The organism is Neorhizobium sp. 05N33 (genome assembly GCF_056397445.1).
The window spans coordinates 1-57274 of record NZ_JBFTNK010000021.1; the positions used below are offsets into that span (position 1 = coordinate 1).

Consider the following 57274-nt stretch of genomic DNA (forward strand, 5'->3'; position numbering starts at 1 on the left):
GGTCCCAACCAGCATGCGCCAATCAATCAGTGATTTCTGTAGAACGAAAGTCGTCGTCGCCAGCAGCGCCGCCGCCCTCGTTCAGTGAGCGGGTTATAGTGCCGACCCCAGTTTGAAGTCAACAGCCTTGATTCAGAAATCTTGAGAAATCGTACAACTAGTTGTTTTTACAGGATAATCGTGGATTTCTGGGAATCCCGGGGCGTTAATAATCGTTAACCACTCTCTATAAGGAGCTCTTCATCGACCGTGGAACCGAGATACTCGTGAAAACCGCCATTCCTTCCATTCTTGTGCCGCTGCGGCAAAACATGCGATAGCAGAATGCCCCCGAAACTCTCTGGAAAGTGGTCCCCGTGCGCGTTCTCTCCGATGCCTTCATTCCCGAATTGCCGAACCCCTATCGCGGCAAGGTACGCGAGAACTACGATCTGCCGGACGGCAGCCGCATCATCATCGCAACCGATCGCCTCAGCGCATTCGACCGCATCCTGACCGCCATCCCCGACAAGGGGCATGTCCTGACCCAGACCGCGCGATACTGGTTCGAGGCGACAAAGGACATCTGCCCCAACCATGTGATCGCCTATCCGGATCCGAATGTGGTAGTCGGCAAGCGGCTCGACATCCTGCCCGTCGAGATCGTCGTGCGCGGTTATCTCGCCGGCACCACCGGCACGTCGCTGCTCACCCTCTATAAGAAGGGAGAGCGGACCATGTACGGGCTGGATCTTCCGGACGGCCTCAAGGACAATCAAATCCTGCCCGCCCCGGTCATCACGCCGACCAGCAAGGCCTTCGATGGCGGCCACGACGAACCCCTGACGCCCAGCGAGATCGTCGAGCAGGGACTTCTGACCGCCGAACAATGGGCGACCCTCTCCCGTTATGCGCTGGCGCTTTTTGCGCGCGGGCAGCAACTGGCGGCGGAACGCGGCTTGATCCTCGTCGATACCAAATACGAGTTCGGCACGGATGCCGAGGGCACCATCATCCTTGCCGACGAGATCCATACGCCGGACAGCAGCCGCTACTGGATCGCCGACAGTTATGGTGAGGCCTTCCGCAACGGCACGCGGCCGAAGAGTTTCGACAAGGATTTCATCCGCGCCTGGGTGGTCGAACGTTGCGACCCTTATAAGGATGAGATCCCCGCGATCCCGGCCGAGCTCGTCGAGGAGACCGCCAAGGTCTACCGCACGGCTTACGAGACGATCACCGGCGAGACTTTCGTGCCCGATACGAGCGGCGCCACCGTGCTCGACCGTATCCGCCAAAACCTGGCGCCCTATTTTTCCGCGCGGTGAACGGCTGGGCCGAAATTCCATGCGGCGTTTTGAAGAAGCCGGCGTTTAGAAGAGGCCGGCATTTAGAAGAGGACAAAGTGCGCAGACCGAGACGCAAGGCGGAAGAAACCCGGGGCGATATCCTCAACACGGCAGAGACGCTTTTCCGTGAACGGGGGATTGCCAAGTGTTCGATCGCCGACGTCGCCCATGCGCTGCATATGTCGCCCGCCAATATCTTCAAGCATTTCCATTCCAAGGCATCCCTGGCGGACGCTATCTGCGACCGGCATATCAGCCGCATGATCGGCCGGTTCGAGACGCTCGACGAGCCGGCCCCGGCGCCCGAGCGGCTGGCAATCGTCGTGCGCAAATTGATGGAGGCGCATCTCCAGGACCTCCGCGACAATCCCTTTCTGTTCGAGATGATCTTCCTGATGTCGGAAGCCGATCTTCCGAGCGGTCAGCATTACCGGCGGCTGATCGAGAACCTGTTTGCCGATCTGATCCGGCAGGGTGTCGAAAGCGGCGCCTACAAATGTACCGACCCGGAAGCGATCAGCCAGCATGTGGCGGCGGCCTTTGCGAGCGTGCTGCATCCCGTCCTTTTGGCCAAGGCCGGCGAGGCGGAATTGCATGACCGCTGCGACGGGCTTGCCAGACTTGTGAATGCTGCGCTGCAAAATCCACTTGCAAAGTGACGGTTTTATATTTACGTCACTTTCCCGAAGGTAGAACACCGGTCGAAATCCCCTTCTCGACCAACCTTGTTCCGACCGCTTAGGACGGGTTAATCTCCCCCCGACTTCCGCCCCGGCATATTCCGTCTGCCGTGGCGATTGCCAGCCGCTTTGCCTTGGATGACACCATGACCGGACGCAAACTGATACTTTCCCTGCTTCTTTCCGCGGCGCTTGCAGCCTGCAGCGACTCGGGCCAAAAGCCGGCCGGCAGCGGCGCGGCAGGCGGTGCCCCGCAGCGTCCGCCGCAGCCGGTCAGTGTCGTGACCATGAAGAAGTCCGAGCAGCCGATCACGGCCATCCTGCCGGGTCGGGCGGCACCGTTCCAGATCGCCGATATCCGCCCGCGCGTCACCGGAGAGATCAAGCAGATCGCTTTCAAGCAGGGCAACGAGGTCAAGGCCGGCGATCTTCTTTATAAGATCGAGGACAGCACCTACGCGGCAGAGGTCGCCCAGGCGAAGGCGACCGTCTCGAAGGCGGAAGCCAGCATCCCGAGTGCCCAGGCGAACCTCTCCCGCTACGAGCGGCTGGTCAACAGCGGTGCGACGCAGATCGAATATGAGAGCGCGCGAGTGACGCTTCTCCAGGCGCAGGCGGATGTGGCGCAGGCCAATGCCGCGCTCAATGCCGCCCAGATCAATCTCGACCTGACCGAGATCCGCGCGCCCTTCGACGGCGTCACGTCGATCTCCAATGTCAGCATCGGCAATATCGTCACCGCCAACCAGACGACGGCGCTGACGACGCTCCGCCGCCTCGATCCGATCTATATCGATCTCATCGATTCCAGCACCAATCTTCTCGAACTGCGCTCGGCCATGGCTTCCGGCCGCTTGAGCGGCGATCCGCGCAAGGCCGATATCCGCCTGAGCCTGGAAGATGGAACGGACTATCCCCTGACCGGCAAGCTCGACATGGCCGACATGGCGGTCAGCGAAACGACCGGCACCTATCAGATCCGCGCGCTCTTCGAGAACCCGAGGGACATGATCCTGCCGGGCACCTATGTGCGCGCCACCGTCACCCTCGGCAACGAGACCGGCTACCTGATCCCGCAGCGCGCAGCGACGCGCAATGCCCGCGGAGAACTTTCCGCCAAGTTCGTCACGGCGGACGGCAAGGTCGAGACCCGCATCTTCCCGACCAGCGGCGTCTCCGGCAACAATTGGCTGGTTACGCAGGGCGTAACCGACGGCGATCGCCTGGTCGTCGACGGCTTCCAGTGGATCGCCGATGGCGCGACGGTCCAGCCGGTCGAGGCGACGGTCGACGACAAGGGCTTTGTCGTCGAGGCGCCGAAGCCGACCGCTGCAAAGCCGTGAAGGCCTCAAGCGGAAACGATCATGACGAAACGCGGCAAGGAATAATCTGAATGGCCAAGTTCTTCATCCGGCGACCGGTCTTCGCCTGGGTCATCGCGATCGTCATCATGCTCGGCGGCGCGCTCGCCATCGCGACGCTCTCGATTTCGCAATATCCCGACATCGCGCCGACCACGGTCAGGATTACGGCAAGCTACAATGGCGCAAGCGCCGAGACCGTCGAGAAATCGGTGACGACGATCATCGAGGACGGCATGACCGGCCTCGACGACCTCACCTATATGACGTCGTCCTCCTCGACCGGCCGCGCCACCGTCACACTCACCTTCGGCAGCAGCGTCCTTCCGGACATTGCCCAGGTTCAGGTGCAGAACAAGCTGCAGCTGGTGCAGTCGCAACTGCCCGACGTCGTGCAGCAGGCGGGCATCGAAGTCGCCCGTTCGACATCGAGCATCCTGATGGTCGGTGCGCTGGTATCGACCGACAAGAAGCGGAGCTCCGTCGATCTCGGCGACCTGTTTTCCACGCAGATCGAGGACCAGGTCAAGCGCCTGGAAGGCGTCGGCAGCATCGACATCTTCGGGTCCGGTTACGCAATGCGCGTCTGGCTCGATCCCTATAAGCTGCAGAAATACCAGCTGACGCCGGCCGATGTGACGTCAGCGATCCAGTCTCAGAACACGCAGGTTTCCGTCGGCGCCCTTGGCGGTCTTCCGGCCAAGGCGGAACAGCAGCTGACGGTCACCATGACCGCGCAAAGCCAGCTGACGACGGTCGACGATTTCGAGCGGATCATCCTCAAGGTCGAACAGGACGGCGCAACGGTGCGCCTCAGCGATGTCGCCCGCGTCGAGATCGGCGAAGAGAGTTATGGCGGCGGTTCTCGCCAGAACGGCCTGCCATCCACGGGTTTTGCCGTGAACCTCGCGACCGGCGCCAACGCTCTCGATACCGCCGCACGCGTCAGGGAGGCGCTGACCGCCGTCGGACCCCATCTTCCAGACGGCGTGGAGATCACCTACCCCTATGATACGACGCCCTTCGTGCAGCTTTCGATCGAAAAGGTCGTCCACACGCTCATCGAAGCAATCATCCTGGTTTTCGTCGTCCTGCTCATCTTCCTACAAAATCTGCGTGCAACGCTGATTCCGATGATTGCCGTGCCCGTCGTCCTGCTTGGCACGTTCGGGGTGCTGGCGTTGACCGGATATTCCATCAACACGCTGACGATGTTCGCCATGGTTCTGGCCATCGGCCTTCTCGTCGACGATGCCATCGTCGTCGTCGAAAACGTCGAGCGTATCATGGACGAAGAGGGCTTGAGCCCGCTTGAAGCGACCGAAAAGTCGATGGGCGAGATCACCGGCGCCATCATCGGTATCGCGCTCGTCCTGACGGCCGTGTTCATTCCGATGGCCTTCTTCGGTGGCTCGACCGGCATCATCTACCGCCAGTTTTCGATCACCATCGTATCGGCCATGCTGCTTTCGGCGCTGGTCGCCATCGTGCTGACGCCGGCGCTTTGCGCCACCATGCTGAAGCCGATCGATCACCACAAGAAACGTCGCGGCATCGGCGCCTTGTTCAACCGCGGTTTCGATCGGTCCACCCGCGGATATGTCAGCACCATCGGTTATCTCCTGAAGCGTCCGTTCCGCGTGATGCTGCTGTTCCTGCTGGTGATCGGCGGCTGCGCCTGGCTTTTCACCAAGCTGCCGAATTCCTTCCTTCCGCAGGAAGACCAGGGCGTTCTGCTGACCATTATCCAGACGCCCGTCGGCGCCACCACGCCGCGCACCGACGAGGCGGTCAAGAAGGTGGAGGCCTATTTCCTCGAAAAGGAAAAGGGCAATGTCGACGCGGTGTTCGGCGTCCTCGGCTTCAGCTTCAGCGGAAGCGGCCAGAACAATGCCATCGTCTTCACCAAGCTCAAGGATTTCGCCGAGCGCGCCAGGCCGGAGCAATCCGCCGCGGCTATCGTCCAGCGGGCAAGCCGGTATTTCTTCACCATCCGCGATGCGCAGGTCTTTGCCCTTCTGCCGCCGGCCATCCAGGGGCTCGGCACGTCGAGCGGCTTCTCCATGTATCTGGTCGACAGCGGCAACAACGGCAATGCGGCGCTGACCACGGCATCGCAGCAGCTCATTCAGGCCGGCACGGGCAACCCCAACATCAGTTCACTGCGCAGCAGCAGCCAGAGGTCAGAAACCCAGCTCAAGATCCTGCTTGACCAGGAAAAGCTCGGCGCGATGGGCGTTGACCTCGCTTCGGTCAACTCCATGCTGGCAACCATTTTTGCCGGACGCGACGTCAACGACTTCACCCTCAACAACGAGCTGAAGCCGGTCTATGTACAAGGCGACGCGCCCTATCGGATGCAGCCGGACGACCTGAAACACTGGTTCGCCCGCAACAACAAGGGCGAGATGGTTCCTTTCTCCTCCTTCAGCACCGTCCAATGGATCAGCGGTACGCCGCAGCTCGCACGCTTCAACGGCACCAGCGCCATTCCGCTCGACGGCGCGGCCGGCCCGGGCGTCAGCACCGGCCAGGCGATGGACGAGATGCAGAGGCTGACGGCTGCACTGCCGGGCGGCTATTCGGTGGCCTGGCAGGGCATTTCCTACCAGGAGCGGCTGTCCGGCTCGCAGGCGCCGATGCTCTACGCGCTATCGGTTCTGATCGTCTTCCTGTGCCTTGCGGCGCTCTATGAAAGCTGGTCGATCCCGTTCTCAGTCATATTGGCTGTCCCGATCGGCGTGCTCGGCGCACTTACCGCAGCGCATTTCTTCGGCCAGGCGAACGACGTCTACTTCAAGGTCGGGCTTCTGACGACGATCGGCTTGGCAGCCAAAAACGCCATCCTGATCGTCGAATTCGCCAAGGATCGGCAGGCAGGCGGCATGAGCATGATCGAAGCCACCCTCGAGGCCGCACGCCTGCGACTGAGGCCGATCGTCATGACGTCGCTCGCTTTTATCCTCGGCGTCGTACCTCTGGCAATCGCGACCGGCGCCGGATCCGCGGCCCAGAATGCCATCGGTATCGGCGTGCTGGGTGGTATGCTTTCTGCAACACTTCTCGGAATTTTCTTCGTTCCGTCCTTCTTTGTTGTCGTTAGACGGTTATCAAAGCGTGAAAAAGAGTAGGATGACGATTACGTTCGTTAACGTATTCGACTTTTAATGCCGTCAGAGATTATGCGAATCGCTGCTGACGGGACAATCGGAAGAGGCATGAGTGCTGACCTTCCATGCGTTGTAGGGCACTGGGACAGAAAAATGATATCCATTCGTGTTATTGCTCCTCTCACTATGCTGCTGCTTTCGGGCTGCGTTGTCGGTCCAGATCATAAGGCGCCGGAAATTGCTCTTCCGGGCAAATTTGCCGAAGCCGGCAAGACCAGTAATGGCGATGTCTCCCAGGTTACCTGGTGGACCGCATTCAATGACAGCCGTCTGAACGGCTACGTCAATCAGGGAATCAGTCAGAACCTCGATATTCTCCAGGCCATGGAGCGGATCAATTCTGCGCAGGCCAGCGTGACCGTCGCCGGCGCGGGCGCCCTCCCTTCGCTGGATGTCTCGGCAGCCAATACGACCACCGGCACTCGTACCGACCCGGGTTCGTTCTCGCGGTCGACCGTGACGGCAGGTACTGCGGACGCATCTTGGTTCCTTGATCTTTTCGGCCTCTACAGGCGCTCGAAAGAAAGTGCGCTCGCAAGCCTCGATGCCGCCTATGCCAGCGAAGATGTTGCACGTCTCACGTTCCTGTCTCAGGTCGTGGCGGCCTATATCGACGTACGCTACTATCAGGAGCGTATCGCGATCGCTCGCCGGAACCTCGATTCGCGGCGCGAAACGCTGAACCTCACCAAGCTCCAGCTGGATGCCGGTGCGGCTTCGCGTCTGGATGTCGTCCAGTCGGAAGGCTTGGTGAATTCGACCATCGCAGAAATTCCAGGCCTGGAGACGAGCTTCCGGGGCGCGGCGCACCGTGTCGCCACGCTTCTGGCCATGCCTGCATCGTCGCTTGTCCCCGAATTGCAGAAGGGCACACGCCAGCCGGTCGCACGCTTCAATACCAAGGCCGGTATTCCGGCGGACCTGATCCGCAATCGTCCGGACATCCGTGCCGCGGAACGCCAGCTCGCATCGGCAGTCGCCGAAATCGGTGTCGCCGAGGCCCAGCTCTACCCGGCCATTACGCTCGGCGGCTCCATTTCCCCGAGATACAACGTTCTTTCCGGCGGCCTCGATACCCGGGCCTTGACCTGGTCCTTCGGGCCGCAGCTGAGCCTGCCGATCTTCGACGGCGGCCGCCTGCGCGGCAACGTCAAGATCGCCGAATCCAGCGCCCGCGGGCGGTATCTCGCCTGGAAGCAGACGGTTCTGAACGCAGTCGAGGAAGTGGAAAATGCGCTGGCCGCAGTTTCCCGCGACAGCCGCACGGTCTCCTCTCTTCAGGCAACCGTGAAGTCCTACGAAGAAGCCCTGCAGCTCGGCACCGCAAGCTATCGGGACGGCGCATCTTCGCTGCTCGACGTTCTCGACGCCCAGCGTCAGGTCTCGACCGCTCAGTCGAACCTCGCCGCTGCCGTGCGTCAGATGGCTCAGGATTACGTCTCGCTCAACGTGGCGGTCGGTGGCGGTTACGCCTTCGGCAAGACCGATACCAAGGTCGCTTCGGTGGTCATCAAGAAGTAGGCTCCACCCCAACATTACCGACAACAAAAAACCTCCGGAGCCAACGCTTCGGAGGTTTTTTTATCACGCCCGGAAAGGCCGGGGACGATCAATTCGACAATCAGTTCTTGGCGCGCTCGACGTAGGAATTGTCTTCCGTCGCGATCACGACGCGGGTGCCGGCATCGACATGCGGCGGAACCGCGGTGCGGATGCCGTTCGACAGCATGGCCGGCTTGTAGGACGAGGAAGCCGTCTGGCCCTTGACGACCGGTTCGGTCTCGACGATCTCCAGCGTCACGTGGCGCGGCAGCTGAAGAGCCAGCGCAATGCCTTCATGCATGGAGAGAACGCAGGTCATGCCTTCCTGGAGATAGGCCTTCTGGTCGCCCATCGTATCCACGTCCACCACGACCTGGTCGTAGTTTTCCGGGTTCATGAAGTGGAAGCCTTCGCCGTCTTCATAGAGGAACTGGTGGTTGACGTCCTCGACGAAGGCGCGCTCGACCTGCTCGGTCGTCCGCCAGCGTTCGGACACCTTCACGCCGTCGACGATGCGGCGCATATTGACCTGCGTGACAGGCGTGCCCTTGCCGGGGTGGAAGTTCTCGGCGGTGAGAACGACATAAAGCTTGCCGTCCACATCGATGACGTTGCCCTTGCGGACTGAAGAGGCGATGACCTTGACCATAGGATTCCTTGTGGTGCGAACCGGCTTGTAACTGCCGAAAATGCGTCGTAGAGGACCGGGCGATAACCGGCCCGAAGGACGGATCGTCTGTTTTCCGGCCGGAACTACTCCAAAACCGCGCAAAGTGGAAGCCTTGCCGGGAAGAACCGGCGAAGAAAGCCGCAAATGAGCTCGTCGCAGTCCGCCATATCCCGCCCGCCCTGGTGGAGACCGGCAAACCACGCCGACCGCCGGCCCTTCCTGAAAGGCCGCAATGCGGTCCAGACGGCGTTGCGCGACTTCTTCTCCGAGCGCGATTTCATCGAGGTCGATACGGCGACGCTCCAGGTTTCCCCGGGCAACGAGACGCATCTGCATGCCTTCGCAACCGAGGCGGTCGCGACCGACGGCGGCAGAGCGCCGCTCTACCTGCACACGTCGCCGGAATTCGCCGCCAAGAAGCTGCTGGCTGCCGGCGAGAAGCGTATCTTCACCTTTGCGCATGTCTACCGCAACCGGGAACGCGGGCCGCTGCACCATCCGGAATTTACCATGCTGGAATGGTACCGCGTCGGCGAAAGTTATGAACAGCTGATGGCCGATTGCGCCGAGATGCTGGCTCTGGCTGCGGATACCGCCAAGACGGGACGCTTTGTCTTCCGGCATATGGAAATCGATCCTTTCGCCGAGCCGGAACGCCTGACGCTCACTGACGCCTTCGACCGGTTCGCCGGCATCGACCTGCTGGCCTCCGTGGCGACGAACGGCGAAACCGACCGCGATCTCCTGGCGGCCGGCCTGAAAAAGGCCGATATCCGCTTTGCCGAAGACGACACCTGGGCCGATCTCTTCAGCAAGGTTCTGGTCGAGAAGGTCGAGCCGCATCTCGGCCAGGACCGCGCGACGATCCTCTACGAATACCCTGTTTCCGAGGCGGCGCTCGCCCGGCCCTCCACCCGTGATCCGCGCGTCGCCGAACGTTTCGAGCTTTACGCCTGCGGCGTCGAGCTTGCCAACGCCTTCGGGGAACTGACCGACGCCGGCGAACAACGCCGCCGTTTCGAGCACGAAATGGCCGAGAAATCCCGCATCTACGGCGAACGTTATCCGATCGACGAAGACTTTCTCGATGCGCTTTCGATCATGCCCGATGCGAGCGGCGCGGCGCTCGGCTTCGACCGGCTCGCCATGCTGGCAACCGGCGCGACCCGCATCGAACAGGTCATGTGGGCGCCGGTCGCGGAGGTGTTCAGATGACCGCAACGCGTTCACTGAAGGCCGCCGACGAGCTGGTAGCTGCCGGGCTGATCGAACCGGAAAAACTTGCCTCCATTCGCGCGGTGGCGGATCGTTACGCCATCGGCCTGACGCCGGCTGTGGTTTCGCTCATCGATCGCGCAGACCGGGCGGATCCGATCGCCCGGCAATTCGTCCCCGATCCGGCCGAGCTGCTGACGACGCCGCAAGAGCGTGCCGACCCGATCGGCGATCAGGCGCACAGCCCGGTCAAGGGCATCGTCCACCGCTATCCAGACCGGGTGCTGCTGAAGGCCGTGCATATCTGCCCAGTCTATTGCCGCTTCTGCTTCCGCCGCGAGATGGTCGGGCCACAAGGCGACGGCACGCTTTCGCCTGAGGAACTGACGGCGGCGCTCGGCTATATTCGCGAGCGTCCGGAGATCTGGGAAGTGATCCTCACCGGCGGCGACCCGCTGGTCCTCTCGCCGAGGCGGCTTGCTGCCATGATGCGCGGCCTTGCCGAGATACCCCATGTAAAGATCGTCCGCTTCCATACGCGGGTGCCCGTCGTCGAACCGGACCGTATCGACGCGGCAATGATTGCGGCACTGAAGGAAAGCGGCAAGGTGGTTTATATCGCGCTGCACGCCAACCATCCGCGCGAGATGACCGGCACTGCCCGCACCGCCTGCGCCCGGCTGGTCGACGCCGGCTTCCCGATGCTGAGCCAGACCGTGCTCTTGCGTGGCGTCAACGACGATCCGGCGGTACTCGGCGACCTTATGAGAGCTTTCGTCGAGACGCGGATCAAGCCCTATTACCTTCATCATCCGGATCTCGCGCCCGGCACTGGCCATTTCCGGCTGGATATCGCCGAGGGCCAGAAGATCGTCTCGGCGCTCCGGGGCACCATCTCCGGCCTCTGCCAGCCGACCTATGTCCTGGATATCCCCGGCGGCCACGGCAAGGCGGTGATCGGCGAAAGCGCCGTGCGCGGCGAAGGCGGCTGTTATTCCGTCAGCGATTTCCGCGGCGGAGAGCATGCATATCCTCCGAAATGACACGGGTTCTTGTTCACGCGGCGGAGTGCGCCCGTGGCTTGGCCTGGAATTTGGAGAGCCCACACGAATGCGGAACCTCATAGTAAAATAATAGTATGGCTCCGCATTCGCGTGGCCTTCGGCGTCTTTTCGAGGCTTCCGGCCTCTACAGGTGATTATCTCGCCTCGCTGCGTGGCTGTGTTCACGGCTTCCTTTCGGGAAACCTTGCCACTTGCACGGCTCAACCGAACCGGACATGGCTGTCCGGGGGAGGCTTGATAGGAATGTTCGTCTTTCGACGCGCACTCCATGGCTTTCACCTCTTCCACCATCCCCGCACGTTACGGTTTTGATGAAAGCGCCGGCCTCCGCCTGCCCGCGAACGTCTCGCGAAACACTCCGGCGACGGAAGCGGGAGGATTGTAGGCATGGGTTGGAGGGGTGGGGACGAGGCGAGGCACGCCCGCTACCTCTCCTCTTTCGGAATATATATAAAAATCAGCATTTTAGCTGATAACTTAAGCGTGAAATTTTTCAGGTGAGGAACAAACTCGTCCCCGCATGAATTCCTCGCCGACAAAATCTGCAGCTTAGCTTTGCGAAAGATCGTGATTTTGTCATCGTACGGAAGAAAGCAATCTCACCTTCTAAGCCGCCAGCTCCCTCAGTGCCGTGACATCGCGGCGCGGAGGCGTGCCGAACATGCGGGCATATTCCCGGCTGAACTGCGAAGGGCTCTCATAGCCGACCAGAAACGCCGCGGTTTCAACATTCGCCGCTTCCGCCACCATCAGCCGCCTGGCCTCCAGAAGGCGAAGCTGCTTCTGATATTGCAGCGGCGTCATCGAGGTGATCGTCTTGAACTTGCGGTGGAAGGCGGAAGGGCTCATCCCGGCCCTCTCCGCCAGATCCTCGATCCGCATCGGCTCGGCGAAATGGCCGCGCAGGCCGTGGATGACGCTGACGATCCGATGCGTATGGTCGTTGCCGAGCGCCATGCGGACCACATCGCCGCCATGCGGACCGGTGAGCAGCCAGTAGGAAATTTCGCGCATGATCGCTGTATGGAGGACCGGGATGGCACCCGGCGTATCGAGGAGCCGCACCATCCGCAGCGCGCAATCGGCAAGCGGGCCGTCGAAATCCGTTACGAACACGCCGGACGTTATGTCGCCGCCCGGGCGCGGCGGGTTGGGCATCGCCTCTAGGACCTCGCGCATGATGGCAAGATCGAATTCGATGATGAGGCCGAGATAGGGCTCGGTCGGGCTCGCCTCCGCCACGCGGCCGAAGGCGGGCATCTCGACGCTGACAACGAGCGCCTGGCCCGCCCGGTAATCCACATGGCGGTCGCCGAAAACAGCCCATTTCGCGCCCTGGAGGACGATGCAGAGCGCCGGCTTGAAAATCAGGTGGTCTGGCCGTTTCTCGTGATCCGAGCGAAGGATGGTCAGGCCTTCGATCGCCGTCGCGAAAGGGCTGGTTCCCGCCTGTCCATCCGTGAACCGCTTTACCGCATCGAGCAGGGCTGCCGGCATGCCACACCTCCGAGGTTTCAAGGCCAAACATAGGCCTGCGAGCAGGATCAGGCAAGAAGTGGGAAAGTTCCGGCATTCAGGCGTGTGGCCGAGGGGAGTAGTTTCCGGTCATCCAATCCAGACAAGGAACCTCCATCATGACGCATCAAACATCTCAGAAATCGGCAGCCAAGCTCGCCATCGTGACCGGCGGCAGCCGCGGTCTCGGCCGCAACACTGTGCTCAGCCTTGCAAAGCGCGGTATCGACGTGATCTTCACCTACAACTCCAATCAGGCAGAAGCAGCAGCCACGACCGCAGCAGCGGGCGAACTGGGACGCAGGGCGATCGCCCTGCAGCTCGATGTCGGCGATGTCGCGTCGTTCGATGCGTTCGTCGGCCGGGTGCAGGAAGCCCTGGCCGAGATCGGCGCTGAAAAATTCGATTTCCTCGTCAACAATGCCGGCACGTCGCATCATGGCGATTTCGAAAAGACCACCGAAGCGGAGCTGGACGAGCTCTTCAATGTTCACTTCAAGGGCGTCTTCTTTCTAACCCAGAAGCTATTGCCGCTGATCCGCGACGGCGGCCGGATCGTCAACTTCTCCACCGGGCTTACCCGCATCACCGTTCCGGGCAGCGGCGCCTATGCGGCGATGAAGGGAGCAGTCGAAGTGCTGACCCGTTATCTGGCCAAGGAGCTCGGCGCCCGCGGCATCGCCGTCAATACGGTGGCGCCCGGCGCGATCATGACCGATTTCAGCGGCGGCATGGTGCGCGACAACCCGGAGATCAACAGGCGCGTCGCCGAGATGACCGCACTTGGCCGTGCCGGCGAGCCGGATGATATTGGCCCGATGGTCGCCTCGCTGCTGTCCGAGGACAACCGCTGGGTCAATGCCCAGCGCATCGAGGTGTCGGGGGGCATGGCGCTCTGACGTTCGAGCGACCCCTGCCGGTTGCGACCGGCAGGGGTCGTGAAGTTGATCATCCCTTCTCGACCGGCATATAAAGATCGCCGCCGTCACGATATTTCGCAGCCATGGCTTCCAGGCCCTCCTTCTGCGCCTCGGCGCGGATATCGTGGGAAATCCGCATCGAACAGAATTTCGGACCGCACATGGAGCAGAAATGCGCCACCTTGTGCGCCTCCTTCGGCAGCGTCTCGTCATGCATCGAACGGGCCGTTTCCGGATCGAGCGAGAGGTTGAACTGGTCCTCCCAGCGGAACTCGAAGCGGGCGCGCGACAGCGCGTCGTCACGCACCTGCGCCGCCGGATGGCCTTTGGCGAGATCGGCCGCATGCGCCGCGATCTTGTAGGTGATGACGCCCACCTTGACGTCGTTGCGGTCGGGCAGGCCGAGATGTTCCTTGGGCGTCACGTAGCAGAGCATGGCGGTGCCGAACCAGCCGATCATCGCAGCCCCGATCCCCGATGTGATGTGGTCGTAGCCCGGCGCAATATCGGTGGTCAGCGGTCCAAGCGTATAGAATGGCGCCTCGCCGCAGACCGCGAGCTGCTTGTCCATGTTCGCCTTGATCTTGTGCATCGGCACATGGCCGGGGCCTTCGATCATCACCTGGCAATCCTTCGCCCAGGCGATCTTCGTCAGCTCGCCAAGCGTTTCCAGTTCCGCAAACTGCGCCGCGTCGTTGGCATCGGCGATCGAACCCGGGCGAAGACCGTCGCCGAGCGAGAACGAGACGTCGTAGGCTTGGGCAATGTCGCAGATTTCCTCAAAATGCTCGTAGAGAAAACTCTCCTTGTGGTGATGCAGGCACCATTTGGCCATGATCGAGCCGCCACGGGAAACGATGCCGGTGACGCGATTGACGGTGAGCGGGATATAGGCGAGCCGCACGCCCGCATGGATGGTGAAATAGTCGACGCCCTGTTCCGCCTGTTCGATCAGCGTGTCGCGATACACCTCCCAGGTCAGGTCCTCGGCAATGCCGTTCACCTTTTCGAGCGCCTGGTAGAGCGGCACCGTGCCGATTGGAACAGGTGAATTGCGGATGATCCAGTCGCGGATATTGTGGATGTTGCGGCCGGTCGACAGATCCATGACCGTATCGGCGCCCCAGCGGATCGCCCAGACCATCTTCTCGACCTCCTCCGCCATCGACGAGGTGACAGCCGAATTGCCGATATTGGCATTGATCTTCACCAGGAAATTCCGGCCGATGATCATCGGTTCGGATTCGGGATGGTTGATGTTGGCGGGAATGATCGCCCGGCCTTCCGCGACTTCGCGGCGAACGAATTCCGGCGTCACGAAATCCGGCACATCGGCGCCGAAACTTTCGCCGTCGCGGACGAGCGGTTCCCGAACCGCCTGCCGACCGAGGTTTTCGCGGATGGCGACGAATTCCATCTCCGGCGTGATGATGCCGGCCCGCGCATAGGCGAGCTGGGTGACGGCCCTGCCAGCCTTGGCCTTGAAAGGCTGGTTGCGGATCGGGAATTCCGGCGTCAGGTGGCTCGCGGAGACGAAGCCGTTGTCCTCCGGCCTGACGATGCGGCCCTCATAGACTTCGACATCGCCGCGGGCCGAAATCCAGTTTTCGCGCAGGCGCAGCAGGCCGGCATCGATGCTGATCGCGGCACCTTCGACGGTATAGGGGCCAGAGGAATCGTAGACGGTCACCGGAGGTTCGCCGGAGGTCGGATGCAATGCGATCTGCCGCATCGGCACACGGATATCCGGATGGATCGTTCCCGCTTTCAGGACTTTCGTGGAGGCGGGAAGCGGGCCGGTGGTGACAACCGGGGTGAGCTTGGTGGTTGCAATATTCATGGTTCAAGGCTCCAAGGTTTGACGTTTGGAGACCCAGTTCCAGAGTTGGAATGATGGAAGAACACGTTGGAATCCGAAGGACGGTTTCCCGCCCTCGCTGCCGCAGCGCCCGCACCGTCCCTACGCCAGTATGAACTGGATCAGGTTCAACGGGTCACTGCGCCTCGGGCGGCCAAACCGGCCCGACCAGCAGTATCTCAGCCCCTTGGCGGGACCCCCCTGGTGAATGCGGCCATCAGAAACCTGCCGGTCGCGCATGTCAAGCCGGTCCCTGCCTGCGTCGATAGGTCGAGTTTTAGCGAATCCCGCAGCTCCAAATTGATGACGTTTATTACCGGAATCTTATGCTATCTTGCGCGATAACGTCCCTAGCGATGAGCGCAGAATTCGAACGATCGGGAGATGTCGAGATGAACGAGACCATTCGCGGATTGCTGACACGGGTGGGCGGCCTTCCGGTCGCCGTGACGGAGCTGGAAGACGCTGCCGATCTTTATGCAGCCGGGCTTTCCTCCTTCGCATCGGTGCAGCTGATGTTGGGCCTGGAAGAGGCCTTCGACATCGAATTCCCGGATAGCCTTTTGAACCGCAAGTCCTTCGCCAGCATCGCGGCGATCGAGCAGACGGTTTCCCACATCTTGAAAGCCTCCGAGGCCGCCTGAGATGAACCTTCCCGTCTTTGCCGCCGACATGAGCCTCAGCGCCCGCGCTCACCGCGTGGCGGCCGTGGCGGCTGAATTCGCCGAACGCGTCGACCATGACGGCCGCTTCCCCCGCGAGGCGGTCGATGCAATGAAGGCCGAACGCCTGATCGGCATCCAGATCCCGGTCGCGTTCGGCGGCGAGGGTGCTTCCATCACCGAGATTGCCGAGGTCTGCGCCATCCTGGGACAGTCCTGCGCCTCGAGCGCCATGGTTTTCGCCATGCACCAGATCAAGGTTTCGAGCCTCGTGGTGCACGGGGCCGACAGCGCCTGGCACATGGATTTCATGCGCGAGCTCGCCGACCGCCAGCTTCTCGTCGCCTCCGCGACGACCGAGGCCGGCATCGGCGGCAATATGCGCAACTCGATCTGCGCCATCGAGGTCGACGGCGACACCTGCCGGCTGACCAAGGACGCGACGGTGATTTCCTATGGCGCCCACGCCGATGTCATCATGATCACCTCGCGCTCGAACGAGAAGGCCGCCCCGACCGACCAGGTCATGACCGTCTTCAAACAGGGCCAATATACCCTGCAGAAGACCGTCGACTGGGATACGCTCGGCATGCGCGGCACCTGCTCCGACGGCTTCCTCTTCAATGGCGAAGCGCCTTCGGTCCAGATTTTCTCGAAACCGTTCGCCGAAATCGCGGCACAGTCGATGCTCGCCACCTCGCATCTCCTCTGGAGTGCTGTCTGGTACGGCATTGCCGCCGACGCGGTCCTGCGCGCCCAGGCTTTCGTGCGCGCCGCGGCCCGCAAGGCGGGCGGCACCCAGCCGCCCGGCGCGCTGAGGCTCGCCGAAGCGTCGAACCTGCTGCAGCTCCTCAAGGGCAATATCCTGTCGGGCCTCAAGACCTACGCGGATGCGAAACACGATCCCGACAAACTGTCGTCCATGGCCTTTTCGATCGCCATGAACAATATCAAGCTCGCCTCTTCCGAGACGATCCTGACCATCATCAACCAGGCGATGATCATCTGCGGCATCATGGGCTACAAGAACGGTACGCCCTATAGTCTCGGACGGCATCTTCGCGACGCGCATTCCGCCCAGCTGATGATTTCCAACGACCGCATTCTCGGCAATACGTCAACCATGCTGCTCGTTCAAAAACCGGACACCAGCCTGCTCGGCTGACGCCCCATCACTTCAGATGTAATCGTTTAAAGAATGAGGTGAATCCATGGATCTGCAAGTTTCCTTTCTCGACCGCCTGTTCGACGCTGGCCTGCTGATCGAGACCGGCGTCGACGGACTGTATGGCCGCAGCGGCCAGTTCGAAGACGTCATTGCCGCCTTCGAGCGGCTGATCGACAAGGTCGGCGGTGCCGACGGCGCGGAGGCGATGCGCTTCCCGCCGGGCATGAACCGCGCCTTCTTCGAGACCAGCGGCTATATGAAGAGCTTTCCGCAGCTCGCCGGCACGGTTCACTCGTTCTGCGGCAACGAACTCGACCACATGAGCCTGCTGAAATGCATGGAAGTCGGCGAGGAGGACTGGACCAAAGGCCAGGAAGCGACCGACATCGTGCTGACGCCGGCGGCCTGCTATCCGCTCTACCCAACCGTCGCGCGCCGCGGCAACCTGCCCGCCGGCGGCGGTCTTTTCGACCTGCAGAGCTACTGCTTCCGCCACGAGCCCTCCAAGGATCCGGCCCGCCAGCAGCTTTTCCGCATGCGCGAATATGTCTGCATGGGGACCGAACAACACGTGACTGATTTCCGCCAGCTGTGGATGGACCGGGGCGTCGAGATGATGAAGTCCGTCGGCCTCGACGTCACCATCGACATCGCCAACGATCCTTTCTTCGGCCGCGCCGGGAAGATGCTGGTCAACAACCAGCGCGACCAGAACCTGAAGTTCGAACTGCTGATCCCGATCGCCTCCGTTGCCCAGCCGACCGCCTGCATGAGCTTCAACTATCACCAGGACAGTTTCGGCCTGAAATGGGGCCTCAACCTGGAAGACGGCAGCGTCGCGCATACGGCCTGCGTCGGTTTCGGCCTGGAACGAATTGCGCTTGCGCTTTTCCACACCCACGGTCTGGACGTGAAGGAGTGGCCGGAACACGTCCGTGCCACGCTCTGGGGCTGATCCCATGACGGCGGTGTTTCCCGCGCTCGATCCGGGCAACTACACGACGCATGCGCTGCATTCAGCCGAGCGTATGTGGCCGGAGACGAACTGTTACGTCGATCTGTGGATCGAAGTGCTTTCGGCGCAGGGCCTGCCGCCGGAAGCGATGCTTGGTTTCACCCTGACCCAGGATTTCGAAGGCGACCAGTTCACCTTCTTCAAGGTGCCGCTGGAGGATCTCGAAACCCTGTTCGGCATTCGCGTGACCGAACTGGCGATCTTCGACCGGCCGGAACGGCATGTCGCGGAGCAGATCCGCCGCGGCCGGCTGACGCTGGTCGAACTCGACAGCTTTTATCTGCCCGATACGCGCGGCGTCGCCTATCGCCAGGAGCACGGCAAGACGACTGTGGCCATCAACCGGCTCGACCTCGAAAGCCGCGGGCTCGACTATTTCCACAATGGCGGCTTCTTCACCCTTTCCGGCGAAGATTTCGATGGCCTGTTCCAGTTGAACGCGGCCCCGGACGCGCTGCCCTTCCTGCCTTATACGGAATTCGCCAAGTTTCCGGCGGCCTATCCGGAAGCGAGGGAAATTCGCGAGACCGCATGGAAACTGCTCAGGCATCATTTTGCCCGGCGGCCGGAGGACAATCCGATCCGGGCCTTTGCGAGGGTTTTTCCAGAGCAGGTCGAGCGGATTGCCGACAGGGATTTTGGCTTCTTCCACAAATATGCGTTCAACACGCTCCGCCAGCTCGGCGCCAATTTCGAGCTGCTGGCGAGCCATCTCGCATGGCTGAACCCCAACGCGTTCGCTCAGTCGGAACAGCAGGCGCTGAAGATTTCGGAAGTGGCAAAATCCACCCAGTTCCAGCTTGCCCGCGCCCTCACCCGCAAGAAGTTCGAGCCGCTCGCAACGGCGCTCGATCCGGCCGCTGATGCCTGGGACCTGCTGATGCGCGACCTGGCCTCGACACTGACCCAGACCCGCGAGGCCGCGTGAGCCTTCCTATCGCGATCGGGTCAAAGACCAGCCTTCTTGCCGAAGGCTGGTCTTTGACGTTGACGGAGCCAGGCGCCTACACCCTGCCGGCCGACCTTCCTTCGGATCTGGAATACCTGCCGGCCATGGTGCCGGGCACGGTCGCCGCCGCCCTGGAAGCCGCAGGCCGCTTCGACCGCAACAATCCCGAGCCGCTGATCGACAGGGATGCCTGGTATCGCCGCTCGCTTGCCGGCGAAACGCCGGGACCGGCAATCCTGCGGTTTGCGGGGCTCGCGACGGTGGCCGAGGTGTTTCTCGACGAGACGCTGATCCTGTCCTCGGCCAGCATGTTCGAAAGCCACGACGTTGCGGTCGAGTTGACCGGCACGGAAACACTGACGATCTGCTTTCGGGCCTTGAGACCGCATCTGGGCAGGACCGGGCCTCGCGCCCGCTGGCGACCGCGGCTGATGAACCAGCAGGGGCTTCGGCTGATCCGCACCACCGCGCTGGGCTTCATGCCCGGTTGGAGCCCCGAAATTCATGCGGTGGGACCCTGGCGGCCGGTTTCGGTGATGCGTGTCGACGACAATCGCTTCGCTTCGCCCCCCTCATCCGGTCCCACAGGCCACCTTCTCCCCGCGGGAGAGAAGAGGGAGTTTGCGGTTTCGGCGACGCTCGATGGAAGCGGAACAGGCATTCTGAATGTCGGCTTTGCTTTCGACGGACCGCCCCGGGATTTCCGGCTTGTCTGCAACGGCACCGAGGCGCGCTTCGCGAACGACGGCAGACGATATTCAGCCGAGCTTTGTCTGCCGGAGATAAAACCCTGGTGGCCGCATACCCATGGCGAGCCGGCACTGCATGACGTGACACTCAAGATCGAGGACAAGGAGTTCCCGATCGTCCGCACCGGCTTTCGGAGCCTGACGGTCGATCGCGGCACCGATGGCAATGACTTCGCCGTTGTCGTCAACGGTCGGAAAATGTTCTGCCGCGGTGCCGTCTGGACTTCCGCCGACATCGCAAAGCTACCCGGCGACCGCGCGAGCTACGAACCCTGGCTGAGGCTCGCCAAAGAAGCGGGCATGAACATGATCCGCATTCCGGGCATCGCGACCTATGAAAGCCCGGAATTCTTCGCGCTGTGCGACGAACTCGGCCTGCTGGTCTGGCAGGACCTGATGTTCGCCAATTTCGACTATCCCGCCGGCGATCCGGACTTCATGATTCACGTGAAAACCGAGGTCGAGCAGTTCCTGACAGCGACACAAGCCTCGCCGTCGCTTGCGGTCCTTTGCGGCGGCAGCGAGGTCTATCAGCAGGGCGCGATGCTCGGCCTGCCGGAACGCATCTGGAAAGGTCCACTCTGCGAAGAGATCCTTGGCACTTTCGCCAGCGAGTGCCGGCCGGATCTCCCCTATGTGGCCAATTCCCCTTCAGGCGGCGCATTGCCTTTTTATCCGAATGCGGGTGTCGCCCATTATTACGGTGTCGGGGCCTACAAACGGCCGCTCGAAGATGCACGACGGGCAAACGTCCGTTTCGCAGCCGAGTGCCTGGCTTTCTCCAACCTCTCCGCGTCGGAAACCCTCGCCGGCGGCAAGGCCGGCATCCCGCGCGACACCGGAGCTGACTGGGATTTCGAAGACGTGCGCGACCATTATCTGGGCACGCTCTACGGTGTCGATCCCGTGGCACTGAGAGCGCAGCAGCCCGAACGGTACCTCGCTCTTTCCCGTGCCGTGACCGGCGAAGTGATGGAGGCGGCTTTCGCCGAATGGCGGCGGCCGGGCTCGACCTGCAACGGTGCGCTCGCCTTCACCTTCCAGGATGTCATGAGCGGCCCAGGTTGGGGCGTCGTTGACGTCCACGGCAGGCCGAAACCGGCCTGGTTTGCGCTGAAGCGCGCCTTCCAGCCGATCCAGGTCGTGTTTGCCGACGAAGGCACCAATGGGCTGGATGTTCATCTTATCAACGAAACGCCGAACGATCTGCCGACGGTTCTGGAGATCGCTTGCCTGCGGGAGGGCAGGATGCCGGTCGTATCGGGCCGCCGAGATCTGACGCTTAAAGCCGGAAGCAGCGCGAGCGTTGCTTCGACCGACCTGTTCGGCGCCTTTTTCGACGCGAACTATGCCTATCGTTTCGGCCCACCTTCCCACGATGTGACGGTGGCACGTCTCAGGCATGCGGAAACCGGCGAAATCCTCTCGGAAGCTTTCCATTTTCCGCTCGGGCGTGCCAGTGCTTTTCATGATGCCGAGATCACGGTCTCGGTCACCGAGGATGAGGGAGAATTCTGGCTGGAGATTTCGGCCGACATCTTCGCGCAGACGGTCAACATCGAATGCGACAATTACTGCGCGTCGGACAATGGATTCCATCTGGCGCCGGGCGCAATCAGGCGTATCCGCCTTGCAGCGCTTTCCAAAACCGCCGAACGACCCGCTGGCACGATCCGATCACTCGGCGGCGACCGATCCGTCCGCTTTTGAATAGACGCCTTCTTCCAGAGGAAAACGGAAAGCCATTTCCCTCAATGCCTCGAGATAGACCTTGCGGGCATGCTCGGGCGTCAGGTTGTGATCGGCATCCGGGATGATTTTCGGCGATACGTTTGGAAAGCGAGCCAGGCCCGATCCGTCATGGCCGAAATAGAAATCGTACTGTTCGAGACCGAGATCGTTCTCGCTGTAAATCAGCGACACGGGCATGCCGCGCTGGTGGAGGGTGCGGAAGGCACCGTAGATCGCCCGTCCCTCCGGCAGGAACCCGCGGAAAGCATGGAAGACCTTGCCCATGGCCCGGTTGCCGAGACTTTTGGCGATATTGCGGACGGCGGCGACGGTATCGACCTCGCCCCTCAGGATGCGTTTGAACGTATCGGCCCGCAAGGCCCGCTTGCGGTAGTCGCGAAGACTGCGCGCGCCATTGACGATCATGTCCTCGACGGACCGGCCGGGGCGCCAGCGGAGGACCGCCGGATTGACCGAGACATTGCCAACGATGCGCGGTTCGACGAGTGATGCCTGGAAGCCGAGAAAGGCGCCGCTGCAGCGGCCGGCGGCGACGACCGGTGTCATGTTGCAGGCAGCGAGGAAATCGATCGCTTCCGAGACGTCGGCATTCTGGTCCGAATGATAGAGAACCTGGTCCAGCCGGCCAGGCACCGGCGGACTGTCACCGACATTGGCCGTGTCGAAACGCAACGACGGAATGCCGGAACGCGCAAGCGCGCGAGCCAGCCCCACCGTTGAACGGCCCCACCCGGCATGTCGGTCATAGGCCGATGTCAGGAAAAGCACCGTCGCCCCCGCGCGATCGTGCAACGGCTCGCAGAGAACTCCGAAAAGATGGCTGTTGAGACCGAAGCGTGCCGGCGTTTCGGCAAAGCCGTCGCCAGCGAGAGGGGCCGCCGGCACCGGCGAGCGCGATGGTGCGGAAGCAGCCGGTCCGGACGGTAATGCGGCGATCCAGTTCGTCAGATTATCGGCGACCGTCAGCGGCAACTTGACGATCACCGGGTTTGAAACGAGCTTGTCGTAACCTTCGAAAGGCTGTTCATCGACATCGGCGCCAAGCGCTCGCAGCCGAACGGCAAACTCCTTGTCGGAGGGCCGATCGGCCCGGCCGATGACCAGCACGCGTGGCGCAGGCGGCCGGTCGACCTTTAACAGATTGACGTTGCGAACCTCGTCGGCGATCTCACCGGGCATGGTGAGCGACGCGATAGAGACGCCGGTTTCACTATGCTGTTCTTCGGTAAGGCCCAGATTTTCGTCGACCACCCTGGACCAGACCGCGAGCTCGCGGATATGCAGGCGGCCGGAAACCACCGGCGCCATATAAACGACGGCATCGAGCGCCTCGATCTCGTCGGCGGCCCTGGTGGCGACGAGCGCCCCCAGCCCCTGCGAGATAACGGCGATGCGCTCGCAGCCGGAAAGCTCCTTGAGATGCGCGGCAGCGGAAACGAGACTGTCGGACCAGACGGAAAGCCCGTCTTCGAAATCGATATCGTCAAGCGCGTCCCCGGTGCCGGGATAATCGAACCGCAGGCTGGCAATACCGCGATCGGCGAGCTTTTCGGAAATGATGCGCCAGAATTTGCGCGTGCACATTTCCTCCAGCCCCCAGGGACTGGCGAACAGCACGGCAGTGCTCGACGGCTGGGTACCGTTCGACGGCGGCGTGAAAAGCCCGACCGTGCCGTTGAAGGTCAACGGTTCGGAAGCCGAGCGTGGCAGCAGCGGCGATATTTCCCCGGCGGACGAGGATTCATTTCGGGCGTTCATCATAGCCATGCCGGCGATTTTTCCATCACTATAACAGCAATACGCCCGGCCTTGCTGATAAAGACTTAAACTATCAGCGGCGATTTTACCGATCGCAGGCGGAACTGTTCCGAAAAGAGGCGAGGGAGAACCTGCATTTGCGGCCTGTCACCGATTTTGCCAGACTTTTCAGGACCTCTGCTTCCAGTCTTCCTCCAGTGCGAAACCGCAACCCGCCACCATAACGTCAAGTAAATGCGAATCGTTGCTCGAAGCGGCTTCCGCGGCGGTGATGCGCGCGCCGACGGCGCAAAGGGAACGGAATTTTGGGTGGCTGGCTTTAAGGTCGGGAGGTAAGAAGCTTGCCTGGACATTCAAACGAGGCTGGCTGTACACATTTTAGGACCAAGCTCGGGCCTCGTTGGGCATTTTCCTGTCCCCTAGGGGCTGGATATTGCCCGGCGCCAATTTTATGTATACACGGAACGGCCGACCGATGGCAGAGGAGGGAGAATTTGCATGAACAACTACGTCCTGACCGTATCCTGCAAGACAACGCGCGGCATTGTCGCGGCGATTTCCGGCTTTCTGGCGGAAAAGGGTTGCAACATCATCGACTCATCGCAGTTCGATGACCTCGACACGGGCAAGTTCTTCATGCGCGTCAGCTTTCTCTCCGAAGAAGGCGCCGAGCGTCCGGCGCTGCTCGAAGGCTTCAAGCCGATCGCCGGCCGGTTCGAGATGGAATGGGAGATCTTCGATACCGATGAGCGGATGAAGGTTCTCCTGATGGTCTCCCGTTTCGGCCACTGCCTGAACGACCTCCTCTACCGCTGGAAGATCGGCGCGCTTCCGATCGATATCGTCGGCGTCGTCTCCAACCATTTCGACTACCAGAAACAGGTCGTCAACAACGACATCCCCTTCCACCACATCAAGGTGACGAAGGAAAACAAACCGCAGGCCGAAGCCCAGCTTCTCGATCTGGTTGAGCAGAGCGGCACGGAACTCATCGTGCTGGCCCGCTACATGCAGGTTCTGTCCGACAGTCTCTGCAGGAAGATGTCCGGCAAGATCATCAATATCCACCACTCCTTCCTGCCGAGCTTCAAGGGTGCCAATCCCTACAAGCAGGCCTATACCCGCGGCGTAAAACTGATCGGCGCGACGGCGCATTACGTCACCGCCGATCTCGACGAAGGCCCGATCCTCGAGCAGGACACGGTGCGCATCACCCATGCGCAATCGGCCGACGACTATGTTTCGCTCGGTCGTGACGTCGAAAGCCAGGTCCTGGCGCGCGCCATCCACGCCCATATTCATCACCGTACCTTCATCAACGGCAATCGTACCGTCGTCTTCCCGCCGAGCCCCGGTTCCTACGCTTCGGAGCGTATGGGCTAAGACCCAGCCAACGTCGGTGAAAAGGCCTATGGACGCAGGCCTTTAACGCTCTATCCTCTTCGGAAGCGCCCTTCCGGAGAGGTTCATGTCCGACGTCCTGCCAGAACTCATCGAGCCTCCTGCAAACGACCTTTCGATCGACGTGATCGAGGGCGTTCTACGCGACCACTACGGGCTTTCCGGGCAGATCTTCCCGATCGAGGGACGGCAGAACCCCTACTTCCTGATCGACAACGGCCACTTGCGCTATCTGCTCAAAATATCGCCCGCCAACGATCCCATCGAGGAGATCGAGGCGGAACACGCCTTGATGCGCCATATCCTGCGCAGTCCCGACGGACCGCGGGTTCCCGAACCGGTGATGACCAAGGACGGCGGCGACATGCTTGTCCTGCCGCTCGGCGGCGAAGACCGGCGTGTCCGCCTCCTGACATTCCTGGAAGGTGCGCCGCCGCCGACCGGTGAACGACTGTCGGATCGATCCGTCGCCGCCTTCGGATCGATCTCGGCCGAACTTGCGAAAAGCCTCCAGGATTTCGAACATCCGGTCCTCGAGCGCGAGCCGGAAGGCGACCTGCGCAAGGCCGGCCCCCAGACGGTCTCGCTTCTGTCCACCGTCGCCGACCAGGAAATCCGCGACGTGATCGCCAAGGCGATGGTGACGGCGCTTCGGCGCATCCAGCCGCTCGGCCCGGGCCTCAGGGTCGCGGCGGCACATCAGAACCTGAATGCCGGAACCGTCATCGGCGAAGATACGGATGGCACATGGATGCCAACCGGCGTGACGGATTTCTCAGGCATTTCCAACGGCTGGCTCGTCGCCGGTTTTGCCAATACCTGCGCCTACCTGCTCGCGGATCGCGATGGAGATCCGTTCGCCCTGCTGCCGGCGATCCGCGCCTACCACGAGATCTATCCTTTCACCCTGGCCGAGCTCGAAGCCCTGTGGCCGCTGGTCGTCGCCCGCACCGGCATTCTCGCCGCCGAAGCCGAGAGCCGGCAGGCCTTGTCGCCCGATGATCCACAGGCAAAGGAGGAGACCGAGAAACGCCGTGCGGTGCTGAACGGCGCAACCGCCGTTTCCCCGGCACAGGTCTTTGCAGCCATCCTCGATGCCACGGGAATGACGAAGCCGTTGCCGGAAATCGGCCGGCTCCTGCCCGATATCGACCCGGAAACTTTCCGGCTGGTGGACTTGAGCGTCACCAGTCCGCTTCTCTACGGCGGAAACTGGACGGACACCGACAACGACTGGAAGCTGCTTGCCCACATCTCCCGGGAGACCGGCCGCGCCAGCACCCGTTACGGCGAATACCGACTTTCGAAAGGCAGCACCGACGCGCAGCAGGAGCCGGAAAGTTTCGCGCTCCATATCGATGCCTGTATCCCCGCCCGGATAACGGCAGTGGCGCCTTTTGCCGGGACGCTGAAAAGCGCCGGCCCCCGCCTTGTCCTTGTCGGACGCGACCTGACCCTGCATGTCGAAGGCCTCGAATGTACGCTTGCCGAAGAGACGGAGCTCGCCGCAGGCGAGCCGATCGGCGTGATCGCCGGAGCGGATAACTCTGTCGGCGGCCTGCGGCTCAGGCTCTGCCTCGATCCGGATCTCGTGCCGCCGCTTTTCTGCACGCCGACCGGGGTCGGCAGGTGGTCGAGGTTATGTCCTTCCCCGGCTGCATTGCTCGGCATCGATGCGAATGCCCCGGCTCCGAAACATTTCGATCAGCCGGTCCGCGGCTGGAAGGAATATCTCTTCGACGCAGCGGGCCGCACCGCGCTCGATCTCGGCGGTCAGGCGCCGCTGATCGGCCATGGACATCCGCGCCTCGCCGCCGCGACTTACCGCCAGACCATCCTGCTCAACCGCGCCACGAGCCATCCATCCGAGCCGGAGGAGGTGTTGCGAGCGCAACTGGCCGAGCTTGCGCCTGAAGGTTTGAACCATGTCGCGTTTGCGGCCAGCCGTGGCGACGCTCTGGATCTTGCCTTCCGGCTCGTCCGCGCCCACACGAACCGGGCCCGGATCATCGGCCTGCCGGGCTTCCGGGTGGATCGCCGCGACCCGGACCTTTTCACTGTCTCCGCCATCGGCACCGCAGCCGACATGATCCACGATCTCAAGGACGTGGCAGCCGTGCTCGCGAACGGCTACGACGAGGCCTTGCACCTCGACGAGCCGCTGGCCGAACTTCGAGAGAAGGCCGGCCTGCTGGTCATCGACGAAACCGCAACCGGCTACGGCCGCCTTGGCCACCACACCTGGGGTTTCTCGCACCGGGGCTTGGCGCCGGACCTTCTGATCACCGACGGGCCGCACGGAGGGGCGCCGGCGCTTCTGCTGACGCGGCCCGAAATCGCGGCAAGCCTTGCCACCGACGAACGTCCGCCGGCGATCTCTCCGGTCGAAGCCGCAGCGGCCGCAGCGACGCTCGATGTCATCAGGGAAGAACAATTGCGGGAAAACACCCGCGAGATCGGCGGCCATCTGAAGACGCGGCTCGAAAGCCTTGCCGAACGCTTTCCGGCGATCCGTGCCGTGGCCGGCAGCGGCTTGCTGCTTGTGGTCGATCTGTCGGACGAGGCGGCGAACCTTGGCGAACGGCTACGACCCGGGTTTATCGTCGACGATAGCATGGCGAAGCGCATTGTCCTGCGTCCGCCGTTATGCCTCAGCCGCGAAAGCGCAGACGGGTTGGTGGATCGGATCGAAACCCTGCTCTCGGAAATTTGAGCTGGCCGATCCGGCTTTTGCCGAAATTTTCCACCGTCGATCCTTGCTTGGATGGAAAAGCCACCTATCTCAGGGCTGACAGGCAATGGCTAAGAATCGCGAATGAAATTTCACAATTCGGCCTTCTTCCTGTCATCAGTCGGAAAAAAATTCTAGGTAGATTGATTTCCGTTGATCATTTTGTGGGACTCGCCTACAGATGATTTTCGTTCGGCCTGCTGAGTCTCGCCGACTTTCGCGCAACGCCATGAAGGGAGAGTGACATGTTTAAATTCGTCCGCGTCGCCACCTTTGGTGAGGCCGCGTTCAAAATGAATGGCACGGATCGCCGCTCCCTTCCGTGCTGTCGAATGTAACGCTTCAGTTCAATCGTTCCTGAAAATTTTCATTCGCCAGAGCTGCGTCGCAAGCAGCCAAAGCGGGAGTCTGCCATGCAGAAGCAAGTAATCGAGTTCGGCGGCGAGCCCGTCGGTATTGTCATTCCTGATGCGGATCGGCTGAAATTCATCGCCGTGAAATTCCATGTCATCGATCTGGACGAGCAGCGTTTCGGCTCTGCCGACGAAGTGCGTCTTGCAATCCGTGAGCTGGTTCGCTCGCGCAACAGCGCCTCGGCGGCGCATGCCTGAGATTTTTAAATCCAATCCAAAAAGCCGCCCCTGTGGCGGCTTTTTTATTGCGCTCAAAACGCAGTGAAGGTCATCGTCGTCAGCGAACGTTCGATGCCGGGAATGGACGCGATCTTCTCGTTGACGAAGCGGCCGATCTCGTCATTGTCCTTGATATAAACCTTCAGTAGCAGGTCCCATTCGCCACTGGTCGAATAAAGCTCGGAGGCGAGTTCGGTCTTGTAGATGGCGTCGGCAACCTCGTAAGTCTTGCCGGGCTTGCAGCGGAGCTGGACGAAAATAGGTTTCATGGACGTCTTCCCGTCGGTCGGATCGCCTTCGCGATCATGATGGACATGTCCGACTATTGGCCGATGCCGCCGCCGTTCGCAAGCATATCCTGGCAATTCTCGTCGCGATGAATTTCGTCGGTGATCCAGTCCCGGAAGGCGGCAAGCGGCGGGTAGGTGGCTCGATCGGGCGGATAGGCAAGATGATATTGCCCGGTCTCCATCTCCTCGGCCTCCACGGCGGGCACCAGCAGGCCCTGTTCCAGCTCCCGGCCGATCAGGAACCGCGGCAGCAGCGCCGCGCCGAGGCCGGCGGTTGCCGCCTCGACCATGGTGATGAACTGGTCGAACAGCATCCCATGCAAGGCATCGAACGTGATGCGGTTCTTTGAAAACCACAATTCCCAGGCGTCCGGCCGGGTATTGAGATGCAGTAGCGGCGCCTGCAGCACGTCGGCCGGAGTTTGAAGATTGTGCCGCGCCTTGAACTCCGGACTGCATGCGGGCAGCACTTCCTCATCCATCAGGAAGGTAAGCGCCGCGCCCGGCCAGCGAGCCGCACCAAAATGAATGGCGGCATCCAGCGTGTCGAACCGGAAATCGAACGGTTCGAGCCGTGTGATCAGGTTCACGACCATGCCCGGATGCGCATCGAGAAACCGCCCGATCCGTGGCGTCAGCCAGCGTGTGCCGAAAAACGGCAGGATTGCGAGGTTCAGCGTGCCGCCGGAGGGGTTGGCCCTCAGATTGAGCGAGGCATGCGAAATGCGCCTGAGCGCCTCCCGCACCTCGCGAGCATAACCGTCGCCCGCAAGCGTCAGGCGGATCGTCTGGCGCTCCCGTAAGAACAGCGCCACGCCGAGCTGTTTTTCCAGCGCCGAAATCTGACGGCTGACGGCGCTCTGGGTCAGGCCGAGCTCGTTTGCCGCCGCGGTGACGCTGCCGGTGCGGGCCGCAGCCTCGAAGGCGGAAAGCAGCGAGAACGACGGCAAAAAGCGCCGGGGCGGCAGCATGTCATTCCTCCAGCGAATGATCTGTTGAGAACATGTCGATATTCATCGATAACGGCTCCCTGTAAAGAGTTGGCGATCAACGCTCCCGGACAATCATCATGCTGAACGATCCCCGCTCTCACGGCCTCTGGGAAAAGACCGCCCCCGCCCCGCCGCTCACCACCCGGCTGGAGGAGGCGATATCTGCCGATGTGGTGATTGTCGGCGGCGGATATACGGGGCTCTCGGCCGCGCTGCATCTTGCGCAAGCGGGGACCAATGTCGTGCTGCTCGAGGCGGCCGAGATCGGTTTCGGCGGCGCCGGCCGCAATGTCGGCCTCATCAATGCCGGCATGTGGGTAATGCCCGACGATTTTCCGAAGGAACTCGGCCCTGTTTACGGTGAACGCCTGCTCGACCTGCTCGGCAACGGCCCCGCCCTTGTCCGTGAGCTGATCGACAAACACGCCATCGCCTGCGAACTGGAAAAGAACGGCACGCTGCATTGCGCCGTTGGCCCGGAAGGGCTGAAGGAACTGGAGGAGCGCGCGCGCCAATGGCAAAAGCGCGGCGCGCCGGTGACCTTGCTCGACGCGGTCGAGACCGAGCGCCGTGTCGGTTCCACCGCCTATTCCGGATCGTTGCTCGACATGCGCGCCGGCACGCTGCAGCCGCTTGCCTATGCGCGTGGTCTTGCCCATGCGGCGGTGAAGGCTGGCGCCAGGCTTTACACAGGCAGCGCTGTCACCAGCACCGGCGAGGTCGAGGGCCGAAAGTTCGTCAAGACGGCCTCCGGTCAGGTGACCGCCGACTGGGTGATCGTCGCAACCGATGCCTACAGCACCGGTCCGTGGGAACAGGTACGCCGCGAGCAGGTGCACCTGCCCTATTTCAACCTCGCCACCACGCCGCTCAGCGACAACCTGCGCCGCTCCATCCTTGCCGGACGTGAGGGTTGCTGGGACACCAAGGAAATCCTCTCTTCCTTCCGCATGGATCAGGCCGGCCGGCTGGTCTTCGGCTCCGTCGGCGCCCTGCGCGGAACAGGTACGGCGATCCACAAGAGCTGGGCTCGGCGCTCGCTGAAACGCATCTTCCCGCAGCTCGGCGCGGTGGAATTCGAGGCCGAGTGGTACGGCAAGATCGGCATGACCGACAACGCTTTGCCACGCCTCCACAAATTCGGCCGCAATACAATCGGTTTTTCCGGTTATAATGGGCGAGGCATCGCGCCCGGCACGACGTTCGGCAAGCTGCTTGCAAAACATATCCTCGGGGAGATCTCCGAGGCCGACCTGCCCCTGCCGCTTTCTAACCCGCAGGAACCGGCCTTCCGCGCCATCAAGGAAGCCTATTACGAAGCGGGCGCACAGGTTGCCCATTTCGCCGGCGAGCGGTTCTGATTGCGAAACTGCCACCGATTTGTAGATTGATGAAAATTACACATCCGGAGACTGACATGACGCTCGCCACTCTCGATCTCGCTGCTGAGGTAAAAGCCATCCTGAGCGATCTCGGCGTGAAAGCCGAAAGCTATACCGGCGGCACGCTCGCCGTCCGTTCCCCGATCACGGGCCTGGAAATCGGCAGACTGCCGGAAGAAACCGCCGCAGGCGCCGCAAAGGCGATCGATGCCGCCCATGCAGCCTTCCTCGAATGGCGGCTGGTGCCGGCTCCCAAGCGCGGCGAACTGATGCGCCTGCTCGGCGAGGAACTGCGCGCGGCCAAGACCGCACTCGGCCGGCTGGTCTCCATCGAAGTCGGCAAGGTGACCTCCGAAGGCCTCGGTGAAGTGCAGGAAATGATCGACATCTGCGATTTCGCCGTCGGCCTTTCCCGCCAGCTCTACGGCCTAACGATTGCCACCGAACGTTCCGAACACCGGATGATGGAAACCTGGCATCCGCTCGGCGCGATCGGCATCATTTCCGCCTTCAACTTCCCGGTCGCCGTCTGGTCCTGGAACGCGGCGCTCGCGATCGTCTGCGGCAATTCCACCGTCTGGAAGCCGTCCGAAAAGACACCGCTGACCGCGCTCGCCACCCAGGCAATCTTCGAAAAGGCACTCGCGCGTTTCGTCGCAGATGGCGGAAAAGCCCCGAAGAACCTTTCGACCGTTCTGATCGGCGGCCGCGATATCGGCGAAGTCCTCGTCGATCATGACAAGATCCCGCTGGTTTCCGCAACCGGCTCGACGGCCATGGGCCGGGCCGTCGGCCCGCGGCTTGCGTCGCGCTTCGCCCGCTCGCTGCTGGAACTCGGTGGCAACAATGCCGCGATCGTCGCCCCGACCGCCGATCTCGACCTGACGCTGCGCGGTGTCGCCTTCGCCGCCATGGGCACGGCCGGCCAGCGCTGCACTTCGCTGCGCCGCCTCTTCGTGCATGACAGCGTCTACGAAACGCTGGTGCCGCGCCTTGCCAAGGCCTACCAGTCGGTGACGATCGGCAGCCCGCTCGAAAACGGCAATCTCGTCGGTCCGCTGATCGACAAGGCTGCTTACGACAAGATGCAGAAGGCGCTGGAAGCAGCCAGGACCGAAGGCGGCAAGGTGACCGGCGGCGAACGTGTTCACCAGGACGAGGCGGCAGACGCCTATTACGTCCGGCCGGCGATCGTCGAAATGCCGTCCCAGACCGGTCCGGTCAAGGACGAGACCTTTGCGCCGATCCTCTACGTGATGAAGTATTCGAGCTTCGACGAAGCGCTCCACCTGCACAACGACGTGCCGCAGGGCCTTTCCTCCTCGATCTTCACCAACGACATGCGCGAAGCCGAGACCTTCGTTTCTGCCCGCGGCTCGGATTGCGGTATCGCCAACGTCAATATCGGCCCTTCGGGCGCCGAAATCGGCGGAGCGTTCGGCGGTGAGAAGGAAACCGGCGGCGGCCGCGAATCCGGCTCAGACGCATGGCGCGTCTATATGCGCCGCGCCACCAACACGCTGAACTACGGCCGCACCCTGCCGCTCGCGCAGGGCGTCAAGTTCGACATCGAGTAAACGATGGCGAATAGTCTGAACCTGTTGACCGATATCGAAGGCGTGGCCGTCGGCCATGCCACCGATCTTGCCCTGGGGTCGGGCGTCACGGCGATCATCTTCGACGAACCGGTAATCGCCTCCGGCTCCGTCCTCGGCGGCGCGCCGGGCGGCAGGGATACGGCTCTGCTCGATCCGTCGATGACCGTGCAGACGGTCGATGCCTTCGTGCTGTCGGGCGGCTCTGCCTTCGGTCTCGATGCGGCCGGAGGGGTGCAATCGGGTCTGCGCGAAACGGGTCGCGGTTTCCAGGTCGGCAGCGTCCGCGTGCCGATCGTGCCGCAGGCGATCCTGATGGACCTGCTGAACGGCGGCGACAAGGACTGGGGCTTGCATTCGCCCTATCGCGAGATGGGTTACGAAGCCTTCCGGACCGCCGCCAAGGGTGAGTTCGGGCTCGGAACCATCGGCGCCGGAACAGGCGCGACGACGGCGACGTTCAAGGGCGGCATCGGTTCGGCGAGCGCCCGGACTTCGACGGGCCATACGGTCGCGGCACTGGTTGCCGCCAATGCCCTGGGCTCGGCGACGATAGGCGAAGGCCCGCATTTCTGGGCCGCTCCCTTTGAAGAAGACAATGAATTCGGCGGCCTTGGACTACCTCCGACCTTCGACAACCGCATGCGCCTCAAGGGCCGCAATGTGACGTCGACGACGATAGGCGTCATCGTCACCGATGCCGTGCTGACCAAGGCACAGGCGCACCGGCTTTCCATCCTCGCCCATGACGGGCTTGCCCGTGCCATCCTGCCGGCACATCTGCCCTTCGACGGCGACACGATCTTTTCGGCGGCGACCGGGGCGAAACCTTTAAGCGACCCCTCGGATTTCATGGAAATCTGCCATCTGGCGACGCTGGTAACCGCCCGTGCCGTGGCCCGCGGCGTCTACGAGGCGACGGCTTTGCCCAATGCAAGCGCCCAGATCGCCTGGCGCGACAAATTCACTTCGCCGGCTAAATAGTTTTCAAGGCTTCTTGGAGCCGCGGCCAGTCGCGCTCGCAGGGAAGGCCGATCCTCAGATCCTCGGGCCGTTCCTCGAACCGGCGCACCAGAATGCCCTGCTCTCCAAGATGCCGGAAAACCGCCTGCGCGCGAGGATCCCGGATGAAGCGGAACAGCGACGTTCCATCCGTGACAGGTATTCCAGCAGCACCGAGCAGTGCATCCAGCCGCGCCGCATCCTCTTTCAGCCTCAGCCGCATCGCGGCCTGCCATCCGACATCGGCAAGTGCCTCGTTCGCCACGTGCAACGCCGGGCCGGACACCGCCCAGGGACCCAGCCGGTTCTCGATTCTCGCCACCGCTTCCGGACGCGAAATCACGAAACCGAGCCGCAGGCCCGCCATGCCGTAGAACTTGCCGAAGGAGCGCAGCATGACGAGACCGCCGGCATCCACCGCGTCGGTGACGCTCGATGCTTCCGAGACGTCCATGAAGGCTTCGTCCACGACCAGCAGCCCGCCCTTCGCGCGCATGACTGCAGCGAGCGCCAAAAGGTCGGCGCGCGAGATGATCCGTCCGGTCGGGTTGTTGGGATTGACGATGACGGCGAGGTCGGCTTCCGCCAGCCGATCCAGATCGTCGGTTTCGGCGACCTCGAAGCCGGAAAGTCGCGCCGTGCGGGCATGCTCAGCATAGGTGGGCGAAAGAACCGCAGCACGGCCTTTCCGGGCGATCAGATCAGCGACCATCGGCAGCAGGATCTGCGTCCCCGGCCCCGCCGCGACATGTGCCGCCGACGGCGCGCCGTAGGCAGTAGCGGCAAGGGCCTTCAGCCTTTCCGCCGATGCGACGTCAGGCAGTCGCGTGAAAGCATTGTCGGGCAGGGGCGAATACGGATAGGAATGCGGGCTGATACCGGTGGAAAGATCGACCCAGGGTTCCGGCGCATGGCGAAACAGCGCCCGGGCACGGGAAAGATTGCCGCCGTGCTGTATCGGATCGCCAATTTCACCGCCAATCTCAGGGCCTGCCAACTTCATGTTCCTTCTCGCATTTTTCGCCCTGATCACGGAGCGTATCGTGGGTTATCCGGACTGGCTGTTCCGGCGCATCGGCCATCCGGTCACCTGGATCGGCGCACTGATATCCCGGCTCGACCGCGATCTGAACCGCGAAAGCGACGACTTTTCCACCCGCAAGCGAAAGGGCGTGCTCGCGCTTCTGGCGCTTCTCGGCATCACCGTCCTGCTCAGCCTGGTGATCGAATACGACCTGAGAATGATCCCCCTCGGGCCGATCCTGCTGGTCCTGATCGCCGCGAGCCTGCCGGCGCAGAAGAGCCTTGAAACCCATGTCGAGGCCGTGGCGACGGCGCTGCGATACGGAGGCCTGGATGCCGGGCGGAAAGCGGTCTCGAAAATCGTCGGGCGTGATCCGGAAAAGCTCGATGAAGCCGGCGTCTGCCGCGCGGCGATCGAGAGCCTCGCCGAGAATTTTTCGGACGGCGTGGTAGCGCCGGCCTTCTGGATGGGGATCGGCGGTCTTGCGGGCGGCGTCGGCTACAAGGCGGCCAACACCGCCGACAGCATGATCGGCCATAAACTGCCGCGTTACGAAGCGTTCGGCTGGGCGGCAGCGCGTTTCGACGATCTTATCAACCTGCCCGCCTCGCGCCTGAGCGCCCTTCTGTTCGTGATCGCTGCAGGTTTCATCGATCGCGCCTCGCCGGGCAACGCGATCCGCGCCATCAGGCGGGATGCCCGCCATCACCGGTCGCCGAATGCCGGCTGGCCGGAAGCGGCGATGGCCGGCGCGCTCGGCATTGCGCTCGCCGGGCCGCGCAGCTATGGCGGACAGATGATCGAGGCGCGATTCATGGGCGAGGGCGGGCGTTCCGAGCTCACCTACGACGACATTCGCCGCGCGCTGAAACTCGCCCGCGTTGCCGACGCTCTGCTGATCGGCCTTTTCGGCCTTTTGGCGCTGATTATCTGGCAAGTTTGAGCAGCCCATCGAGATCGAGATGCATTTCCATATGGGCGGCCAACCGGTCGAGTACCGCATCCACGCCTGCCTCGTAATCGAGGCCGGAGTCAGAACCACCAAGCCGCGTCAGCCAGGCCGACCGCTGCCGGTCGTCGGAAAACAGACCGTGGAGATAGGTGCCCCAGACCCGGCCACCCGCGGATATCGCGCCTTCCGGGTTGCCGCCGACGATCGAGAACGGGCATTGGCAATCCACGCCAGACGTCCGTCCGATATGCATCTCATAGCCGGACACAGAAATTCCGTCGAAGCTTTCGCCCGAGACGGCCTCCAGCCGTTTATCGCCGGAAAGAACGGTCTCGACATCCAGCAAACCCAGCCCTTCGATCGAACCGGGCGGCCCTTCCGTCCCTTCCGGATCGGAAATCGTCTGGCCAAGCATCTGATACCCGCCGCAGAGGCCGAGCACGCGACCGCCGCGGCGGACATGGGCGGCGATATCGACGTCGAAACCGGCCGCCTTCAGCGCCCGCAGATCGGATATCGTCGCCTTCGAGCCGACCAGCAGCACGAGATCGCAATCGCCGGGAATGGCCTGCCCCGGCCGGACCCGGATGAGATCGACATCCGGCTCCGCTTCCAGCGGATCGAGATCGTCGAAATTGGAGATATGCGGCAGGATCGGCACCGCGATCCTGATCTTCGCACCCGCCTTCCGCACCGATGGCGCATTGAGGCCCAGCGCATCTTCGGCCGGCAGCCGGGCTGCATCGGCAAAATGCGGCAGCAGCCCGACCGACTGCCAGCCGGTGAGCTCCCCGATCATCCGCATGCCGTCGGCGAACAGGGCCGGATCGCCCCGAAACCGATTGACGATAAAACCCCGGATCATTGCCGCATCCTCGGGATCGAGCACCAGCCTGGTGCCGGCAAGGCTGGCGATCACCCCGCCGCGGTCGATATCGCCGATCAGCACCACCGGCGCGTCGGCGGCCCGGGCAAACCCCATATTGGCGATGTCGTTGTGGCGAAGATTGATTTCCGAAGCGCTGCCGGCGCCTTCGACCAGGACGAGATCGGCCTGGTTGCGGAGGATGTCGAAGCTTTCCAGAACCCGCGGCATCAGTGTCCGCTTGAGCATCTGATACTCGGCGGCCTTGGCATTGCCTTCGACCCTGCCTTGCACCACCACCTGCGCACCGACCTCGCTCTGCGGTTTCAGGAGCACCGGGTTCATGTGGACGCTGAGCGGCGCGCCGGCGGCACGCGCCTGCAGCGCCTGCGCCCGGCCGATTTCGCCGCCATCCGCGGTGACCGCAGCATTGTTCGACATGTTCTGCGGCTTGAACGGCATGATCTTCAGGCCGCGCAGCGTAAAGGCGCGGGCAAGGCCGGCCACCACCAGCGACTTGCCCACATCCGAGCCCGTTCCCTGAAACATCAGCGCCCGAGCTGGCTTGGACCCAACCATGGCTAAAACTCTATGCCGGCCTGGGCCTTCACGCCCGCCTTGAAGTGATGCTTGACCAGCGACATCTCGGTCACCATGTCGGCGGCCTCGATCAGCGCCGGCTTGGCGTTGCGGCCGGTGACGACCACATGCAGATCCGGCCGCCGTGCCTGTAGCGCGGCGACGATCTTGTCGAGATCGAGGTAATCATAGCGAAGCGCGATGTTGAGTTCGTCGAGGATGACGAGCCCGATCGTCTCGTCCGCCATCAGCTCGAGTGCCTTTTCCCAAGCCTTTTCCGCCGCGGCGACATCCCGCTTCAGGTCCTGGGTCTCCCAGGTGAAACCTTCGCCCATCGTGTGCCAGACGACGCGGTCACCGAAGACGGCAAGCGCCGGCTGCTCCCCGGTCGACCAGGCGCCCTTGATGAACTGCACGACGCCGACCCGGCGGTTGTTGCCGAGCATGCGCAGCGCCAGGCCGAAGGCGGCGGTGGATTTGCCCTTGCCGGGCCCGGTATGGACGATGAGAAGACCCTTTTCCTGGGTCTTCTCGGCGACTTCCGCATCTTGAACCGCCTTGCGGTTCGCCATCTTGGCGCGGTGACGCTCGACGGACGCCTCGTCGATCTCCTTCACCGGGAAACGAGCTTCGCCGGAGATCCGGCAGAAGCTTCCTCGCCAGCGCGGAACTTTTCGCGGACCACACCGGCCAGCGCACCGAGCACCGCCCAGAACACCAGGTTGGTGGCATAGACGGCGTTGACGAAGCGGGCATAAAGATCCATCGGCACGGCCGTTTCATGGCTTGGCGGCAGCGGCGCGCCAACCAGATGCGGCGCGATCAGAAGTATGATCGCAAGCGCTGCGAACGCGGCCGAACGGGTATAGGCAAGCAGGCCGAGGCCCACTGCCGTGCAGACCGCTGTCGAGACCCACCAGATCTGGCGCGGCCCGAGTTCCGCGGCCGGCATTCCGGGCAGTTCCGGCGGCAGGCCAAGGCCGGGCGCAAGGATGACGGCGAGGAAACCGGCAATGCCGAACATCAGGCCGCCGCGCCAGCCCTTGAAGCCGCCGAACGCTTCCGAGGCGGCGATGAGGACAAGGGCAAAACCGATAGCCGACAGCATGTCCGCGGCGAGTGTATAGATGAAACGCTCGAAGCCATCGGCGGGAGCCCAGGCTTCCTCGCCGTGGTGATGCTCGGCGGCGGATGCCGCAGCACCTGCGGCAGGTGCTGCGTCATGGCTGTGGCCTGCCTCGGGCGCGGCATTTTCGAACACTTCCGCCTGCAGGATCAGCGGCACGGTGGAGAAGCTCTGCATCACGGTAAGCAGCAATCCGGACAAAAGCCCGGCGATCACCGCCGTGAAGACGATGTTGCGAAACAACGACATTTGGGAGAACTCCTCAGTGGCAGGGGAAGGCGAGCGAGTGGCGCGTGTCATGCGCGGCATTGTGGACGACTTCCAGATGCGAGAAGCCGACAAAGCCAACGATGAACAGGCCGAGCAGGGCCGTCATGCTGAGGGGAATGATCTTCGAAGCGGAAATGGTGACTGCAGCTGCAGCAGAATTCAGTACCATGGTCTCGTCCTTTCGCCCTCCACCCGAGGGCCGTTCACGTTCTTTGCCGCCTCTGGCAGGTCTCCTGGCTCGCGGATCGGACGCCTTCTCCCGCCTTCCCAGGATACCGTTGGCCGGATTTCCCAGTGGCTTGACGGCCGGACGGCCGTTTTGGTCGAAGACTTTCCGCTTACAGTTGCGGGGGCAGCCGCGGGTTGGACGGCGGAATTCCGTCGTACCGCATTCCCTCTAAAACCCTTTCGGGCACCATAGGCTCGGTCACTATAGACGAATTCGGCGTGACGGCAATCGCCTTTGCGACGCATTGACATGGGCCTGCGACCGGGCTTACTTGAAAGGAGATGGTCCCTTTCCGGCAACGGGGAGGGCTAAGAGAGAATGCGGTGCGATCCCTTTTTCAGGATCAATGCCGCGGCTGCCCCCGCAACTGTAGGCGGCGAGCCATTGCCTAAAACGGCCATTTGGCCGTCAAGCCACTGGGAAATCCGGCCAACGGTATCCTGGGAAGGCAGGCAAATGGCGACGACCCGCGAGCCAGGAGACCTGCCGTCCGATTAATTTTGCTTCACCGGGCGGGGTGCTCCGGAGGAAGTGTCTCGATCACCGCAGAGGGATTTCGACCTTCTGCTCCGCGCCCCGATTTTTCGACCCCGGCGGGAACGCGGCTGACCGATGAGTGACCACCGACCAGATGATCCGGCAACCGCCGGCCCGGCAGATGTGACGATTTTCGTCTGCACCAATTGCCGCGATGCGTCCGACGGCGAAATCCGACCGGGCGTCGCGCTGATCGCGGCGCTGCGCGAGGCAGCAAACGGCAAGCCGCTCGCGGTCAAGCCGGTCACCTGCCTTGCCAATTGCGAAAAAAGCCCGAGCGCCGCCTTCAACCACAAGAGCGGCTGGTCCTATGTCTTCGGCCACCTGTCGCTCGACAATGTCGAGGACATCGTCACCGGCGCGATGATGCTGGCCGAGGACGAGCGCGGTTTCCTTCCCCTTCGCGGCCGCCCGACCTGCCTGCGCGGCAAGGGCATGACGGCCCGTATTCCACCCTTTCATCACCATGAGGACATGCCATCATGAGCGTTTCGTTCGACCGCGTTCCCTGCACCGTCGTTACCGGGTTTCTGGGAGCCGGCAAGACCACGCTGATCCGCAAGCTGATCGAAAACTTGAAAGGCAAGCGGCTGGCGATCATCGTCAACGAATTCGGCGATGTCGGCATCGACGGCGACGTGCTGAAGGGCTGCGGCGTCGAAAGCTGCCCGGAAGACAACATCATCGAGCTTGCCAACGGCTGCATCTGCTGCACGGTCGCCGACGATTTTGTGCCGGCGATCGACCGTATCCTTGCCATCGAACCCCGCGTCGACCACATCCTCATCGAGACGTCCGGCCTCGCGTTGCCAAAGCCGCTCGTCCAGGCGTTCCAGTGGCCTGACGTTAAAGCCCGAGTGACGGTCGACGCGGTGATTGCCGTGGTCGACGGACTGGCGCTTGCCGAAGGCCGCGTTGCCGACGATCACGAGGCGCTGGAAGCGCAGCGCGACGCGGACGGTTCGATCGACCATGACGATCCAGTCGAGGAAGTGTTCGAGGACCAGGTGGCCTGTGCCGACATGATCGTGCTCACCAAGAGCGACCTCCTGGATGCCGCCGGCCTCGCGACCGCCAGGGATCGCGTGTCCGCCCATCTGCCGCGTGCCGTGAAAATCGTCGCGGCCGCCAATGGCGCCATCGATCCGGCCGTACTGATTGGCCTCGGCCTCGCCGTCGAAGACGATATCGAAAACCGCAAGACCCACCATGACGACGAACTCGACCACGATCACGACGATTTCGACAGCTTCGTCGTCGATCTGGCCGCAGTCACCGATGCCGAACAGCTCGCCGCCCGCATTTCTGCGACCGCGGAGGCAGAGAACGTGCTGCGCATAAAAGGCTTCGTGGAAGTCGCGAACAAGCCGATGCGCCTGCAGGTTCAGGCGGTAGGATCGCGCGTGAGCCATTATTTCGACCGCGCCTGGGCGCCGGGCGAAGCGCGAGCAAGCCGCCTCGTCGTGATCGGCGAAAAGGGCATCGACCGCGCGGCGATCGAAAGGATGCTGGCCGCATAAGTAGGCCCCGAGGGAAGGATGCACATACTCGCCACCACATCGTCGTCGCTTGACGACCTCATCGAACCGGTCGACCTTAATCAGCCGCCGGCCGACGTGGTGGTGCTATCCTTTTCCGGCAGCGACCTGAACGGCGTTGTGGCCGTCTGGGGTCCGGATTTAACAAGCCTCCGCCTCACCAACCTCTCCGACCTTCGCCATCCTATGTCGGTCGATCTCTGGATCGAGAAGACGGCTACCCATGCCAAGGTCATCCTCGTCCGTATTCTCGGCGGATACGACCGCTGGGCTTATGGCGTGGAAGAACTTTCGCGCATGGCGAAGCGGAAAAAGATCGCGCTGGCGCTGCTGCCCGGCGAATGCAGCATCCGCGACGAACGACTGATCGCGGCCTCGACCGTTTCGGAAGACCGGATCGCCGGCATCCTGAGCTGCTTCCGCGAAGGCGGGCCGGCCAACATGCAGCTTCTGGCGAGGTTGCTGACGACGCTGGCCGAGGGCAAAACGGAACCGCTGCCGCAGGCAGCCCCGGTGCCGAAGGCTGGCTACTACGCGCCCGGAAAAGGCATCGTCGAGGCCAACGACCTGCTGGCCCGCTTTGTGCCGGATGCGCCGCGCTTGCCGATCCTGTTCTACCGCTCCATGCTGCTTGCGAATGACGCGGCGCCGATCGACGCACTGTTCGAGGCGCTGAAAAAGCGCGGTTTTGCACCGGTGCCAATCTTCGTCGGCGGACTGAAGGAGCCGGATGCACTGGCCTTCGTCGAACAGGCGGTCTCGGACCTGAAATCTGCGGCCATCCTTTCCACCACCGCCTTTGCCAGCGGCACTGATGGCAACGGTGAGACGGTCTTCGACCGCACCGGCGTGCCGGTCTTCCAGGTCGTCGTCGCCACGACCCGCCGCGATGGCTGGACGGAGAGCCGGCGCGGCCTCAACCCCGCCGACCTCGCCATGCACGTCGTCCTGCCGGAACTCGATGGACGCATTCTTGCCGGCGCGATCTCCTTCAAGGCAGGCGAAAGCTCCGCCAATCTCGTCAACCAGCCGGAACCGGACCGGGTCGAACAGGTCGTCGACCGTATCGCCGCCTTCCTGCGGATGAAGGCGGCACCGCGTGCCGAGCGAAAGATCGTTATCTTGATGCCGGACTATCCGAGCGCGCCCGGACGCACCGGTTATGCCGTCGGCCTGGACGTGCCACAGAGCGTGCTCGGGATGCTGCATGAATTATCGGTAGCCGGCTATGATATTTCGGATATCCCTGAGACTCCGCGTGATCTTCTCGATCGCCTGGGTGCCCAGTCCGCCGGCCACCCACGCGCCGCCTACGATCCCCTGCCCGTTGCAGAGGCGGCGTGGGGCGGGCCCGAAGCCGATGAAGACCTCAGGGACGGCACTTTCCGTTTCCGCGCCGCGAGCTTCGGCAACATCACCGTCGCGCTCGCGCCCGACCGCGGCCGCAATGCCGATCGCCGCGCCGACTATCACAGCCCGGACCTTCCCCCTCGCCACGCACTGATCGCCTTCGGCCAATGGATGCGCGAAACACTTGGCGCGCATGCGATCGTTCATGTCGGCGCGCACGGGACGCTCGAATGGTTGCCGGGCAAGACCGTGGCGCTGTCGAAGAACTGCTTCCCTGAGATCGTCACTGGCGGTCTGCCGGTCATCTATCCGTTCATTGTCTCCAATCCGGGCGAGGCGGCGGTCGCCAAACGGCGGATCGCCGCCGTCACCATCGGCCATCTGCCGCCGGTCCTGGCCGACGCCGGCCTTTCCGACGAACAGAAGAAGCTGGAACTGCTGGTCGACGAATATGCCCAGGCCGACGGGCTCGACCGCCGCCGCCGCGACCGGCTGGCCAGGCTGATCGTCGAGACCGCCCGCGACACCGGACTGGCCGGCGAGGCCGGCGTTTCGAACAGTGACGATCCGGATACGGCGCTCACCCGCATCGACGCCTTTCTCTGCGATCTCAAGGATTTTTCGATCAAGGACGGCCAGCACGTTTTCGGGCAAGTCGCGTCCGGCGATGACGACCTGCTGCGCATCCAAAGCGCCGAGACCGAACGACAGGCCTTGCTCGACGCACTCGACGGCAAGCACATCCGCCCAGGCCCATCCGGTGCCCCGGCCCGCGGCCGCCGCGACGTCATGCCGACCGGCCGCAACCTCTTCGCCAGCGATCCGCGCACCCTGCCGACGCCGACCGCCTTCGAACTCGGCAAACGCGCCGCGGATGAAATCCTGCGGCGTTATCTCCAGGATCACGGCGACTGGCCGAAAAGCCTCGTTTTCGATCTCTGGGGCAGCGCGTCCCTGCGCAGCGGCGGCGAGGAAGTGGCCCAGGTCCTGGCACTGATGGGGGCGAGACCCGTGCAGGATACGGCGACAGGCCGTGTCACTGGTATCGAAGTCCTGCCGCCGGCAGCGCTCGGCCGCCCGCGGGTCGACGTGACGCTTCGAATTTCCGGCCTGTTCCGCGACATGTTCCCCGCCCTGATCGCCCTGCTCGACGTCGCGATGCGCACCATCGCCAGCCGTGAGGAAGCGCAGGGCGACAATCCTCTCGCCGAAGAGGCACAAACGCTCGGGCACGTCCCCTCACGCATCTTCGGCTCGGCACCGGGCACCTACGGCTCCGGCATCGAGGAAAAGCTCGCCGACGGCACTTGGGGCGAACGCGAGGAGCTGGGCCGCATCTATCTCGATGCGACGAGCCATTCCTTCGGCGGCGCGGAGGGCGATGCCAGCCACGTGCCCGGCCAGTTCGCGAACCGCATCGGTACCGCCGATCTGCTGGTCCATACCGGCGACGACCCGGGCCGCGACCTGCTGGACGGCTCGGCCGACGTCGCCTTCATCGGCGGATTTGCGGCGGCAGTCGCGGCACTGGGCGGCAAGGCGGATGTGATCGCACTCGACACGACCGATCCGCAAAAACCTCGTGCCCGTTCGATTTCCGAAGCGGTAACCCGCGTGGTGCGCGCCCGCGCCGTCAATCCGCGCTTCATCGCCGGCCAGATGCGTCACGGCCCGCGCGGCGCTGCCGAACTGGTAGAAACGGTCGACCGTCTGATCGGTTTTGCCGAAACTACCCATGCCATTCCACAATCGCTGATCGAAGCGACCTACGACGCCTATCTCGGCGATGAGAAGGTCCGCGACTTCCTGCTGAGCCAGAACCCCGAAGGCGCCCGCTTCATGGCCGAGCGGTTCCGCTCGGCCCTTCGCCGCGGCCTCTGGCATCCCCGCCGCAACGCGATCGACGCCGAGCTCGAAATGCTCACCCGGGAGAAGGTCGCATGACGGCGCTTTCCCTCGATCGAAGCACGCCGGATATGCGCCGCGGCGCCTGCCCCGCCCTCTCCGCCCCGATGCAGACCGGCGACGGGCTTCTTGCCCGCGTCGCACTGACTGACGCGATTACCCCGGCACAGCTGGCGGAGCTCTGCCGGTTGGCGCGGCGCCATGGCAACGGCGTTCTCGATATTTCCGCCCGCGGCAACCTGCAGGTCCGGGGACTGAGCGAGGCCTCGGCTCCCGTTCTCGATGCCGATGTCCGCGCGCTGGACCTGCCGCTTCGCGAGGGACTTGCTGTCGAAACTCCGCCCCTGGCGGGGATGGACGACACCGAGATCGCCGATCCGCGCGCCATAGCCGAGGCGATCCGCCAAGGCGCCCGCGACATCCCCGGCCTTGCTCCAAAGATGTCGGTGGTGGTTGACGGTGGCGGACAGCTCAGGCTTTCCGACCTCCTGGCCGATATCCGGCTCACCGCCGTTTCCAGCGATGAAGGCATCCACTGGACCCTACTTTTGGGCGGGACCGAAACAACCGGTCGCGTTTTCAATGTTTTACGTGAAACAGAGGCCGTCTCCGCCACTCTGGCGCTGCTTCGAAAGCTCGGCGAAAAGGGACAGAAGGCGAGGGGACGCGATCTCGCCGCCGGCTTGCCCACGAACGATGTGCCCAGCCGGCCAGCCTCGCCTTTCGGCCCCTTCCGCCTCTCCGAAGATCTTTTCGCGGCAGGCATCGGCCCGGCCTTCGGTCAGGCAAACGCCGAGGCCCTGATCGCTCTTTGCGACGAAGCCGAGCGACTGGGAATACAGTCCCTGAAACCAGCCTTCGACCATTCGCTCCTGTTTTTCGGCGCTCAAACCGCCTGCGAAGCGCTGACCGCTTTTGCCGGCAGCAACGGCTTTATCACCTCGCCGAGCGATCCGCGTTCGGCCATTGCCGCCTGCTCCGGAAGCCCCGCGTGCAATTCCGCGAGCGTCGCCACCCATGAACTCGGCGCCAAAGCGGCGGAAGAGTGCGGCGATCTGCTGGACGGCTCGTTCAAGCTGCACGTGACCGGCTGCCCCAAGGGCTGCGCCCATCCGCAGCCGTCAGCGCTTGCGCTCTGCGGGACGACCACGGGCCTTTCGCTGATCGCCCACGGAAAAGCGGCCGACGAGCCCTTTGCCTCGGTCACTTTTGCCGATACCAACAACTCCCTTCGCCGCATCGCCGATCTTGTCCGAGACGAAAGGCGCGCCGGCGAAAATTCCGCCGCCTGCCTCGCCCGTCTGGGACCGCGCCGGCTTGCTGCGGCCGTTACGTCAGGACGATCATGAACAGTTACGATTACATTCGCGAAGGCGACGCGATCTACGAAAAATCCTTCGCGATCATCCGCGAGGAAGCCGACCTCTCGCCCTTTTCGTCGGAACAGGCCGAGATCGCGGTGCGCATGATCCACGCCTGCGGGCTGGTCGAGGCGGCCCAGCATTTCCGGTTTTCGAAGGATTTCGTTGCCCAGGCGCGGGGCGCGCTGCACGCCGGCAAGCCGATCTATTGCGATGCCGAGATGGTGGCCCACGGCATTACCCGCGCCCGCCTGCCGGCCCATAACCAGGTGATCTGCACGCTGCGCGACAGCCGCACGATCGAGCTTGCCAAGACGCTTGGCAACACCCGCTCGGCTGCCGCGCTGGATCTCTGGGACGAGATGGAAGGCGCAGTCGTCGCGATCGGCAATGCGCCGACCGCGCTCTTCCGCCTGCTCGAAATGCTGGACGCCGGCGCACCGCGCCCGGCTGCAATCATCGGCATGCCGGTCGGTTTCGTCGGTGCAGCAGAATCCAAGGAGGCGCTGATGGAGGCGACGCTCGGTATTCCCTATGCAATCGTGCGCGGCCGCATGGGCGGCTCGGCGATGACGGCGGCCTGCGTCAACGCACTGGCGAGGGCCGGACTGTGAACGCCGCGCTCATCAAGGGCAGGCTCACCGGCGTCGGCACCGGACCCGGCGATCCCGAACTGCTGACGCTGAAGGCGGTGCGTGCGATCCACGAAGCGGACGTGATCGCCTTCTTCTGCAAGAAAGGCTCGAGCGGCAACGGCCGCGCCATCGTCGAGGCACATATCCGGCCGGGTACGCTCGAGCTGCCGCTGGTCTATCCGGTCACCGTCGAGACCCACAAGGACGAGGCCGATTATCGCGGCCCGATCGCCGATTTCTTCGACCGCTCCGCGGACGACATCGCCGCGCATCTCGATGCGGGCAGGCACGTCGCCGTGCTGAGCGAAGGCGACCCGCTGTTCTACGGATCCTACATGCACCTGCATGTGCGGCTGGCCGACCGCTACCACGCGGAAGTCATCGCCGGCGTCACCGCCATGTCCGGCTGCTGGTCGATGACCGGCATGCCGCTTGTCCAGGGCGACGATATTCTAAGCGTGCTGCCCGGAACCCTGTCCGAAGAGAAGCTTGCGGAGCGACTTGAAAACACCGACGGCGCAGTGATCATGAAGGTTGGCCGCAACCTGCCAAAAATCCGCCGGGCGCTAGCCTCCGTCGGCAAGCTGTCCGGAGCGCTCTATGTCGAGCGCGGCACGATGGCGAACGGCGCAGCACAGCGTCTGGAAGAGCGCGACGAGAGCCCTGCACCCTATTTCTCGATCGTACTCGTGCCCGGCTGGAAGACGCGGCCATGACAACGGGTTCGTTGACCGTCGTCGGCCTTGGCCCCGGCAATCCCGACCAGATGTCGCCGGAGGCGGCCGCCGCAGTGATGGCTGCTGAGGATTTTTTCGGCTATTTTCCGTATATCGACCGTTTGAACCTCCGTCCCGACCAGCGCCGCCACGCATCCGATAACCGGGAGGAACTGGCGCGCGCCCGCACCGCGCTCGAAATGGCGGCAGGCGGAGGCAAGGTCTGTGTCGTCTCGGGCGGCGACCCCGGCGTGTTCGCTATGGCCGCCGCGGTCTGCGAGGCGATCGACGAAGGTCCGGCCTTATGGCGCGAGATCGATTTTTCGGTCGTTCCCGGCATTACCGCCATGCTGGCCGTCGCGGCCAAGGCCGGTGCGCCGCTTGGCCATGATTTCTGCGCCATCTCGCTTTCGAACAATCTGAAGCCCTGGGATGTAATCGAGAAACGCCTGGTCGCAGCGGCGACGGCCGGGTTCGTGATGGCTTTTTACAACCCGATCAGCAAGGCGCGCCCGCATCAGCTCGGCGAAGCCTTCGATATCCTGCGCGCCCATCTGCCCGGCACCGTGCCGGTGATCTTCGGCAGAGCCGCCGGCCGGCCGGATGAAGCCATCCGGATCGTGCCGCTTGCTGAGGCGACAGGCGATATGGCCGACATGGCGACATGCGTGATCGTCGGCACCGCGGAAACGCGGCTGATTGAGCGGGAGAACCGGCGCCCGATCGTCTATTCCCCGCGTTATTTCAGGGGCGCCGGCGCATGATCGAGCCAGGCCAGCATCTCCTCCACGGTCTCGACGGACGGCACTTCCGGCAGGTCCGGACGGCGGATCAGGACGACATCGATACCAAGTTCTCGCGCAGCGACGATCTTGCCGTAGCTCGCCGGCCCGCCGCTGTTCTTGGCGACGATCACCTCGATGCCGTGGTCCCGCAGGAGCCGGGCCTCGTCCGCCTGTTCGAAGGGGCCGCGCGCGGTCAGATAGACGGCGTTCGGGACGGAAAGCGCCGGCTCGACCGGATCGACGCTACGGACCAGGTAGTGGTGCTGRGGCGCGGCCTCGAAGGGCAGAAGTTCCTGCCGGCCGAGCGCCAGGAATGCTTTTCGCGGGGCCTCACCCAGAGCTTTGACCGCATCGGCGACACTGTCGATTTCGATCCAGCGGTCACCGGGCTGACTCACCCAGGCCGACCGTCGCAAGGCGACAAGCGGAACGCCGGAAATCTCGGCGGCTTCGGCCGCATTGCGGGACATCTGAGCTGCATAAGGATGCGTCGCGTCGATCAGAATCGAGACGTCTTTTTGCCGGAGGTAAGCGGCAAGCCCTTCGGCACCGCCAAAACCGCCGACACGCACCGGCACGGGTTGCTCGGCCGGCGCGCGCGTGCGCCCGGCAAGCGACAGCTCCACGGCAAACCGCGGATCGCCGGCGAGTTTTCCGGCCAGCGCGCGGGCTTCCGCCGTGCCGCCGAGAATGAGAATGGAGCGTTGCAAGATGCCTCCTGAATCAGTTCGGAAACCTTTAAACCAAAGCGGCTGGCTGTCCATCGTCGGCATCGGCGAAGATGGCGTGCCGGGCCTCGGCGACAATGCGCGCGCGGCAATTGCTTCGGCCACCGTGGTCTTCGGCGGCAGGCGGCATCTGGAACTGGCAGCCTCTCTGATCACCGGCGAAGCCCGACCGTGGCCGACACCGTTTGATGCAACAATGCGCGACGTCTTGGCGCTGCGTGGCCAAAAGGTCTGCGTGCTGGCTTCCGGAGACCCCTTCTTCTTCGGCGTCGGCGCCACGTTGTCCCGCCATGTCGCGCCTGAAGAATATACCGCCTATCCTGCCCCCTCGGCCTTTTCGCTGGCCGCCTCAAGGCTTGGCTGGCCGCTGCAGGACATCGAAACGGTGTCATTGCATGGCCGTCCGCTCGATCACATCCGACCGCTGCTGCATCCTGGCCGGCGGATCATTGCACTGACATCCGATGAGAACGGTCCGGCGGCGCTGGCGGAGCTTTTATCCCGCACCGGTTTCGGGCTTTCTCGGATAACTGTCCTGGAATCTCTGGGCGGCGCGGCGGAACGCATCCGTTCGCAGCAGACAGATGAGTTCGCGCTAGTGGATATCCACGTGCTGAATGTCGTCGCCATCGACGTAAAGGCCGAAGCAGGAGCCTTTATTCTCCCGCGCGCTTTCGGACTGGACGACACGCTGTTCGAACATGACGGGCAGATCACCAAGCGTGAAATCCGGGCGCTGACGCTCTCGGCATTGGCTCCGCACCGCGGCGAGTTGCTGTGGGATATCGGCGCCGGATCGGGTTCGATCGGCATCGAATGGATGCTGGCCGACCCTTCCCTTAAGGCAATCGCGATCGAGGCCACCGCCAATCGGGCAGCACGGATCGGACGGAATGCTTTGGCATTCGGCGTGCCAGGCCTGCGCATCGTCGAAGGTGAAGCACCGGCGGCTCTGGCCGGCCTACCGCAGCCGGATGCGATCTTCATCGGCGGCGGCGGCAGCGAGCCCGGCGTTTTCGACACGGCCCTGGAGGTGTTGAAGCCCGGCGGGCGGCTGGTCGCCAATGCCGTGACGCTGGAAATGGAAGCGGTCCTCCTGACAGCGCATGCGAAACTCGGCGGCGAACTGATCCGCATGGAGGTTTCCCGCGCAGCGCCGATCGGCGGCATGTCGGGCTGGAAGCCGGCCATGCCGGTCACCCAATGGAGCTGGACGAAACCCGGAGTGAAACCATGATTGCCGCCGGTCTCGGCTGTCGCAAGGGGACGTCCGCGGAAGCGCTGCTTTCGGCGCTGACTGCCGCCTGTGCCGCGGCGAATATTTCACGTGAATCCGTTTCCGTTCTGGCGACCGGCGAGATCAAGCGGCATGAGCCGGGGATGGTCGCGCTTGCGCAGCGGCTGCGCCTGCCCTTGCAGATTGTCGACGAGGCGGCGCTGAAGCAGGTGGAAGCGCGCACCAGAACAGTTTCGAAACACAGTCTTGCGCAAACGGCCACGCCAAGCCTTTCCGAAGCCGCGGCACTGGCCGCCGCTGGCGAGGCTTCCGAACTGATTGTCGCGCGGCTGATTGCCGATGGCGCCACCTGCGCGCTGGCACGCTCGAAGGACCACTCATGACCGTGCATTTCATCGGCGCCGGACCGGGTGCCGCCGACCTCATCACCGTGCGCGGCCGCGATATTCTCGCCCGCTCGCCGGTCTGCCTTTATGCCGGCTCGATCATGCCGAAGGAACTGCTCGACTATTGCCCGAAGGATGCGCGGATCGTCGATACCGGGTCGCTGTCGCTGGACGATATCGAGGCGGAATACGTGGCGGCCCACAAAGCCGGCCGGGATGTCGCGCGGCTGCATTCCGGCGATCTTTCCGTCTGGAGCGCGGTTGCCGAACAGATCCGCCGGCTGGAGAAGCACGGCATCGACTATACCCTCACTCCCGGCGTGCCCTCCTTTGCCGCCGCCGCGGCGGCTCTGAGGCGGGAGCTGACCATCCCGGAAGTGGCGCAGAGCCTGATTCTCACCCGCGTTTCCGGCCGGGCGTCGAAAATGCCGGATGGGGAGACGCTGGCAGCCTTTGGCGCCACCGGTGCGACGCTGGCAATCCACCTCGCCATCCACGCGCTCGACCGGATCGTCGCGGAATTGACACCGCTTTATGGCGCCGATTGCCCGGTCGCGATCGTGGTACGCGCCTCCTGGCCGGAAGAACGGATCATCCGCGGCACGCTTGCCGATATCGAAGCGAAGCTGGCGGCGGAACCCGCCGAGCGAACTGCGCTGATTTTCGTGGGAAAAGGCCTGGGCGCTGCCGATTTCGTCGAGAGCCAGCTCTACAATGCGGACTATGTGCGCCGCTTCCGTCCCGGCTGGCCTCAGGCCGGCGACAAGGATTCCGAATGATCGGACGGGGTAAACGCGGTCCGGCCGACCAACCGGCCCTCGCGATCGTAGACCAGGATTTCCAGCGCGATCTCGGGCTGTTTGAGCGCCTTGGCGGCGGTCTTCCAGGCGAGCGCGGCAATCCGGTCGCCCAGCGCCAGGCCGTTTTCGCCAGCGAGCGCGAACGCCTGGGATACGGTATTGGCGGCCGCTATCTGCGCCGCAAGCTCATCGCTCGCCCCGGCTTCACCGGCGAGTTTCGCCAGAGCTTCGAGATCGGCCAGTCCGCGCTTGGAATGCACGTCGAGCATGCCCTGCGCCAGCTTGGTCATCTTGGCGACACCGCCGGCGATCGTCACCTTCTGCACCGGATGGTCGCGCAGATATTTCAGCATGCCGCCGACGAAATCGCCCATGTCGATCAGCGCGATCTCGTGCAATCCATGATGCGCCTGCACCGCCTTTTCGGACGTGTTGCCGGTGGCGCCTGCCACATGGTCGAGCCCGGCGGCACGCGCCACGTCGATGCCGCGCCAGATGGAATGGATCCAGGCCGAACAGGAAAAGGGAATGACGATCCCCGTCGTGCCAAGGATCGATATGCCGCCCAGGATTCCGAGCCGGCCGTTGAGCGTCTTCTCGGCGATCTTCTGGCCATCGGCGACGGAAATCTCGACCTCGAAATCGACCTCTTCGCCGGCGACCTCTGCGATCGCCTGGGCGATCATCTTGCGCGGCACCGGATTGATGGCGGGTTCACCGACGGGCAGGGGCAGTCCGGCGCGGGTGACGGTGCCGACGCCTTCGCCGGCCTTGAAGGTGATGCCGCTGCCGACCGCGCCGCGCCGCACAGTGCTCTTGATCAGCGCCCCATGAGTGACGTCCGGGTCATCGCCGGCATCCTTGACGATCCCGGCTCTTGCAAATCCCTCGCCGGTCTCTTCGACGGCGAGCGCGAAGGACGGCGTCTGCCCGCCGGGCAAAGTCACCTCGACCGGATCGGGGAATTTTCCGGAAAGGAGGGCAAGACAAGCCGCCTTGCTTGCCGCCGCCGCACAGGTTCCCGTGGTCCAGCCACGACGAAGGTTCTTGCCATCCACTTCCATGGCCGTTTCTATAGCCCGACCGGGGCCGAGCGTCACCGGTCAAAGGTCCGCATATGAATGAAAGCATCGAAACTATCGTCGCAGCACCCGTCTTCGAGCCCGGCCATGTCTGGCTCGCCGGCGCCGGCCCCGGCCACCCGCGTTACCTGACGCTGGAAGTCGCCGATGCGATCGGCAAGGCGGACGTGATCGTCCACGACGCGCTAGTCTCCGACGGCGTGCTGTCGCTCGCGACGACCGCCGAACTTGTCTTCGTCGGAAAACGCGGCGGCAAACCCTCCGTCGCCCAGGATGACATTACCGGCCTGCTGATCGAACTCGCCCGCAAGGGCCGGCGTGTTCTGCGGCTGAAGGGCGGCGATCCCTTCGTGTTCGGACGCGGCGGCGAGGAAGCGGAAGCGCTTGCCCGAGAAAACATTCCGTTCCGCATCCTGCCGGGCATGACCTCCGCGCTGGCGGCTCTCGCTTCCGCCAACATTCCCGCGACGATGCGGGGGATGAGCCGCGCGATCACGCTTGCGACCGGCCATGCGGCCGGCAGTCCCGGCGACCTGGACTGGAAGGCGCTGGCGAAAACCGGCGAGCCGATCGTCGTTTATATGGGCGTCAGCACGATCGGCACGATCGCCAGGCTGCTGATCGAAGGTGGGCTATCGCCGGAAACGCCGGTCGCGGTGCTGATGGCGGCGACGACGCCGGACGAACGCTCGCTGATTGCAACGCTTGCGACGGTCGAGGCCGAGGTCGTGCGGCAGAAATTCGCTGCGCCCGCCCTGATCGTCATCGGCCGGATCGTCTCCATGCAGGCCGTCTTGTCGGGGGGCAAGTCATGACGGCGCGCGCGCTCATCATCGGTGCGCCGCGCTCCGGCTCCGGCAAGACCAGCGTCACCATCGGCCTGCTGCGCGCCTTTGCCCGCCGCGGCGTCAAGGTGCGCGGCATCAAGACAGGCCCGGATTATATCGATCCGGGTTTTCACGAGGCCGCGACGCATCGGCCGGGCCTCAACCTCGACAGCTGGGCGATGGCGCCGGACCTGCTGCGGCACCTGGCGCGCGGACAGGCGGAGGATGCCGAGCTGCTTCTGATCGAAAGCGCCATGGGCCTTTTCGACGGCATCGTCAGCGAAGAGAACCGTTCGGGCGCTGCCTCCGATCTTGCCCGGCTGTTCCGCCTGCCCGTGCTGCTGGTGCTGGACGTCTCCGGCCAGTCCCAGACCGCCGGCGTGATCGCCTACGGCTTTGCTCATTATGATCCGACCGTGAAAATCGCCGCCTGCGTGCTCAACCGGGCCGGCAGCGAACGGCACAAGAAGCTGTGCGGCGATGCCATCCAGGCGGCCGGGATTCCCGTGGTCGGCACCGTCCTGCGTGATCCCTCGCTGGTTCTGCCCGAGCGGCATCTCGGCCTGGTGCAGGCGAGCGAACACCCGGAAATGGACGCGCATATCGAGCGGCTGGCCGACGCCATGGAAGCCTCGCTCGACCTCGATGCGATCTACGCCGCCGCAAAGCCCTTCAATATTCCCGGCGGTTCGACGGAAAAATCACTGCGTCCGCCCGGCCAGCGGATCGCGCTGGCGCAGGATGCCGCCTTTACCTTCCTCTACCCGCATCTGATGCGCGAATGGCGCTCCGCCGGTGCAGAGGTTGTTCCCTTCTCGCCCCTGGCCGATGAAGCACCGGCTGCCGGCTGCGACGTCTGCTGGCTGCCGGGCGGATATCCCGAACTGCACGCCGGACGGCTTGCCGCTGCCGAGAATTTCAAGACCGGCCTAATGCGATTTGCGGAAACAAAGCCCGTTCACGGAGAGTGCGGCGGCTATATGGTGCTCGGAGAAACGCTGGAGGATGCCGATGGCGTGACGCACGCCATGACCGGTCTCCTGTCCCACCGCACCAGTTTCGCCAAACGCCGGATGAACCTCGGTTACCGGCAGGCGGAGATCGCCGAGAACAGCCCGCTTGGCGGCAAGGGCGATACGATCCGCGGCCATGAATTCCACTATGCCAGCGTTGTTTCACCGGGAACCGACCAGCCGTTTGCGACGATCGCCGACGGTGGCGGCAAGCCGATCGGTCCGACAGGCGGTCGGAGAGGCATGGTCAGCGGCGCCTTTTTCCACGCGATTGCCCGCGGCTGACCGGCAGCGGCTGAAAGCGCCACAATCGCCGTTCGGCGTCCGCCGCCCGCAAATAATCGAATAGGGCGCAAATCTGTCTTGCGTGTCCCTCGCCAGCTTTTAGTCTGGGCTACTCCGGGCTAGACGCCCTTCAGACGATTGGTTTCGAACAGTAAGGTGTTCCGGTGACGGATTTCGAAAAGACCCGCTCGCTCTTCTATCTGCCGGAAGGCGTGATCTATCTCGACGGCAATTCGCTCGGACCGCTGCCGCTTGCCGCCAGGGAACGCGTCGCCAGGCTGATGGCCGACGAATGGGGCGAACTGCTGATCAAGGGCTGGAACAAGGCCGGCTGGATGGCAATGCCACGGCGGATCGGCGACCGGGTGGCCAAGCTGGTCGGTGCGGCAGAAGGCACGGTCGTCATGGGGGACACCCTGTCCATCAAGGTCTACCAGGCGCTCGCTTCAGCATTGGAACTGGTGCCGGAACGCAAGGTCGTATTGTCCGACAGCGGTAATTTTCCGTCCGACCTCTATATGGCACAGGGCCTGATCGGCTCGCTCGGCAAAGGTCTTGAGCTGAAGATCGTCGAGCCGGAAGGGGTCGAAGCCGCGATCGACGAAACCGTCGCCGTGGTCATGCTGACGGAGGTGGACTACCGCACCGGACGGCTGCACGACATGAAGGCGCTGACCGAAAAGGCGCATGCCGCCGGCGCGATCACCGTCTGGGATCTTGCCCATACGGCCGGGGCCCTGCCGGTCGATCTTTCCGGTGCGAACGCGGATTTTGCGGTCGGCTGCACCTACAAGTACCTGAACGGCGGGCCCGGCGCGCCGGCCTTCATCTATGTCGCGCCGCGCCATGCGGACAAGGTGCGGCCGGCGCTGTCCGGCTGGCTGGGGCACGAACAGCCCTTCGCCTTCGATCTCGGTTATCGTCCGGGCGGCGGCATCGACCGCATGCGGGTCGGCACGCCGCCGATCATCGGGCTTGCCGCCTTCGACGCCGCTCTGGACGCCTGGGACGGCGTCGACATGGGAGACCTGCGCCGCCAGTCGATCAAGCTCTGCGATCTGTTCGTCGCGGAAGTCGAAAGGCGCTGCCCGATGCTGAAGCTCGGTTCCCCCCGGGACGGGATGAAGCGCGGCAGCCAGATTTCCTTCCTGCACGATGAAGGCTACGCGATCATGCAGGCCCTGATCGCGCGCGGCGTGATCGGCGATTTCCGCGCCCCGAACGCCATTCGTTTCGGCTTCACGCCGCTCTATATCGGCGAGGCCGAGGTGTTGGGAGCGGTGGATATCCTCGAAGACATCATGACCAATCGCCTCTGGGACACCACCGAATATAGACAGCGGGCGCTGGTGACCTGAGCGGATGACGGAAGAACGGCCCACATCCCCCCGAAAGCTCTCCAAGGTCGTGCCCTACCGGCTCGCGCGCAGCAACGCGGAAATGATGAAGCTCGTCAGCCTGCTTTGCGAAGCCAACGGTTTCAAGCTGAATATCTGGCGGGTCATGTCCGCGATCGGCACCTATCGATCGATCTCGCCGATGGAGATCGGCAAGCTTACGACAATCGACAAGGCGATGGTGTCGCGTGCCATCCGCGAGCTTGTCGATCGCGACCTGATCGACCGCCGCGCCGACGCACGTGATGCGCGATGGGCCCAGATCCAGCTGACGGCGGCAGGAACGGCCGTCTACGAAAAGATGGTGGCCGGCATCGATGCCCTCGAAAAACACATGTTCGGCGATCTGCCGCCCGAAAAGACTGCAGCCTTCATGGAGATGCTCGAACTGATCGAGCGTCGCGCCAAGTCGGCGCGTGAGATGGTGGAATTGAACGGCAAAGCCGGCTTGGCGCGGCTGCTGGGACATGATGCCGAGTGAGACTTCGGCATTCCCGCCGCGTCCAGGCCGGGCCTTCGTAAGCTTTACATAACCATTATCAGAATTGTTTACAAAGAAACAATCTCCCTGTAAACAAATGGCAGGGCGGGAGGAGATCGCCCGCTTTTGTCCTGGGAGGATCCTATGAAGAACCGGTTTTTTGCTGGGATGGCGCCCGTTGCCGCCCTGTCCATGTCCCTATTTGCAAGCGCTGCGCTGGCCGACATCACGATCGGCGTGACCATATCGTCGACCGGCCCGGGTGCGGCGCTCGGCATTCCGCTCAAGAATTCGGTCGAGCTGTGGCCGACCGAAGTGGGCGGAGAAAAGCTGAAGGTCATCGTTCTCGATGACGCCGGCGACCCGTCCATCGCCACCACCAATGCCCGCCGCTTCGTCAACGACGACAAGGTCGACGTGTTGGTCGGCTCGGCACTGACCCCCGCTTCGATCGCCGTCGCCGGCGTAGCGGCTGAAAGCAGCACGCCGCATCTCGGATGCTCGCCGGTTCCGCCGAACATTTCCAAAGGCAAGTGGACCTTCATCATGCCGCAGGATGCCGGCCTGATCGCCAAGAACCTGTTTGCCAAGATGAAGGCCGACGGGGTCAAGACGGTCGGTTATATCGGCTTCTCGGATAGCTATGGCGACCTGTGGATGGGCCAGTTCAAGGCGATCGGCGAACAATACGGTTTGAAGGTCATCGCCGACGAGCGTTATGCCCGTCCCGACACCTCCGTTTCCGGCCAGGTATTGAAACTCGTTGCCGCCCGTCCGGATGCCGTCTTCGTCGGAGCCTCCGGCACCGGCGCCGCGCTGCCGCAGATCGGCCTGCGCGAACGCGGCTTTACCGGCAAGATCTACCAGACCCATGGCGCCGTGACCTTCGATTTCCTGCGCATCGCCGGCAAGGCTGCCGACAACACGATCTTCGCCTCCGGCCCGGCCATGGCGCCGGAAGCCCTGCCGGATACCGCGGAGACCAAGCCGGAAGGCATGGCCTACGTGACGGCCTACGAAAAGAAGTTCGGTCCCGGCACCCGCACCCAGTTCGGCCCACATATCAACGATGCCATGGCCATCCTGAAGAAAGCCATCCCGGTCGCGCTCAAGAAGGCAAAGCCCGGCACGCCGGAATTCCGCGCGGCTCTCCGTGACGCCATCGAAACCGGCGGCCCGTTCCCGGCAAGCCAGGGCGTCTTCAACTTCAAGGCCGACGATCACCTTGGCCTCGACGACCGCGCCGTCGTGCTGTTCACAGCCAAGAACGGCAAGTTCGAAATCACCAAGTAAAGAGCAACTGAACGAGGCCCGGCGTCCGCGCCGGGCCTTTTTGCAGCGTCTTTTCTGTTATCGGGGGAAATTCTTTGGACGCGATGATTGCGACCTTCCTGATCCAGGATGGTGTCACCAACGGCGCGATCTATGCGCTCCTCGGTCTGGCGCTGGTCCTGCTCTTTTCGGTCACGCGGGTGATCTTCATTCCCCAGGGCGAGTTCGTCGCCTATGGCGCGCTGACGCTGGCGCTTCTCGACGGCGGCAAGGTGCCCGCCACCACCTCGCTTCTCGTCTGTTTTGGAGCGATCGCCTTTCTGTTCGATCTCTGGAGCATGCGCCGCGGCACCGATATCCGCACCTTTCTGCGCAGTCTCGCCCTCAACCTGGTGCTTCCGGGCGTCATCTACGGCATCACCGTGGCGCTTGCGCCGCTCGGCCTTCCCTCTGTCGCAAAAGCCCTGCTGACCATCCTGATCATCACGCCCAT

The 57274-nt window shown here is 63.3% G+C and carries 49 protein-coding genes and 3 riboswitches (1 of these 52 cut by a window edge); of the genes, 36 read left to right on the forward strand and 13 right to left on the reverse strand.

All coding sequences use genetic code 11. The features are described 5' to 3' along the window. The first annotated feature begins 356 nt into the window (after nt 1-356). The 5 genes from AC1DLT_RS28500 (at nt 357) to AC1DLT_RS28520 (ending at nt 8060) form a co-directional block, all read left to right on the forward strand. A complete protein-coding gene (locus tag AC1DLT_RS28500; protein WP_477488973.1) occupies nt 357-1307 on the forward strand; it encodes a phosphoribosylaminoimidazolesuccinocarboxamide synthase in 951 nt (316 codons plus the stop codon). A gap of 77 nt (nt 1308-1384) precedes the next feature. Further along, nucleotides 1385-1987, forward strand: coding sequence for a TetR family transcriptional regulator (locus AC1DLT_RS28505; protein ID WP_477488974.1), 603 nt, complete (start codon nt 1385-1387; stop codon nt 1985-1987). Between the two features lie 167 nt (nt 1988-2154). After that, nucleotides 2155-3351, forward strand: a complete 1197-nt coding sequence (locus AC1DLT_RS28510; protein ID WP_477488975.1) for an efflux RND transporter periplasmic adaptor subunit — start codon at nt 2155-2157, stop codon at nt 3349-3351. A 50-nt stretch (nt 3352-3401) separates the two neighbouring features. Beyond that, entirely contained in the window at nt 3402-6500 is a 3099-nt protein-coding gene (locus AC1DLT_RS28515) for an efflux RND transporter permease subunit (protein WP_038547060.1), read from the forward strand. Nucleotides 6501-6632: 132 nt separating this feature from the next. Next, the gene (locus AC1DLT_RS28520) at nt 6633-8060 is read left to right on the forward strand and encodes an efflux transporter outer membrane subunit (RefSeq protein ID WP_038547062.1); all 1428 of its coding nucleotides are present in this window, start codon (nt 6633-6635) and stop codon (nt 8058-8060) included. 100 nt (nt 8061-8160) lie between these two features. Here the strand turns inward: AC1DLT_RS28520 and efp are convergent, their stop codons facing one another. Then, nucleotides 8161-8730 carry an elongation factor P gene (efp, locus tag AC1DLT_RS28525; RefSeq protein WP_038547065.1) on the reverse strand — a complete coding sequence of 190 codons (570 nt, stop codon included), beginning with the start codon at nt 8728-8730 and terminating at the stop codon, nt 8161-8163. A 165-nt stretch (nt 8731-8895) separates the two neighbouring features. Between efp and epmA the strand changes: the two genes are divergently transcribed. Together epmA and AC1DLT_RS28535 are read left to right on the forward strand one after the other, a co-directional pair. Next, nucleotides 8896-9966 (forward strand): EF-P lysine aminoacylase EpmA, encoded by a 1071-nt coding sequence (gene epmA, locus AC1DLT_RS28530; protein WP_477488976.1) that lies wholly within the window; start codon nt 8896-8898, stop codon nt 9964-9966. Further along, on the forward strand, nt 9963-11009 hold the full coding sequence (locus tag AC1DLT_RS28535) for a lysine-2,3-aminomutase-like protein (RefSeq protein ID WP_477488977.1): 1047 nt from the start codon (nt 9963-9965) through the stop codon (nt 11007-11009). The genes epmA and AC1DLT_RS28535 overlap by 4 nt, the downstream gene beginning before the upstream one ends. A gap of 627 nt (nt 11010-11636) precedes the next feature. On the opposite strand, the gene AC1DLT_RS28540 is transcribed toward AC1DLT_RS28535, so the two are convergent. Continuing rightward, on the reverse strand, nt 11637-12527 hold the full coding sequence (locus AC1DLT_RS28540) for an AraC family transcriptional regulator (protein ID WP_247039030.1): 891 nt from the start codon (nt 12525-12527) through the stop codon (nt 11637-11639). Between the two features lie 137 nt (nt 12528-12664). On the opposite strand from AC1DLT_RS28540, the gene AC1DLT_RS28545 reads away from it, so the two are divergent. Beyond that, a complete protein-coding gene (locus AC1DLT_RS28545) occupies nt 12665-13444 on the forward strand; it encodes an SDR family NAD(P)-dependent oxidoreductase (protein ID WP_247039028.1) in 780 nt (259 codons plus the stop codon). A gap of 49 nt (nt 13445-13493) precedes the next feature. On the opposite strand, the gene thiC is transcribed toward AC1DLT_RS28545, so the two are convergent. Continuing rightward, nucleotides 13494-15305 (reverse strand): phosphomethylpyrimidine synthase ThiC, encoded by a 1812-nt coding sequence (gene thiC / locus AC1DLT_RS28550; protein WP_477488978.1) that lies wholly within the window; start codon nt 15303-15305, stop codon nt 13494-13496. A gap of 99 nt (nt 15306-15404) precedes the next feature. Beyond that, nucleotides 15405-15536, reverse strand: a riboswitch (TPP riboswitch). 179 nt (nt 15537-15715) lie between these two features. Here thiC and AC1DLT_RS28555 point away from each other — a divergent pair. Genes AC1DLT_RS28555 through AC1DLT_RS28575 form a run of 5 tightly spaced genes read left to right on the forward strand, consistent with a single transcriptional unit; the run spans nt 15716 to nt 21576 of the window. Continuing rightward, entirely contained in the window at nt 15716-15967 is a 252-nt protein-coding gene (locus AC1DLT_RS28555; RefSeq protein ID WP_038549844.1) for an acyl carrier protein, read from the forward strand. A 1-nt stretch (nt 15968) separates the two neighbouring features. Beyond that, nucleotides 15969-17150, forward strand: a complete 1182-nt coding sequence (locus AC1DLT_RS28560; RefSeq protein ID WP_477488979.1) for an acyl-CoA dehydrogenase family protein — start codon at nt 15969-15971, stop codon at nt 17148-17150. Between the two features lie 46 nt (nt 17151-17196). Beyond that, nucleotides 17197-18108 (forward strand): amino acid--[acyl-carrier-protein] ligase, encoded by a 912-nt coding sequence (locus AC1DLT_RS28565; RefSeq protein ID WP_247038855.1) that lies wholly within the window; start codon nt 17197-17199, stop codon nt 18106-18108. Nucleotides 18109-18112: 4 nt separating this feature from the next. Beyond that, nucleotides 18113-19096, forward strand: a complete 984-nt coding sequence (locus AC1DLT_RS28570; protein ID WP_247038857.1) for a DUF1839 family protein — start codon at nt 18113-18115, stop codon at nt 19094-19096. Next, nucleotides 19093-21576, forward strand: a complete 2484-nt coding sequence (locus AC1DLT_RS28575; protein WP_477488980.1) for a beta-mannosidase — start codon at nt 19093-19095, stop codon at nt 21574-21576. The genes AC1DLT_RS28570 and AC1DLT_RS28575 overlap by 4 nt, the downstream gene beginning before the upstream one ends. Here the strand turns inward: AC1DLT_RS28575 and AC1DLT_RS28580 are convergent. Continuing rightward, nucleotides 21544-23385, reverse strand: a complete 1842-nt coding sequence (locus tag AC1DLT_RS28580) for an alpha/beta hydrolase (RefSeq protein WP_477488981.1) — start codon at nt 23383-23385, stop codon at nt 21544-21546. The genes AC1DLT_RS28575 and AC1DLT_RS28580 overlap by 33 nt on opposite strands. 489 nt (nt 23386-23874) lie before the next feature. On the opposite strand from AC1DLT_RS28580, the gene purU reads away from it, so the two are divergent. From purU to AC1DLT_RS28595, 3 genes are all read left to right on the forward strand, one after another. After that, nucleotides 23875-24759 carry a formyltetrahydrofolate deformylase gene (purU, locus tag AC1DLT_RS28585; protein ID WP_038547091.1) on the forward strand — a complete coding sequence of 295 codons (885 nt, stop codon included), beginning with the start codon at nt 23875-23877 and terminating at the stop codon, nt 24757-24759. A gap of 85 nt (nt 24760-24844) precedes the next feature. Further along, on the forward strand, nt 24845-27490 hold the full coding sequence (locus tag AC1DLT_RS28590) for an aminotransferase class III-fold pyridoxal phosphate-dependent enzyme (RefSeq protein ID WP_477488982.1): 2646 nt from the start codon (nt 24845-24847) through the stop codon (nt 27488-27490). Between the two features lie 431 nt (nt 27491-27921). After that, a complete protein-coding gene (locus AC1DLT_RS28595; protein WP_038591355.1) occupies nt 27922-28119 on the forward strand; it encodes a hypothetical protein in 198 nt (65 codons plus the stop codon). Between the two features lie 53 nt (nt 28120-28172). On the opposite strand, the gene AC1DLT_RS28600 is transcribed toward AC1DLT_RS28595, so the two are convergent. Continuing rightward, on the reverse strand, nt 28173-28409 hold the full coding sequence (locus AC1DLT_RS28600; RefSeq protein ID WP_038547100.1) for an Lrp/AsnC ligand binding domain-containing protein: 237 nt from the start codon (nt 28407-28409) through the stop codon (nt 28173-28175). A 53-nt stretch (nt 28410-28462) separates the two neighbouring features. Continuing rightward, nucleotides 28463-29401, reverse strand: coding sequence for a LysR family transcriptional regulator (locus AC1DLT_RS28605; protein WP_477488983.1), 939 nt, complete (start codon nt 29399-29401; stop codon nt 28463-28465). Nucleotides 29402-29499: 98 nt separating this feature from the next. Between AC1DLT_RS28605 and AC1DLT_RS28610 the strand changes: the two genes are divergently transcribed. Genes AC1DLT_RS28610 through AC1DLT_RS28620 form a run of 3 tightly spaced genes read left to right on the forward strand, consistent with a single transcriptional unit; the run spans nt 29500 to nt 33383 of the window. Then, nucleotides 29500-30783, forward strand: coding sequence for an NAD(P)/FAD-dependent oxidoreductase (locus tag AC1DLT_RS28610; protein WP_477488984.1), 1284 nt, complete (start codon nt 29500-29502; stop codon nt 30781-30783). 56 nt (nt 30784-30839) lie between these two features. Next, the gene (gene amaB / locus AC1DLT_RS28615; protein WP_477488985.1) at nt 30840-32381 is read left to right on the forward strand and encodes an L-piperidine-6-carboxylate dehydrogenase; all 1542 of its coding nucleotides are present in this window, start codon (nt 30840-30842) and stop codon (nt 32379-32381) included. A gap of 3 nt (nt 32382-32384) precedes the next feature. Continuing rightward, nucleotides 32385-33383: a P1 family peptidase gene (locus tag AC1DLT_RS28620; RefSeq protein ID WP_477488986.1), complete on the forward strand. Its 999-nt coding sequence runs from the start codon at nt 32385-32387 to the stop codon at nt 33381-33383. Here the strand turns inward: AC1DLT_RS28620 and cobD are convergent. Beyond that, nucleotides 33376-34404: a threonine-phosphate decarboxylase CobD gene (gene cobD, locus AC1DLT_RS28625; protein ID WP_477488987.1), complete on the reverse strand. Its 1029-nt coding sequence runs from the start codon at nt 34402-34404 to the stop codon at nt 33376-33378. The genes AC1DLT_RS28620 and cobD overlap by 8 nt on opposite strands. Here cobD and cbiB point away from each other — a divergent pair. Further along, nucleotides 34403-35368 (forward strand): adenosylcobinamide-phosphate synthase CbiB, encoded by a 966-nt coding sequence (gene cbiB, locus AC1DLT_RS28630; RefSeq protein ID WP_477488988.1) that lies wholly within the window; start codon nt 34403-34405, stop codon nt 35366-35368. The genes cobD and cbiB overlap by 2 nt on opposite strands. Here cbiB and AC1DLT_RS28635 read toward each other — a convergent pair. From AC1DLT_RS28635 to AC1DLT_RS28650, 4 genes are read right to left on the reverse strand one after another with little or no spacing between them, the layout of a single operon-like run. Continuing rightward, the gene (locus AC1DLT_RS28635) at nt 35352-36821 is read right to left on the reverse strand and encodes a cobyric acid synthase (RefSeq protein ID WP_477488989.1); all 1470 of its coding nucleotides are present in this window, start codon (nt 36819-36821) and stop codon (nt 35352-35354) included. The genes cbiB and AC1DLT_RS28635 overlap by 17 nt on opposite strands. A 2-nt stretch (nt 36822-36823) precedes the next feature. Next, nucleotides 36824-37438: a cob(I)yrinic acid a,c-diamide adenosyltransferase gene (gene cobO, locus AC1DLT_RS28640; RefSeq protein WP_037087557.1), complete on the reverse strand. Its 615-nt coding sequence runs from the start codon at nt 37436-37438 to the stop codon at nt 36824-36826. Beyond that, entirely contained in the window at nt 37435-38196 is a 762-nt protein-coding gene (locus tag AC1DLT_RS28645) for a CbtA family protein (RefSeq protein WP_477488990.1), read from the reverse strand. The genes cobO and AC1DLT_RS28645 overlap by 4 nt, the downstream gene beginning before the upstream one ends. A gap of 13 nt (nt 38197-38209) precedes the next feature. Next, nucleotides 38210-38386, reverse strand: coding sequence for a CbtB domain-containing protein (locus AC1DLT_RS28650; RefSeq protein ID WP_038591377.1), 177 nt, complete (start codon nt 38384-38386; stop codon nt 38210-38212). Nucleotides 38387-38423: 37 nt separating this feature from the next. Continuing rightward, a riboswitch (cobalamin riboswitch) is annotated at nt 38424-38652 on the reverse strand. A 59-nt stretch (nt 38653-38711) separates the two neighbouring features. Continuing rightward, nucleotides 38712-38951, forward strand: a riboswitch (cobalamin riboswitch). A 107-nt stretch (nt 38952-39058) separates the two neighbouring features. On the opposite strand from AC1DLT_RS28650, the gene AC1DLT_RS28655 reads away from it, so the two are divergent. Genes AC1DLT_RS28655 through AC1DLT_RS28685 form a run of 7 tightly spaced genes read left to right on the forward strand, consistent with a single transcriptional unit; the run spans nt 39059 to nt 47252 of the window. Then, on the forward strand, nt 39059-39469 hold the full coding sequence (locus AC1DLT_RS28655) for a DUF1636 family protein (RefSeq protein ID WP_477488991.1): 411 nt from the start codon (nt 39059-39061) through the stop codon (nt 39467-39469). Further along, nucleotides 39466-40503 carry a cobalamin biosynthesis protein CobW gene (cobW, locus tag AC1DLT_RS28660; RefSeq protein WP_477488992.1) on the forward strand — a complete coding sequence of 346 codons (1038 nt, stop codon included), beginning with the start codon at nt 39466-39468 and terminating at the stop codon, nt 40501-40503. Before AC1DLT_RS28655 ends, cobW begins: the two co-directional genes overlap by 4 nt. Before the next feature lie 18 nt (nt 40504-40521). Further along, nucleotides 40522-43815: a cobaltochelatase subunit CobN gene (cobN, locus tag AC1DLT_RS28665; protein WP_477488993.1), complete on the forward strand. Its 3294-nt coding sequence runs from the start codon at nt 40522-40524 to the stop codon at nt 43813-43815. Next, nucleotides 43812-45125: a precorrin-3B synthase gene (gene cobG / locus AC1DLT_RS28670; RefSeq protein ID WP_477488994.1), complete on the forward strand. Its 1314-nt coding sequence runs from the start codon at nt 43812-43814 to the stop codon at nt 45123-45125. The genes cobN and cobG overlap by 4 nt, the downstream gene beginning before the upstream one ends. Next, nucleotides 45122-45751: a precorrin-8X methylmutase gene (locus tag AC1DLT_RS28675; RefSeq protein ID WP_247039428.1), complete on the forward strand. Its 630-nt coding sequence runs from the start codon at nt 45122-45124 to the stop codon at nt 45749-45751. The genes cobG and AC1DLT_RS28675 overlap by 4 nt, the downstream gene beginning before the upstream one ends. Further along, complete coding sequence (locus AC1DLT_RS28680) at nt 45748-46488, forward strand: precorrin-2 C(20)-methyltransferase (protein WP_247039429.1); 741 nt, start codon at nt 45748-45750, stop codon at nt 46486-46488. The genes AC1DLT_RS28675 and AC1DLT_RS28680 overlap by 4 nt, the downstream gene beginning before the upstream one ends. Then, the gene (locus tag AC1DLT_RS28685; protein WP_477488995.1) at nt 46485-47252 is read left to right on the forward strand and encodes a precorrin-3B C(17)-methyltransferase; all 768 of its coding nucleotides are present in this window, start codon (nt 46485-46487) and stop codon (nt 47250-47252) included. Before AC1DLT_RS28680 ends, AC1DLT_RS28685 begins: the two co-directional genes overlap by 4 nt. Here the strand turns inward: AC1DLT_RS28685 and AC1DLT_RS28690 are convergent. Next, a complete protein-coding gene (locus tag AC1DLT_RS28690) occupies nt 47228-47983 on the reverse strand; it encodes a cobalt-precorrin-6A reductase (protein ID WP_477488996.1) in 756 nt (251 codons plus the stop codon). The genes AC1DLT_RS28685 and AC1DLT_RS28690 overlap by 25 nt on opposite strands. A gap of 1 nt (nt 47984) precedes the next feature. Here AC1DLT_RS28690 and cbiE point away from each other — a divergent pair, with 1 nt between their 5' ends. The 3 genes from cbiE to cobM are packed head-to-tail and all read left to right on the forward strand — an operon-like array spanning nt 47985 to nt 50403. Then, nucleotides 47985-49238 carry a precorrin-6y C5,15-methyltransferase (decarboxylating) subunit CbiE gene (cbiE, locus tag AC1DLT_RS28695; RefSeq protein WP_477488997.1) on the forward strand — a complete coding sequence of 418 codons (1254 nt, stop codon included), beginning with the start codon at nt 47985-47987 and terminating at the stop codon, nt 49236-49238. Next, the gene (locus AC1DLT_RS28700; protein WP_038547158.1) at nt 49235-49621 is read left to right on the forward strand and encodes a cobalamin biosynthesis protein; all 387 of its coding nucleotides are present in this window, start codon (nt 49235-49237) and stop codon (nt 49619-49621) included. The genes cbiE and AC1DLT_RS28700 overlap by 4 nt, the downstream gene beginning before the upstream one ends. Continuing rightward, nucleotides 49618-50403 (forward strand): precorrin-4 C(11)-methyltransferase, encoded by a 786-nt coding sequence (gene cobM / locus AC1DLT_RS28705; RefSeq protein ID WP_477488998.1) that lies wholly within the window; start codon nt 49618-49620, stop codon nt 50401-50403. The genes AC1DLT_RS28700 and cobM overlap by 4 nt, the downstream gene beginning before the upstream one ends. Here the strand turns inward: cobM and AC1DLT_RS28710 are convergent. Continuing rightward, complete coding sequence (locus AC1DLT_RS28710) at nt 50376-51488, reverse strand: cobalt-precorrin-5B (C(1))-methyltransferase (RefSeq protein WP_477488999.1); 1113 nt, start codon at nt 51486-51488, stop codon at nt 50376-50378. The two genes, cobM and AC1DLT_RS28710, sit on opposite strands and share 28 nt — an antisense overlap. 53 nt (nt 51489-51541) lie before the next feature. On the opposite strand from AC1DLT_RS28710, the gene cobA reads away from it, so the two are divergent. From cobA to AC1DLT_RS28740, 6 genes are all read left to right on the forward strand, one after another. Further along, nucleotides 51542-52321, forward strand: coding sequence for a uroporphyrinogen-III C-methyltransferase (gene cobA / locus AC1DLT_RS28715; RefSeq protein ID WP_477484558.1), 780 nt, complete (start codon nt 51542-51544; stop codon nt 52319-52321). After that, nucleotides 52318-53631, forward strand: coding sequence for a cobyrinate a,c-diamide synthase (locus AC1DLT_RS28720; protein WP_477489000.1), 1314 nt, complete (start codon nt 52318-52320; stop codon nt 53629-53631). Before cobA ends, AC1DLT_RS28720 begins: the two co-directional genes overlap by 4 nt. Before the next feature lie 164 nt (nt 53632-53795). Then, a complete protein-coding gene (kynU, locus tag AC1DLT_RS28725; protein ID WP_477489001.1) occupies nt 53796-54989 on the forward strand; it encodes a kynureninase in 1194 nt (397 codons plus the stop codon). Nucleotides 54990-54993: 4 nt separating this feature from the next. Beyond that, nucleotides 54994-55509 (forward strand): MarR family winged helix-turn-helix transcriptional regulator, encoded by a 516-nt coding sequence (locus tag AC1DLT_RS28730; protein WP_477489002.1) that lies wholly within the window; start codon nt 54994-54996, stop codon nt 55507-55509. A gap of 144 nt (nt 55510-55653) precedes the next feature. Continuing rightward, on the forward strand, nt 55654-56802 hold the full coding sequence (locus AC1DLT_RS28735) for an ABC transporter substrate-binding protein (RefSeq protein WP_477489003.1): 1149 nt from the start codon (nt 55654-55656) through the stop codon (nt 56800-56802). Between the two features lie 74 nt (nt 56803-56876). Next, on the forward strand, nt 56877-57274 hold the 5' end (the start) of the coding sequence (locus AC1DLT_RS28740; RefSeq protein WP_477489004.1) for a branched-chain amino acid ABC transporter permease. It continues 637 nt past the right edge of the window; only the first 398 of its 1035 coding nucleotides appear in the window; it begins with the start codon at nt 56877-56879; its stop codon lies beyond the right edge, outside the window.

What these genes read in the sequence shown, in the direction of transcription:
- AC1DLT_RS28510 (WP_477488975.1), top strand. Translation starts at nt 2,155, where the DNA reads ATGACCGGACGCAAACTGATACTTTCCCTGCTTCTTTCCGCGGCGCTT.
- AC1DLT_RS28515 (WP_038547060.1), top strand. Translation starts at nt 3,402, where the DNA reads ATGGCCAAGTTCTTCATCCGGCGACCGGTCTTCGCCTGGGTCATCGCG.
- AC1DLT_RS28520 (WP_038547062.1), top strand. Translation starts at nt 6,633, where the DNA reads ATGATATCCATTCGTGTTATTGCTCCTCTCACTATGCTGCTGCTTTCG.
- efp (WP_038547065.1), bottom strand. Translation starts at nt 8,730, where the DNA reads ATGGTCAAGGTCATCGCCTCTTCAGTCCGCAAGGGCAACGTCATCGAT.
- epmA (WP_477488976.1), top strand. Translation starts at nt 8,896, where the DNA reads ATGAGCTCGTCGCAGTCCGCCATATCCCGCCCGCCCTGGTGGAGACCG.
- AC1DLT_RS28535 (WP_477488977.1), top strand. Translation starts at nt 9,963, where the DNA reads ATGACCGCAACGCGTTCACTGAAGGCCGCCGACGAGCTGGTAGCTGCC.
- AC1DLT_RS28540 (WP_247039030.1), bottom strand. Translation starts at nt 12,527, where the DNA reads ATGCCGGCAGCCCTGCTCGATGCGGTAAAGCGGTTCACGGATGGACAG.
- AC1DLT_RS28545 (WP_247039028.1), top strand. Translation starts at nt 12,665, where the DNA reads ATGACGCATCAAACATCTCAGAAATCGGCAGCCAAGCTCGCCATCGTG.
- thiC (WP_477488978.1), bottom strand. Translation starts at nt 15,305, where the DNA reads ATGAATATTGCAACCACCAAGCTCACCCCGGTTGTCACCACCGGCCCG.
- AC1DLT_RS28555 (WP_038549844.1), top strand. Translation starts at nt 15,716, where the DNA reads ATGAACGAGACCATTCGCGGATTGCTGACACGGGTGGGCGGCCTTCCG.
- AC1DLT_RS28560 (WP_477488979.1), top strand. Translation starts at nt 15,969, where the DNA reads ATGAACCTTCCCGTCTTTGCCGCCGACATGAGCCTCAGCGCCCGCGCT.
- AC1DLT_RS28565 (WP_247038855.1), top strand. Translation starts at nt 17,197, where the DNA reads ATGGATCTGCAAGTTTCCTTTCTCGACCGCCTGTTCGACGCTGGCCTG.
- AC1DLT_RS28570 (WP_247038857.1), top strand. Translation starts at nt 18,113, where the DNA reads ATGACGGCGGTGTTTCCCGCGCTCGATCCGGGCAACTACACGACGCAT.
- AC1DLT_RS28580 (WP_477488981.1), bottom strand. Translation starts at nt 23,385, where the DNA reads ATGGCTATGATGAACGCCCGAAATGAATCCTCGTCCGCCGGGGAAATA.
- purU (WP_038547091.1), top strand. Translation starts at nt 23,875, where the DNA reads ATGAACAACTACGTCCTGACCGTATCCTGCAAGACAACGCGCGGCATT.
- AC1DLT_RS28590 (WP_477488982.1), top strand. Translation starts at nt 24,845, where the DNA reads ATGTCCGACGTCCTGCCAGAACTCATCGAGCCTCCTGCAAACGACCTT.
- AC1DLT_RS28595 (WP_038591355.1), top strand. Translation starts at nt 27,922, where the DNA reads ATGCAGAAGCAAGTAATCGAGTTCGGCGGCGAGCCCGTCGGTATTGTC.
- AC1DLT_RS28600 (WP_038547100.1), bottom strand. Translation starts at nt 28,409, where the DNA reads ATGAAACCTATTTTCGTCCAGCTCCGCTGCAAGCCCGGCAAGACTTAC.
- AC1DLT_RS28605 (WP_477488983.1), bottom strand. Translation starts at nt 29,401, where the DNA reads ATGCTGCCGCCCCGGCGCTTTTTGCCGTCGTTCTCGCTGCTTTCCGCC.
- AC1DLT_RS28610 (WP_477488984.1), top strand. Translation starts at nt 29,500, where the DNA reads ATGCTGAACGATCCCCGCTCTCACGGCCTCTGGGAAAAGACCGCCCCC.
- amaB (WP_477488985.1), top strand. Translation starts at nt 30,840, where the DNA reads ATGACGCTCGCCACTCTCGATCTCGCTGCTGAGGTAAAAGCCATCCTG.
- AC1DLT_RS28620 (WP_477488986.1), top strand. Translation starts at nt 32,385, where the DNA reads ATGGCGAATAGTCTGAACCTGTTGACCGATATCGAAGGCGTGGCCGTC.
- cbiB (WP_477488988.1), top strand. Translation starts at nt 34,403, where the DNA reads ATGTTCCTTCTCGCATTTTTCGCCCTGATCACGGAGCGTATCGTGGGT.
- cobD (WP_477488987.1), bottom strand. Translation starts at nt 34,404, where the DNA reads ATGAAGTTGGCAGGCCCTGAGATTGGCGGTGAAATTGGCGATCCGATA.
- AC1DLT_RS28635 (WP_477488989.1), bottom strand. Translation starts at nt 36,821, where the DNA reads ATGGTTGGGTCCAAGCCAGCTCGGGCGCTGATGTTTCAGGGAACGGGC.
- AC1DLT_RS28645 (WP_477488990.1), bottom strand. Translation starts at nt 38,196, where the DNA reads ATGTCGTTGTTTCGCAACATCGTCTTCACGGCGGTGATCGCCGGGCTT.
- AC1DLT_RS28650 (WP_038591377.1), bottom strand. Translation starts at nt 38,386, where the DNA reads ATGGTACTGAATTCTGCTGCAGCTGCAGTCACCATTTCCGCTTCGAAG.
- AC1DLT_RS28655 (WP_477488991.1), top strand. Translation starts at nt 39,059, where the DNA reads ATGAGTGACCACCGACCAGATGATCCGGCAACCGCCGGCCCGGCAGAT.
- cobW (WP_477488992.1), top strand. Translation starts at nt 39,466, where the DNA reads ATGAGCGTTTCGTTCGACCGCGTTCCCTGCACCGTCGTTACCGGGTTT.
- cobN (WP_477488993.1), top strand. Translation starts at nt 40,522, where the DNA reads ATGCACATACTCGCCACCACATCGTCGTCGCTTGACGACCTCATCGAA.
- cobG (WP_477488994.1), top strand. Translation starts at nt 43,812, where the DNA reads ATGACGGCGCTTTCCCTCGATCGAAGCACGCCGGATATGCGCCGCGGC.
- AC1DLT_RS28675 (WP_247039428.1), top strand. Translation starts at nt 45,122, where the DNA reads ATGAACAGTTACGATTACATTCGCGAAGGCGACGCGATCTACGAAAAA.
- AC1DLT_RS28685 (WP_477488995.1), top strand. Translation starts at nt 46,485, where the DNA reads ATGACAACGGGTTCGTTGACCGTCGTCGGCCTTGGCCCCGGCAATCCC.
- cbiE (WP_477488997.1), top strand. Translation starts at nt 47,985, where the DNA reads ATGCCTCCTGAATCAGTTCGGAAACCTTTAAACCAAAGCGGCTGGCTG.
- AC1DLT_RS28700 (WP_038547158.1), top strand. Translation starts at nt 49,235, where the DNA reads ATGATTGCCGCCGGTCTCGGCTGTCGCAAGGGGACGTCCGCGGAAGCG.
- cobM (WP_477488998.1), top strand. Translation starts at nt 49,618, where the DNA reads ATGACCGTGCATTTCATCGGCGCCGGACCGGGTGCCGCCGACCTCATC.
- AC1DLT_RS28710 (WP_477488999.1), bottom strand. Translation starts at nt 51,488, where the DNA reads ATGGAAGTGGATGGCAAGAACCTTCGTCGTGGCTGGACCACGGGAACC.
- cobA (WP_477484558.1), top strand. Translation starts at nt 51,542, where the DNA reads ATGAATGAAAGCATCGAAACTATCGTCGCAGCACCCGTCTTCGAGCCC.
- AC1DLT_RS28720 (WP_477489000.1), top strand. Translation starts at nt 52,318, where the DNA reads ATGACGGCGCGCGCGCTCATCATCGGTGCGCCGCGCTCCGGCTCCGGC.
- AC1DLT_RS28730 (WP_477489002.1), top strand. Translation starts at nt 54,994, where the DNA reads ATGACGGAAGAACGGCCCACATCCCCCCGAAAGCTCTCCAAGGTCGTG.
- AC1DLT_RS28735 (WP_477489003.1), top strand. Translation starts at nt 55,654, where the DNA reads ATGAAGAACCGGTTTTTTGCTGGGATGGCGCCCGTTGCCGCCCTGTCC.